The sequence below is a fragment of the Ottowia cancrivicina genome (genome assembly GCF_029813755.1).
In the GTDB taxonomy this organism is placed as follows: Bacteria; Pseudomonadota; Gammaproteobacteria; order Burkholderiales; family Burkholderiaceae_C; genus Ottowia; species Ottowia massiliensis.
Map to the genome: position 1 here is coordinate 56,677 of NZ_JARVII010000008.1, position 46,182 is coordinate 102,858.

At 66.6% G+C, this 46,182-nt stretch carries 40 protein-coding genes and 1 tRNA gene (1 of these 41 only partly in view); 21 read left to right on the forward strand and 20 right to left on the reverse strand.

From position 1 onward, the window contains the following. The 6 genes in view from nqrF to QB898_RS05460 are tightly spaced (at most 15 nt apart) and all read right to left on the reverse strand, a layout consistent with a single transcriptional unit that may run on beyond the window. Positions 1–422: the 5' end (the start) of an NADH:ubiquinone reductase (Na(+)-transporting) subunit F gene (gene nqrF, locus QB898_RS05435; protein WP_279524117.1), read on the reverse strand. It extends 802 nt beyond the left edge of the window; 422 of the gene's 1,224 nt are visible here — the first part of the coding sequence; its start codon is at positions 420–422; the stop codon falls past the left edge of the window. Continuing rightward, positions 419–1,027 (reverse strand): NADH:ubiquinone reductase (Na(+)-transporting) subunit E, encoded by a 609-nt coding sequence (gene nqrE, locus QB898_RS05440; RefSeq protein WP_050715538.1) that lies wholly within the window; start codon positions 1,025–1,027, stop codon positions 419–421. Before nqrE ends, nqrF begins: the two co-directional genes overlap by 4 nt. 1 nt (position 1,028) lies before the next feature. After that, the gene (locus QB898_RS05445; protein ID WP_102283266.1) at positions 1,029–1,697 is read right to left on the reverse strand and encodes an NADH:ubiquinone reductase (Na(+)-transporting) subunit D; all 669 of its coding nucleotides are present in this window, start codon (positions 1,695–1,697) and stop codon (positions 1,029–1,031) included. A gap of 15 nt (positions 1,698–1,712) precedes the next feature. After that, positions 1,713–2,510, reverse strand: coding sequence for a Na(+)-translocating NADH-quinone reductase subunit C (locus QB898_RS05450; protein ID WP_102283267.1), 798 nt, complete (start codon positions 2,508–2,510; stop codon positions 1,713–1,715). Beyond that, entirely contained in the window at positions 2,503–3,714 is a 1,212-nt protein-coding gene (locus QB898_RS05455; RefSeq protein ID WP_050715536.1) for an NADH:ubiquinone reductase (Na(+)-transporting) subunit B, read from the reverse strand. Before QB898_RS05455 ends, QB898_RS05450 begins: the two co-directional genes overlap by 8 nt. 6 nt (positions 3,715–3,720) lie before the next feature. Then, positions 3,721–5,070, reverse strand: coding sequence for a Na(+)-translocating NADH-quinone reductase subunit A (locus tag QB898_RS05460; RefSeq protein ID WP_279524118.1), 1,350 nt, complete (start codon positions 5,068–5,070; stop codon positions 3,721–3,723). Positions 5,071–5,311: 241 nt separating this feature from the next. Here QB898_RS05460 and QB898_RS05465 point away from each other — a divergent pair, with 241 nt between their 5' ends. The 5 genes from QB898_RS05465 to QB898_RS05485 all read left to right on the forward strand — a co-directional run bounded on the left by QB898_RS05465 (position 5,312) and on the right by QB898_RS05485 (position 10,390). Beyond that, on the forward strand, positions 5,312–5,932 hold the full coding sequence (locus QB898_RS05465; protein ID WP_279524119.1) for an SCO family protein: 621 nt from the start codon (positions 5,312–5,314) through the stop codon (positions 5,930–5,932). 47 nt (positions 5,933–5,979) lie between these two features. After that, entirely contained in the window at positions 5,980–6,483 is a 504-nt protein-coding gene (locus QB898_RS05470; RefSeq protein ID WP_279524120.1) for a copper chaperone PCu(A)C, read from the forward strand. 574 nt (positions 6,484–7,057) lie between these two features. After that, the gene (locus QB898_RS05475) at positions 7,058–7,747 is read left to right on the forward strand and encodes a MarC family protein (RefSeq protein ID WP_279524121.1); all 690 of its coding nucleotides are present in this window, start codon (positions 7,058–7,060) and stop codon (positions 7,745–7,747) included. Between the two features lie 37 nt (positions 7,748–7,784). Further along, complete coding sequence (gene dacB, locus QB898_RS05480; RefSeq protein WP_279524122.1) at positions 7,785–9,260, forward strand: D-alanyl-D-alanine carboxypeptidase/D-alanyl-D-alanine endopeptidase; 1,476 nt, start codon at positions 7,785–7,787, stop codon at positions 9,258–9,260. A 53-nt stretch (positions 9,261–9,313) separates the two neighbouring features. Then, positions 9,314–10,390, forward strand: a complete 1,077-nt coding sequence (locus tag QB898_RS05485; RefSeq protein WP_279524123.1) for an acyltransferase family protein — start codon at positions 9,314–9,316, stop codon at positions 10,388–10,390. 22 nt (positions 10,391–10,412) lie between these two features. Here QB898_RS05485 and QB898_RS05490 read toward each other — a convergent pair whose 3' ends face one another. Continuing rightward, a complete protein-coding gene (locus QB898_RS05490; protein WP_279524124.1) occupies positions 10,413–10,778 on the reverse strand; it encodes a thioredoxin family protein in 366 nt (121 codons plus the stop codon). Positions 10,779–10,866: 88 nt separating this feature from the next. Between QB898_RS05490 and tsaD the strand changes: the two genes are divergently transcribed. After that, positions 10,867–11,922, forward strand: a complete 1,056-nt coding sequence (tsaD, locus tag QB898_RS05495) for a tRNA (adenosine(37)-N6)-threonylcarbamoyltransferase complex transferase subunit TsaD (RefSeq protein ID WP_279524125.1) — start codon at positions 10,867–10,869, stop codon at positions 11,920–11,922. Further along, a complete protein-coding gene (mnmM, locus tag QB898_RS05500) occupies positions 11,916–12,506 on the forward strand; it encodes a tRNA 5-(aminomethyl)-2-thiouridylate-methyltransferase MnmM (protein ID WP_279524126.1) in 591 nt (196 codons plus the stop codon). The genes tsaD and mnmM overlap by 7 nt, the downstream gene beginning before the upstream one ends. 151 nt (positions 12,507–12,657) lie before the next feature. Here mnmM and asd read toward each other — a convergent pair whose 3' ends face one another. Both asd and QB898_RS05510 read right to left on the reverse strand, forming a co-directional pair. Next, positions 12,658–13,635, reverse strand: a complete 978-nt coding sequence (gene asd / locus QB898_RS05505) for an archaetidylserine decarboxylase (RefSeq protein WP_279524127.1) — start codon at positions 13,633–13,635, stop codon at positions 12,658–12,660. 228 nt (positions 13,636–13,863) lie between these two features. Continuing rightward, positions 13,864–15,276: a malonyl-CoA decarboxylase gene (locus QB898_RS05510; protein ID WP_279524128.1), complete on the reverse strand. Its 1,413-nt coding sequence runs from the start codon at positions 15,274–15,276 to the stop codon at positions 13,864–13,866. Positions 15,277–15,482: 206 nt separating this feature from the next. Here QB898_RS05510 and QB898_RS13415 point away from each other — a divergent pair, with 206 nt between their 5' ends. Further along, positions 15,483–15,638 carry an IPTL-CTERM sorting domain-containing protein gene (locus QB898_RS13415; RefSeq protein WP_428982739.1) on the forward strand — a complete coding sequence of 52 codons (156 nt, stop codon included), beginning with the start codon at positions 15,483–15,485 and terminating at the stop codon, positions 15,636–15,638. A gap of 162 nt (positions 15,639–15,800) precedes the next feature. On the opposite strand, the gene QB898_RS05515 is transcribed toward QB898_RS13415, so the two are convergent. The 3 genes from QB898_RS05515 to QB898_RS05525 form a co-directional block, all read right to left on the reverse strand. After that, positions 15,801–15,876, reverse strand: a tRNA-Arg gene (locus QB898_RS05515). A gap of 22 nt (positions 15,877–15,898) precedes the next feature. Further along, entirely contained in the window at positions 15,899–16,483 is a 585-nt protein-coding gene (locus QB898_RS05520; RefSeq protein WP_279524129.1) for an acyloxyacyl hydrolase, read from the reverse strand. Beyond that, on the reverse strand, positions 16,422–17,132 hold the full coding sequence (locus QB898_RS05525; RefSeq protein WP_279524130.1) for a TetR family transcriptional regulator: 711 nt from the start codon (positions 17,130–17,132) through the stop codon (positions 16,422–16,424). The genes QB898_RS05520 and QB898_RS05525 overlap by 62 nt, the downstream gene beginning before the upstream one ends. A gap of 212 nt (positions 17,133–17,344) precedes the next feature. Here QB898_RS05525 and QB898_RS05530 point away from each other — a divergent pair, with 212 nt between their 5' ends. From QB898_RS05530 to QB898_RS05565, 8 genes are all read left to right on the forward strand, one after another. After that, positions 17,345–18,613 (forward strand): efflux RND transporter periplasmic adaptor subunit, encoded by a 1,269-nt coding sequence (locus QB898_RS05530; protein ID WP_279524131.1) that lies wholly within the window; start codon positions 17,345–17,347, stop codon positions 18,611–18,613. Between the two features lie 27 nt (positions 18,614–18,640). Next, positions 18,641–21,823: an efflux RND transporter permease subunit gene (locus tag QB898_RS05535; RefSeq protein ID WP_279524132.1), complete on the forward strand. Its 3,183-nt coding sequence runs from the start codon at positions 18,641–18,643 to the stop codon at positions 21,821–21,823. A 25-nt stretch (positions 21,824–21,848) separates the two neighbouring features. Further along, a complete protein-coding gene (locus tag QB898_RS05540) occupies positions 21,849–23,333 on the forward strand; it encodes an efflux transporter outer membrane subunit (protein WP_279524133.1) in 1,485 nt (494 codons plus the stop codon). Between the two features lie 115 nt (positions 23,334–23,448). Beyond that, the gene (locus tag QB898_RS05545) at positions 23,449–23,982 is read left to right on the forward strand and encodes a cytochrome c5 family protein (protein WP_279524134.1); all 534 of its coding nucleotides are present in this window, start codon (positions 23,449–23,451) and stop codon (positions 23,980–23,982) included. Positions 23,983–24,619: 637 nt separating this feature from the next. Beyond that, the gene (locus QB898_RS05550) at positions 24,620–25,768 is read left to right on the forward strand and encodes an HlyD family secretion protein (RefSeq protein WP_279524135.1); all 1,149 of its coding nucleotides are present in this window, start codon (positions 24,620–24,622) and stop codon (positions 25,766–25,768) included. A 259-nt stretch (positions 25,769–26,027) separates the two neighbouring features. Continuing rightward, positions 26,028–27,860, forward strand: a complete 1,833-nt coding sequence (locus QB898_RS05555) for an ATP-binding cassette domain-containing protein (protein WP_279524136.1) — start codon at positions 26,028–26,030, stop codon at positions 27,858–27,860. A 127-nt stretch (positions 27,861–27,987) separates the two neighbouring features. Continuing rightward, positions 27,988–29,145 (forward strand): ABC transporter permease, encoded by a 1,158-nt coding sequence (locus QB898_RS05560; protein ID WP_279524137.1) that lies wholly within the window; start codon positions 27,988–27,990, stop codon positions 29,143–29,145. 5 nt (positions 29,146–29,150) lie between these two features. Then, positions 29,151–30,281 carry an ABC transporter permease gene (locus QB898_RS05565; protein WP_279524138.1) on the forward strand — a complete coding sequence of 377 codons (1,131 nt, stop codon included), beginning with the start codon at positions 29,151–29,153 and terminating at the stop codon, positions 30,279–30,281. A gap of 79 nt (positions 30,282–30,360) precedes the next feature. Here QB898_RS05565 and QB898_RS05570 read toward each other — a convergent pair whose 3' ends face one another. Next, positions 30,361–31,506 (reverse strand): hypothetical protein, encoded by a 1,146-nt coding sequence (locus QB898_RS05570; RefSeq protein ID WP_279524139.1) that lies wholly within the window; start codon positions 31,504–31,506, stop codon positions 30,361–30,363. 146 nt (positions 31,507–31,652) lie between these two features. Beyond that, complete coding sequence (gene cyaY / locus QB898_RS05575; RefSeq protein WP_050715517.1) at positions 31,653–31,982, reverse strand: iron donor protein CyaY; 330 nt, start codon at positions 31,980–31,982, stop codon at positions 31,653–31,655. A 14-nt stretch (positions 31,983–31,996) separates the two neighbouring features. On the opposite strand from cyaY, the gene lptM reads away from it, so the two are divergent. Both lptM and lysA read left to right on the forward strand, forming a co-directional pair. Further along, a complete protein-coding gene (gene lptM, locus QB898_RS05580) occupies positions 31,997–32,281 on the forward strand; it encodes an LPS translocon maturation chaperone LptM (RefSeq protein WP_279524140.1) in 285 nt (94 codons plus the stop codon). Further along, the gene (gene lysA / locus QB898_RS05585) at positions 32,278–33,558 is read left to right on the forward strand and encodes a diaminopimelate decarboxylase (protein ID WP_102283290.1); all 1,281 of its coding nucleotides are present in this window, start codon (positions 32,278–32,280) and stop codon (positions 33,556–33,558) included. The genes lptM and lysA overlap by 4 nt, the downstream gene beginning before the upstream one ends. A 278-nt stretch (positions 33,559–33,836) precedes the next feature. Here the strand turns inward: lysA and QB898_RS05590 are convergent, their stop codons facing one another. Continuing rightward, positions 33,837–34,964, reverse strand: coding sequence for an acyl-CoA dehydrogenase family protein (locus QB898_RS05590; protein WP_050715515.1), 1,128 nt, complete (start codon positions 34,962–34,964; stop codon positions 33,837–33,839). Positions 34,965–35,130: 166 nt separating this feature from the next. Between QB898_RS05590 and QB898_RS05595 the strand changes: the two genes are divergently transcribed. After that, positions 35,131–36,435: a solute carrier family 23 protein gene (locus QB898_RS05595; RefSeq protein ID WP_279524141.1), complete on the forward strand. Its 1,305-nt coding sequence runs from the start codon at positions 35,131–35,133 to the stop codon at positions 36,433–36,435. A 104-nt stretch (positions 36,436–36,539) separates the two neighbouring features. Here QB898_RS05595 and QB898_RS05600 read toward each other — a convergent pair whose 3' ends face one another. The 3 genes from QB898_RS05600 to trxA form a co-directional block, all read right to left on the reverse strand. Further along, a complete protein-coding gene (locus QB898_RS05600; protein WP_050716503.1) occupies positions 36,540–36,794 on the reverse strand; it encodes a type B 50S ribosomal protein L31 in 255 nt (84 codons plus the stop codon). A gap of 208 nt (positions 36,795–37,002) precedes the next feature. Further along, the gene (gene rho, locus QB898_RS05605) at positions 37,003–38,268 is read right to left on the reverse strand and encodes a transcription termination factor Rho (protein WP_279524142.1); all 1,266 of its coding nucleotides are present in this window, start codon (positions 38,266–38,268) and stop codon (positions 37,003–37,005) included. Between the two features lie 309 nt (positions 38,269–38,577). Continuing rightward, positions 38,578–38,907, reverse strand: coding sequence for a thioredoxin TrxA (gene trxA / locus QB898_RS05610; RefSeq protein ID WP_050715512.1), 330 nt, complete (start codon positions 38,905–38,907; stop codon positions 38,578–38,580). Between the two features lie 89 nt (positions 38,908–38,996). Between trxA and QB898_RS05615 the strand changes: the two genes are divergently transcribed. Further along, a complete protein-coding gene (locus QB898_RS05615) occupies positions 38,997–41,606 on the forward strand; it encodes a PD-(D/E)XK nuclease family protein (RefSeq protein WP_279524143.1) in 2,610 nt (869 codons plus the stop codon). Positions 41,607–41,632: 26 nt separating this feature from the next. Here QB898_RS05615 and QB898_RS05620 read toward each other — a convergent pair whose 3' ends face one another. Next, a complete protein-coding gene (locus QB898_RS05620; RefSeq protein WP_279524144.1) occupies positions 41,633–43,183 on the reverse strand; it encodes a subtype B tannase in 1,551 nt (516 codons plus the stop codon). Positions 43,184–43,517: 334 nt separating this feature from the next. Between QB898_RS05620 and ftsY the strand changes: the two genes are divergently transcribed. Next, positions 43,518–44,924 (forward strand): signal recognition particle-docking protein FtsY, encoded by a 1,407-nt coding sequence (gene ftsY / locus QB898_RS05625; protein WP_279524145.1) that lies wholly within the window; start codon positions 43,518–43,520, stop codon positions 44,922–44,924. A 292-nt stretch (positions 44,925–45,216) separates the two neighbouring features. Here the strand turns inward: ftsY and QB898_RS05630 are convergent, their stop codons facing one another. Then, positions 45,217–46,113 carry an ABC transporter ATP-binding protein gene (locus QB898_RS05630; RefSeq protein ID WP_279524146.1) on the reverse strand — a complete coding sequence of 299 codons (897 nt, stop codon included), beginning with the start codon at positions 46,111–46,113 and terminating at the stop codon, positions 45,217–45,219. Positions 46,114–46,182: the final 69 nt, after the last annotated feature.

A 46,182-nucleotide genomic window follows, 5' to 3' on the forward strand; every position in this document is an offset into this window, starting at 1 on the left:
TTGGGGTTGGACTCGACCGTGCATTCCCACTTTTTCACGCCGAAGACTTCTTCGGGCACGCGAATCTTCATGTTTTGCTTGACCGCCGTCTGGCACGACAGGCGCCAGCCTTCGCCCGCTTCGCGCCGGGTGAAGTGCGGCTCTTCGGTGGGCAGCATTTCGCCGCCGCCTTCTTCGACGATGCATTTGCACTGCGCGCAGGTGCCGCCGCCGCCGCAGGCCGAGGACAGAAAGATGTTTTGCGCCGCCAGCGTTTGCAGCAGCTTGCCGCCGGAAGGGACGGTGATGCGGCGTTCGCCATTGATTTCAATGGCGACATCGCCGCTGGAGACGAGTTTGGAGCGCGCAAAGAGAATGAGCACGACCAGCGCCAGCACGATGCCGGTGAACATGCCCACGCCGAGCAGGATTTCGGTGGTCATATTTGCACCCCCGAGAAGGACATGAAGCCCAGCGCCATCAGCCCGATGGTGATGAAGGTGATGCCCAGGCCGCGCAGGCCGGCGGGCGTGTCGCTGTATTTGAGTTTTTCACGTATGCCCGCCAGCGCGGCAATGGCCAGCGCCCACGACAGGCCGGAGCCGACGCCATAGACGGCGCTTTCGGCAAAGGTGTAGTCGCGCTCGACCATGAAAAGCGTGCCGCCCATGATGGCGCAGTTCACCGTGATGAGGGGCAGGAACACGCCCAGCGCGTTGTAGAGGCTGGGCACGTATTTGTCGAGCAGCATTTCCAGAATCTGCACGATGGCGGCGATGACACCGATGTAGGACAGCAGGCCCAGAAAGCCCAGATCCACTTCCGGCAGGCCCGCCCAGGCCAGCGCGCCGTCTTTGAGCAGCCAGCGGTAAAGCAGGTTGTTGGCAGGCACCGTGATGGCCTGCACCACCACCACGGCCACGCCCAGGCCAATGGCCGTTTGCACCTTTTTGGAAATGGCGATGAAGGTGCACATGCCCAGAAAGAAGGCCAGCGCCATGTTCTCGATGAACACGGAGCGGAAAAAAAGGCTGAGGTAGTGCTCCATGTCAGACGCCCTCCCTGTTGCTGACTTGCGGGGCCAGATGCCAGGCGGCGGCTTCCACCTGGTCTTTCTTCCAGGTGCGCAAGGCCCAGATGATCAGGCCGATGAGGAAAAAGGCCGAAGGCGGCAGCAGCAGCAGGCCGTTGGGCACGTACCAGCCGCCGTCATTGACCACGGGCAAAATGGTGTGGCCCAGCAGCTTGCCCGCGCCAAACAGCTCGCGGAAGATGCCCAGCGTGATGAGCATGGCGCTGTAGCCCAGCCCGTTGCCAATGCCGTCAAAAAACGAGAGCACGGGCGGGTTCTGCATGGCAAACGCCTCGGCGCGGCCCATGACGATGCAGTTGGTAATGATCAGGCCCACAAATACCGACAGCTGTTTGGACAGCGAAAAGGCGAAGGCCTTGAGCGCCTGATCCACCACGATGACCAGCGAGGCGATGATGACCATCTGCACGATCATGCGGATGGAAGACGGGATTTGCGCCCGGATGGCCGAGATGAACAGGTTGGAAAAAGCCGTCACCAGCGTCAGCGCAATAGACATGACCAGCGCCGTTTTCAGGTTGGAGGTGACGGCCAGCGCCGAGCAAATGCCCAGGATTTGCAGGGTGATGGGGTTGTTCTTCAGGACAGGGTCGAGCAGAACCTGCCTGATCGTGGGTTGTGCCATGTGTGTCAGTCCTTGTCAGTGCGTGCCTTGTTCTTCGCGCAAATGGGCCAGCAGCGGGCCGAAGCCCTTGGGGCCGAGCCAGAAATTGAGCAGGTGGCTCACGCCGTTGCTGGTGAGCGTGGCGCCTGCCAGGCCGTCCACCTGGTGCAGCGCCTGCGGGCTGGCCGGATCAACATTGCCTTTGACGATGCGAATGGCGGGCTGGCCCTCGCCGTCCATCACCTGCTTGCCGGGCCACAGCGCCTTCCAGCGCGGGTTGTCCACTTCGCCGCCCAGGCCGGGCGTTTCGGCATGCTGGTAAAAGCCCAGGCCCACCACGGTTTTGAAGTCGTTTTTCAGCGCGATAAAGCCGTGCAGCGTGGACCACAGGCCGTAGCCGCGCACGGGCAGGATGATGGTTTGCAGCGCGCCCGCGTCTTCCACCAGGTAAACGACCGAATAGCGCTCGCGGCGGCGGATGGAAGCGATGTCGTCGCTGGCCGCCAGCGGAGCCGACAGGGCCGGGTCTTGCGCGGCCTTGAGCGCGTCAAACGTGGCGGCGTCTTGCGCGTCGGAAAAGCGCCCGGCGTCCAGATCGACCAGGCGGGGCTGGATGCGCTCCTTGAAGATGCGCTGCACTTCGGCTGCGGGCGCGGCGGCATCGGCCAGATGGGCAATCGACAGGATGTTGCGCTGCTTGTCCAGCTCGCGGTTGATCACCTGTGCAGGTTTCAGCCCCACGGCCGCGCCCGCCACCACCACCGAGCACACCAGACACACCATGAGCGCCACCAGCAGCGTGCGGCGCGTGGATTCTTGCTTGACTTCAGACACGGCGTGCGGCCCTCCGCTTGATGTTGGCCTGCATCACGAAATAGTCGATGAGCGGCGCAAACAGGTTGCCAAACAGGATGGCGAGCATCATCCCTTCGGGGAAAGCGGGGTTGATGACGCGGATCATCACCACCATCACGCCAATCAGGATGCCGAAGGCCCATTTGCCCGCGTTCGTCATGGCGGCCGATACCGGATCGGTTGCCATGAACATCATGCCGAAGGCATAGCCGCCCAGCACCAGATGCCAGTACCAGGGCATGGCGAACATGGGGTTGGAGGCCGATCCGATCCAGTTGAACAGCGTGCTCAAGGCCACCATGCCCAGCATCACACCCGCCACGATGCGCCAGGCCGCAATGCGCATGACCAGCAGCGCGCCGCCGCCCAGCAAAATGGCCAGCGTGCTCGTCTCGCCCACCGAACCGGGCATGAAGCCGAGGAAAGCATCCATCCAGCTCAAACCATGCGCGGGCAGCGCCTGCACGCCGCCAGCGGCGGCCTGGCTCAGCGCCGTGGCGCCTGCGTAGCCATCCACCACATTCCACACCGCGTCGCCCGAGATGAAAGCCGGGTAGGCGAAGAACAAAAAGGCGCGCCCGGCCAGCGCCGGATTGATGAAGTTCTTGCCCGTGCCGCCAAACACTTCCTTGCCCAGCACCACGCCAAAGCTGATGCCCAGCGCCACCAGCCACAGCGGAATGGTGGGCGGCAGCGTGAGCGCAAACAGCACGGAAGTGACGAAAAAGCCCTCGTTCACCTCGTGCCTGCGGATGGTGGCGAACAGCACCTCCCAAAAGCCCCCCACCGCGAAGGTGACGGCGTAGATGGGCACGAACCACAGCGCCCCGCCCAGCAGGTTGTGCCAGACGCTTGAGGGATCGAACCCGGCCAGGTGGCGTAGCACTTCAAAACGCCAGCCCGTTTGCGCCGCCAGCAAATCAGGCTGCGCGGCAAAAGCCAGATTGGCCTGGTAGCCCACATTCCACATGCCAAAGAACATGGCGGGGAAAGTGCACAGCCACACCAGAATCATCATGCGCTTCAGGTCCAGGCAGTCGCGCACGTGCGCCGTGCTGCGCGTCACGCTGCCGGGGCGGTACAAAAAGGTGTCGGTCGCTTCATAAAGCGCAAACCACCGGTGCAGGCGGCCGCCTTCCTCGAAGTGCGGCGCCAGCCGGTCCAGCAAAGATCGCAAACCCATTTTTCTTCAGCCCTCCTTCTCGATGCGGGCCAGCACGTCCCGCAGGATGGGGCCGTATTCATATTTGCCTGCGCACACGTAAGTGCACAGGGCCAGGTCTTCTTCGTCCAGCTCCAGGCAGCCGAGCTTTTGCGCCATCTCGGTGTCTCCCACGATGAGATAGCGCAAAAGCTGCGTGGGCAGAATGTCCAGCGGCATCACCGCCTCATAGTTGCCGATGGGCACCATCGCGCGCGGGCTGCCTTGCGTGGACGTGGTCATGGGCAGCAAGCGCCGCCCCATGAAGCTCGACAGAAAAGCCCCCGTCACCGAATGCTTGTCCGCGCCCAGCCGCAGAAAGTGCAGCATCTCGCGCTCGCGCCCTTCGTGCAGGCAGCTCACCTGCACGTGATAGCGGCCCAGAAAGCCGTAAGGCCCCTGCGCCGTGCGCCCGCCCAGCACCGAGCCGGAAATCACGCGGTTTTCGCCTTCCGCCAGCTCGCCAGCCGTCAGCTCCTGCAAATTGGCTCCCAGCCGCGTGCGCAGCAGGCGCGGCTGTTTCACCACCGGCCCGCCCAGCGCCACCACGCGCTGCGTCCACAGCCGCCCCGTGGCAAACAGCTTGCCCGTGGCAATCACATCCTGATAGCCGATGTGCCACACGCTGCGCGCGGCATCCACCGGATGCAGAAAGTGAATGTGCGTGCCCGGCAGCCCCGCCGGATGCGGCCCCGCGAAAGTTTCAACGCGCACGCCCGGCACATCCCCGCCCGGCAAGGCCGCGCCTTCCGCCTTGCACAGCCACACGGGCGCCAGCCGCGAAAGCGCCAGCAGCCCGCGCCGGAAATCATCCGCATGCGCCTTGATGATGGGCGCCGGATCAGCCGCCAGCGGGTGCGTGTCCATCGCCGTCACGAAAATGGCCTGCGCCACCGCATCTGCCGCCGGCACCTTGCTGAAAGGCCGCGTGCGCAACGCCGCCCACTGGCCGGACTGCAAAAGGTTCTCGCGCACCTGCGCTGCGTCCAGCTGCGCCAGCGCTGCGTCGTCATGGCGCGCGAAAGACAGCGCTTCTTCCTGCTCTGGCGCGCCGTCCACGTCAATCACCACCGACTGCAACACGCGCCGCTCGCCCCGGTTGATCGCGCTGACCACGCCCGCAGCAGGCGCCGTCACGTGCACGCCGGGCCGCGTTTTGTCGGAAAACAGCGGCTGGCCCGTCTTCACCCGATCGCCCACCTGAACGGCCATCGAAGGCTTGAGGCCGTGATAGTCCGCGCCGATGACAGCCACGCTGCGCACGGCCTGCGCATCGCTGACTTGCGGCTGGGGGCTTCCCTCAATGGGGAGGTCCAGGCCGCGCTTGATCTTGACCATCTCGCTTGCCTTACATCATGGGATAAAAGGGTCGCATTCTACGAGACGTAACCGAGTGTGATGCCTGCGTGAGCAGCCGCAAAACCGCTGGCGGCGCGCCATGACGGGCATTGCACAATCGCCCCTTCACTCGTGGCGGAAGGCTGCCTGCCAGCATGCCTGCCACATCCACCCTGTGCAGCAAGAGCCTGTTTGCAATCTGGCCGCAAATGCAAACACGCTCCAAGAAGGAGGTTTTTGCGTGACTCCCATCTCCCGCCGCCTGGCGCTGGCGCAACTGGCCCTGGCCGCCCTGCTGGCCGCTTGCAGCCCGCAGGCCGACCAGCAGCCCGCCGCACTGCCGGAACCTTTTCGGGGTGTGAACCTGACCGGCAGCCCCAAATACGGCAAGGATTTCCGCCTGCCCGATGCCGATGGCAAGGAGCGCAGCCTGGCCGACTTCAAAGGCAAGGCCGTGCTGCTGTACTTTGGCTTCGTGCAGTGCCCCGACATCTGCCCCACGTCGCTGCTGCGCGCCGCCGAGGTCAAGAAGATGCTGGGCAAGGATGGCGAGCGCCTGCAAGTCATCTTCGTCACCGTCGATCCCGAGCGCGACACGCCCGAGGTGCTGCGCGCCTACATGAACGCATTCGACCCCAGCTTCATCGCCCTGCGCGGCAGCAGCGAGCAGCTGGCCAAGGTGGCCGAAGACTTCAAGGTCTACTACCGCAAAGTGCCCACCGGCAGCAGCTATACCATGGACCATACGGCCCACTCCTACGTATTCGATCCGCAGGGCCGCCTGCGGCTGGCGCTGCGCCACGAGCAAACGCCGCAGGACTACGCCCACGACATCAGCCTGCTGCTGAAAGCGCCGCACTGACGCGTCCAACCGTTTTTTTTGACCCCCAAGAGAAAGGAACCTCAGCCATGAAACGCCTTGCCTTGACCCTGGCCAGCCTCACGCTCTGCGCCGGCGCCTTCGCGCAGCAAGTCACCATCCACTCGCCCTGGGTGCGCGGCACCGTGCCCGAGCAAAAAGCCACCGGCCTGTTCATGAACATCGAAGCCGCGCAAGACGTGCGGCTGATCGGCGGCGCATCGCCCGTCGCAGGCGTGGTTGAAATCCACGAAATGAGCATGGACCAGGGCGTGATGAAGATGCGCCAGCTGGAAAACGGCCTGCCCATTGCCAAGGGCCAGCCCGTCGAACTCAAGCCCGGCGGCTATCACGTCATGCTGATGGAACTCAAGCAGCCCCTGAAAGGCGGCGACACCGTGCCCGTCACGCTCACGTTTGAAGACGCCGCCAGCAAAAAGCAATTCACCCAGCAAATCCAGGCCCCCGTGACCGAGCTGGGCCAGCAGCACGGCAGCGGCCACGACCATCACGACGGTCACGGCCACGAAGGCCACGCGGGCCACAAACACTGAGCCGCGCTCTCAAGCGCCCGTTCATGGACCCGTCCATGATCTGGCCATGAGACAGTGGACCGGGATGGGCTGCAAGGCACAGACAGTCCTTGTGGCCCGGCGAGGATTTGCAACGCCGCAAAGCGCCTGAAGGCGGCACGGCAAGCGGACGCGGCCTTTCACGGCAGCAGGCCATCCGCCAGCGCCGCCGCCAGGCTCCGCGCAGGAGTTTTTCGCTCCCCCGGCCTGTTCACGGCCTGCCCGCAAGGAGCCACGGCCAGACTGACGGAAGCCGCTGGCAGGCCGCTTGATTTCGCTCCTCTATCCATAGCATGATGTCCTAGTGCAATCTGCGCGAGACGGCATTTTTGCTACTCTGTATTTGCTCTTGTTTTCGATTCATTCAGCTGAAGGGGCAGCGGATCGGAAAGCGGAATGGGCTGCAAAGCGAAAGCCGCAGACGGGTTTGATGGCTCGCTTGCGGCCCGGCGAGGATGGGCTGCGCCGCTGACTGCCCGCTTTGCACTCACGAACAGGCTCTGAGCAAGCTCCAAGGCCGGGCCGGGCGTGGCAATTCGATACATTCGCCGCTTCTATGGAAATCTTCTTGCTGCTGACCGCCCTTGCCAAAGCGCTGATATTTGTGCTGGCGGCCATTCTTCCCATCATCAATCCGCTGGCCATGGCGCCCACTTTTCTGTCGCTGACAGAAGGCGCGAGCAAGGGCACGCGCTCCGTTTTGGCCAAGCGCATTGGCTTCAATTCTTTTTTGCTGCTCTCGGGCGCGATGCTGTTTGGCTCTTACGTGCTGGACTTTTTCGGCGTGTCGCTGGGCATCGTGCGGGTGGCGGGCGGCATGATCGTGGCCCGCACGGCCTGGCAGCTGCTCAACAGCCGCGTGCAGGAGAAAAGCCCGCGCAGCCAGCTGGCCGAAACCTACACCGCCGAGCAGGCGCGCAGCCAGGCTTTTTATCCCCTCACTTTTCCCATCTCCTGCGGCCCCGGCTCCATTGCGGCGGCCATCACCGTGGGCGCGGCGCTGTTCGATCCGAAGTGGAGCGTGCTGCTGGCGCGCATGACTGGCGCCGTGGCGGCCAATTTCCTGACGGGGCTGACGGTGTATCTGGTTTATCGCAACGCGCGGCGGCTGCTGGAGCCGCTGGGCGAGGCGGGCATGGTGGTGTTTTTGCGCCTGTCGGCCTTCATCCTGCTGTGCGTGGGCGTGCAGATTGTTTGGGACGGCTTCAGCGAGCTGGCGCGCCAGCTGGCCGCCGAGCTGATCTGAGAACCTGTCCAGAGCGCTTTTTGCAGAAAACTTCCAAATGAACACAACTTTCCGCCGCCTCTTTGCAATGACCCTGGCGCTGGCCGCCGCGCTGTGCGGCAGCGCCCGCGCGCAAGCGCCACTGCCGCCTGAAGTGGCCCACGCCTTGCACCGCGCCCAGGTGCCCGAGAGCGCGCTGGCGCTGCTGATCGAGCCGGTTTCCGCGCCGCAGGCCATGCCCGCCAGCGGCGAGGCCGCCACGCCCACGCCCGCGCACAACCCGCAGCGCCTGGCCTGGCAGGCCGACGAGCCGATGAACCCCGCCTCCGTCATGAAGATGGTGACCACCTACGCGGGGCTGGACATGCTGGGCCCCGCCCACTTCTGGCGCACGCGCGTATATGCGCAAGGCCCCGTCAGCGGCGGCGTGCTCAAAGGCAACCTGCTCATACAGGGCAGCGGCGACCCCAAGCTGGTGCACGAGCGCCTGCAAGAGCTTTTGCAGGCCGTGATGGACAAGGGCATTCTGGAAATCCGTGGCGACATCATTCTGGACAACGGCATCTTCGCCGTGCCCGCGCGCGACCCCGGCGCGTTTGACGACGAGCCTCTGCGCCCCTACAACGCCGCGCCCGACGGGCTGCTCGTCAATTTCAAATCCATCATCTACAAATTCACCCCGGCCGCCGGCGGCAAGCGCGCGGCCATCACCACCGAGCCGCCCATCAGCGGCGTGCGCATACCCGCCAGCATTGCCACGGCCAAGGGCGCCTGCGGCGACTGGCGCAGCAAGATACGCGCCAATTTCACCCATCCCGCGCAGGTGAGCTTCGCGGGCCGCTATCCGGCGCGCTGCGGCGAGCAAACCTGGGCCGTGGCCTATATCGACCCCGCCAGCTACGCCAGCCGCGTGATTGACGCCATGTGGCGCGGCATTGGCGGCAAGCTCACCGGCCAGGTGAAAAACCTGCCCAACCAGCCCACGCAAGGCGAGCTGGTGGCCACCGGCTACTCGCTGCCGCTGGCCTCCATCATTGCCGACATCAACAAGTTCTCCAACAACGTGATGGCGCAGCAGCTCTTTCTCACCCTCTCGGCCCATGACGGGCACAGGGGCAGCTTTGAAGCCTCGCGCGGGGCGCTGCGCCGCTGGTGGGCGGGCAACCGGTGGCTGGGCGCGCTGCCTGCGCCCATTGCCGAAAACGGCGCGGGCCTCTCGCGCCTGGCGCGCGTGACGCCGCGCGCGCTCGTCGCCCTCTTGCAGCAAGCCGCGCGCAGCCCCAATGCCGCCGCGTTTGAAAATTCCCTGAGCGTGGCGGGCGTGGACGGCACCACGCGCGACATGACCGCGCCCGAAGTGCTGGGCCGCGCCCACCTGAAAACCGGCACCTTGCGCGACGTGACCGCCATCGCCGGCTACGTGCAGGGCCAAAGCGGCCGCCGCTACGCCGTGGCCGCCATCATCAACCACCCCAACGCGCCTGCCGCCCGCCCTGCCCTGCGCCAGCTCGTGGCCTGGGCCGCGCGCGACTGATTTCGCCCGCCCGTCAATCCGCAATTGCAGCCCCGCGCCTGAAGTCACATCCAATGAACCCAAAAAACGACTGGCTCCAGGCGCTGCGCGCGCTGGCGGCACTGGCCGTGCTGTTTTTCCACATGGCGCCGCACTGGGCCCTCTCGCCGCACCTGGCCCCTGCTCAAGCGTGGATGCACTGGGGCTTTTCAGGCGTGGATGTCTTTTTCGTTCTCAGCGGCTTCGTCGTCTATCAGACAGCCGACAAGCCCAGCTACAGCGCCAGGCGCTTTTTGCTGCGGCGCGGGCTGCGCATCTACCTGGGCTACTGGCCCGTGCTGCTGCTGACGGCCGCCCTGGCCTGGGCCGCCAGCGCCTGGCCGCCGCTGGGCAAGGCCGTGCGCAGCGCCTTGCTGCTCAGCCCCAGCCTGTTTGACAACTGGGTGCCCACGGCCTGGTCGCTCACCTACGAGCTGTATTTCTATCTGTGGATTGCGCTGGTCTTTCTTTTCGCGCCCCGCTGGCGCGCGTCCGCCATGCTTGCGGCCTTCACGGCTCTGCTGCTATGGAACGCCGCCTGGTACTTCTGGCGCTACCCGACCGTGCAGGCGGGCCTGCAACCCGCGCGTTTCGCGCTGACGGGCCTGGGCCTTGAATTTCTCGCAGGCGCGCTGTGGGCGCACCTGCGCAAGCGCCACGCCTGCCTGCACGCGGCCGCCTACGCCAAATGGCTGGCGCTGGCAGGCGCGTGCTGCATCGTCTATGGCCTGGGCATGGGCAGCCAGTCGCCCATGTATGACCGCATTGAGTTCATGCGCGCGGCCACCTTCGGCGTGGCAGGTTTTGGCTTTTTGCTGGTGGCGCTGGCTTTTTCAGACTGGCAATGGCGCACCCCCCGCCCCCTGGTGGCGCTGGGCGACGCTTCTTACGCCCTGTACCTGCTGCATCCGCTGCTGCTGGACCAAAGCAGCCACCTGCGCGTGCGGCTGCCCGCTGGCAGCCTGCTGGCGCTGGACGCTTTTTTGCTGGCGCTGCCCGTGGCCATCAGCGCCATTTCCCTGCTGTGGTTCCGCTGGATTGAATGGCCTTTGTTCAACCGCGCCGCCGCCAGCGGCTGGGCGCGGCGGCTGACGGGCCATCCGGCGCGCTGAACCGGTTTTCAGTCTGTCCCATTCAAGCCTGGCTGGGCAGTTTCGCCTGCGCTGCGCGCAGCAGCCGCTCGATCTGGCCGGCCTGCGGCAGCACCGGCCCGTAAAAGAGCGTGGCGCTGGCCGTGCCGATGAGCAGGGTGGGAAAGTCCTGCACGTCCACATCGCCCAGCGCATCGGCTTCGTCTTCAATGTCGATCCAGCGAAAGGCCAGATCAGACCGCGCGCGGGCGGCGGCCTCGAAAGTGGCCTGCCACTGGCGGCAGGTGTCGCACCAGGCGGCGCACAGGCACAGCACGGCCAGCGGAGCGGGGCGTTCGGCAGGGCGTTCGGCGGCATGCGCGGCCAGCGTTTGCGCCAAAAGGGTTTGCAGCGATGCGTGGGATGTCATGTGAAGCGCCCGCAAGGGGCATGAAAAGCGGCCCGTTCATGGCCCGTTCCAAGAGAGCGAAGGGCGGATTTTCTACACTCGCCGCCCTATGACTGTGGTTCTGGGCATTGAATCTTCGTGCGACGAAACCGGCGTGGCGCTGGTGGAAATCGGGCCTGGCGGCGCGCCGCGCCTGCTGGGCGAGGCGCTGCACTCGCAAGTGGCCATGCACGCCGACTACGGCGGCGTGGTGCCCGAGCTGGCCAGCCGCGATCACATCCGCCGCGTCATTCCGCTGGCGCGGCAGGCGCTGGAGCAGGCGCAGCGCACGCTGGCAGACGTGGACTTCATCGCCTACACGCGCGGCCCCGGCCTGGCCGGCGCGCTGCTGGTGGGCGCGGGCGTGGCCTGCGCGCTGGCGGCCGCGCGCGACCTGCCGGTGCTGGGCGTGCATCACCTGGAGGGGCATTTGCTCTCGCCTTTTTTGAGCGATGACGCGCCGCGCTTTCCCTTCGTGGCCCTGCTGGTCAGCGGCGGGCACACGCAGCTGATGCGCGTGGACGGCGTGGGCCGCTACGCCCTGCTGGGCGAGACGATTGACGACGCAGCGGGCGAAGCCTTCGACAAATCCGCCAAGCTGCTGGGCCTGGGCTACCCCGGCGGCCCGGCGCTGGCGCGGCTGGCCGAGGCGGGCCGCGCCGATGCCTACGCGCTGCCGCGCCCGCTGCTGCACAGCGGCAATCTGGACTTTTCATTTGCGGGGCTGAAAACCGCCGTGCTCACGCAAGTTCGCAAGCTGCCCGCCGGGCCAGACGCGGCCACGCGCGCCGATCTGGCCGCCAGCACGCAAGCGGCCATTGTGGACGTGCTGGTGAAAAAGTCGCTGGCCGCGCTCAAGGCCACGGGGCTGAATCGCCTGGTGGTGGCTGGCGGCGTGAGCGCCAACCGCCTGCTGCGCCAGCAGATGGACGCCGCCTGCGCCGCCCGCCGCGCGCGCGTGCACTACCCCGAGCCGCGCTTGTGCACCGACAACGGCGCCATGATCGCCGCCGCCGCCGCCTTGCGCTGGCAGGCCGGGCTGGCGCGGCCCGAGCGGCGCTACGCCTTTGATGTGAAGCCCCGCTGGCCGCTGGAGCCAATCAGCCAGGGCGGCCCGGCATGCTGAACGCGCGCGAGTTCAGCCACCGCCTGCTGCAAGAAGTCATCACGCCCGCCAGCACCGTGATCGACGCCACGGCGGGCAACGGGCACGACACGCTGTTTCTGGCCCGGCTCGCGCCCGCAGGCCGCGTGTATGCCTTTGACATTCAGGCCGCCGCCATCGAGCAAACGCGCCAGCGCCTGGCCCGGCACGCGCTGGCCTGGCCCACCGAACCTGCTGCGCCCGTCACGCTCATTCACGACTCGCACGCGCGCCTGGACCGGCACCTGCCTGCTGACGAGGCCGTTTGCGCCGCCATCTTCAACCTGGGCTACCTGCCCGGCAGCGACAAAAGCGTGATCACGCAAGGCGAGAGCACCTGGCGCGCCGTCGAAAGCATTCAGGCCCGGCTGCGCCCGGGCGGGCGCATTGCCATCGTGGCCTACCACGGCCACGACGGCGGCGCGGACGAAATGGCGCTGCTGCAACGCCGCCTGGCCGCGCTGGATGCGCGGCAGTGGCAGGTGCTTCAGTACCAGTTCATCAACCAGCCCAACTGCCCGCCCGTGTGCTTTGGCATCAGCAAAAAAGCGCCGGAGCGCGGCTGAGAGCATGGCCCGGCGGCCCTGCTTATTCAAAAGAAGGAGCAAATTCAAGGGGCATTAAATGCCGGGCAGCGCAATATCCACTAGGACATCATGCTATGGATAAAGGAGCTAAATAGCGGGCAGAGCAATCGCCTTCCCGCCTGCTCATGGCTCAAACAGCGCCTGCGCCTTGCTCATCCCCATCCGCCTGGCCGGCATTCCCGGGCGGGGCGTGAACCGCCCCCTGCTGGTCTGAAGCGGACGGCGCGCCGCCCTCCGGCGCATCAGCAGCATCGGACGCTGAAGGCGAGCCGAAACTGGCCAGCGCCTGCCCCATGCGCACGCCCTGGCCGGGCAGCAGGCCCTCGGCAAAGCGCAGCTGCGCCTCGCGCGGCCACAGCAGGATGACCGTGGAGCCAAGCAAAAAGCGCCCCATCTCCGCGCCCTGCGCCAGCGTCAGCGCGCGCTCGTCGCGGTAGCGCCACTGGCGCGGGTAATAGGTGCGCGGCGGGTTCACCGTGCCGTGCCACACGGTGGCCATGCTGCCGACGATGGCGGCGCCCACCATCACCAGCGCCAGCGGGCCGCAGGCGGTGTCGAACACGCTGATCACGCGCTCATTGCGTGCAAACAGGCCCGGCACGGCTTCAGCCGTGGCGAAATTCACCGAATACAGATCGCCCGGCACGTAAATCATCTGCCGCAGCCGCCCCTCGCAAGGCATGTGGATGCGGTGGTAATCGCGCGGGCTGAGGTAGATGGTGGCGAAGTGCCCGCCATTGAACAGGCCCGCCAGCGCCTCGTCGCCGCCCAGCAAGGCCGTGGCGCTGTAGTGATGCCCCTTGGCCTGAATGAGCTGCCCCAGCTGTATGGGGCCAAGCTGGCTGATGACGCCATCTGCCGGGCACACCCAATCGGCCTGCGCCAGCGGGCGCGCGCCTTCGCGCAAGGCGCGGGCGAAAAAGTCATTGAACGTGGCGTAGCTGGCAATGTCCGGATTGGCCGCCTCGCTCATGTCCACCTTGTAGCGGGCGATAAAGCGGCGAATGAGAAAAGGCGCATGCGGCCCCGGCCTGCGGGCCAGCCAGCCCGCCAGTTGGGTGAGCAGGCGCTTGGGCAGCAGGTGCTGGGCGGTAACGGCTAGGTTCATGGCAGTGGCTGTCGGAAAAAAGCGGATTGTCCTTGCAGACGCCTTGCAAAAGGAGAAGGCAGCGGGCCAGCCATGACCCGCGCCGCTTCAAAACAGACCTTGGGCCATCAGCCCTTGAACCCGTTCACCGCCTAAGTGCGATGGGCGGCAGGCCGCAATGGGCTGCAAAACCTGTTCAAAGCCTGGCCGTAGAGGCGCGAAAAGCGCGAACAGGCTGCCGGCGGGTTTTCACTCGCGCAAGCTCTCCACCGCGCCGGAGACGGCAATTTTTCCCTGCGCCAGCAAGGCGCGGTGCTTGTCCAGGCGCCGCAAGTCGTAGTAGTAATTGACCATTAGCCCCCAGGACTGCTTCAGGCCCTTGGCCGACGGATCGCCCAGCCAGTTGATGCGCTCCACGCGCGCGCCGTTGCCCAGGTGAAAGCGCGCCACGGCGTCCAGCGGGCGCTTTTGCGCGTCCGTCTCGCGCCCCAGGTAGCGCGCAGCCGCCGCCAGCAGCCAGCGCGCCAGGGGCGACTTTTCATCCAGCGCCGCCACGCCATCGAGCGCCTTGAGCAGCGCCTCGGCCGTCACATCGCCCTTATCGCCCTTACTGGCCGCGCCCAGCTGCCGCGCCAGCGCCTGGCGCGAGCGCGAGCTGGCCGCTTGCAGCAGCTCGCCAGCATGAGCCTGCACCCAGCCGCGCAAGCCGGGGATGGGCGAGAGCGTGGCAAAGGTCTTGATCTGGCCGAATTCGGCGCGTAGCGCCTCCACCACGCGCTTGATGAGCGAATCGCCAAAGCTCACGCCTTTGAGGCCCTGCTGCGTGTTGCTGATGGAATAGAAGATGGCCGTATTGGCGCGGCTGAGATCGGCGTGCGCGGCGCTTTCATCCAGCAGCGGCGGGATGCTGGCGGCCATGTCTTGCAGCAGCGCCACCTCCACAAAAATGAGCGGCTCGCCCGGCAGGCGGGGGTGAAAAAAGCCGTAGCAGCGGCGGTCTTCGTCCAGGCGGTTTTTGGCGTCGGCCCAGCTGGTGATGTCGTGCACCGCCTCGTATTTGATAAGCTTTTCCACCAGCGCCGCAGGCGACTGCCAGCTGATGCGCTGCAAATCCAGAAACGCCACGTCAAACCAGGTGGAAAACAGCGCCTGAAGCTCGGCATCGAGCGCCAGCAGACGCTTGTCGCTCTTGAGGGCGGGCAGCAGCTCGGCGCGCATGTCCACCAGAAAACGCATGCCGTCAGGAAAAGCCGCAAAGCGCTGCAACAGCCGCGTGCGCGGCGAAACGAAAGCGCGGCGCAAACACACTTCGGCCTGGGCCTCGGCCGGCGTGCCCAGCGCGGCCTCATAGTCGCGCCGCGCCTCTTCCAGCATGCTCACGTCGGGGGCGAACTGCTCGCTCATCAGCAGCCAGCAATCGTGGCGCTGCTGCGCCGTGGCCCGCGCGTACCACTGCGCCACGCCAGCGGCCAGGCGCGCGCCTTCCACATCGCTAATCAGCGGATTGCCCACGGCCTGCAACTCGGCCAGCGTGCGGCGCAGCACGCGCGGCGACAGCGCCTCGCCCTGACGGCCCAAAAGCGAGCCCAAGCGCTCGCGCATGGTGCGGGCCGTAGCGCTTTCGGCAGCGGGAGACAAAGCCGGACCAGCCGTCTTTTTCATGGCAAACCTCCTGGTTTTTTGAACACAAGAGCGCCCAAGGCGCGCTCAAGGAAAACAGCTTCCGGACAAGATATATCCGTTTTCTTCTTCAGGCACAGGCGGAGTTTCCCTAGGTGCCCTTTTGCAATCTCCTGCACGGCAGGGCCAGAAACGCGCGATGAATGAACTGCCAGCGCCAATGCAAAGCGCCGTGGCGATGAATGCTGATGGCAGCTTCAGCGCTCAGTGTGCCCGCGCTGGATGAGCGGACGCTCTTGGGCTTGAGCGGCTTGCTGGGCGGCTTGGCGGCCAGCCGTCAGCGCAGGGAACGAGAAGCTCAAGCAAGGCTTTTTCGCTCCTTGATTGATAGCGATATGTCCTAGGAAATACAGCACGAACGCCGATTTCAATGACCTGTATTCGCTCCTCTTTTTAATATGAAAAGAACTTGCAAAGCTCCAGCGGCAAGCGCATAAAAAAGCCGGCGCAGCTTTCGGAAGCTGCGCCGGCTTTTTGAATAAAGAGATGCGAAAACGGAAACTGCTTGGCGCGGCTGGCGGGGATCGAACCCACGACCCTCGGCTTCGGAGGCCGATACTCTATCCACTGAGCTACAGCCGCAAGGGGGCGGATTATCCCCGATTCAGAAGCTGGCCTGGTAGCGCAGTTGCAGGAAGTTTTCGCCTGGATTGGGGCGTTTGATGCCAGCGTTGGAGACGTGCTGGATGCGCAGCACGAATGCGTGGCGGCGCTCTGCGTCCAGCCACAGGCCCGCGCCCGCGTGCGAGGCGAAGTTGTAGCGGGTGCTCATTTCGCGGCGGCGGTTGGCGTAGTGCCGGTCGGTGAGCGAAAAGCCGATGCCCAGGTCAAAAAACCAGCGCGAGGCGGCCGTTGGGCTGGTGCGCAAAGTGGGCGTGATGCCAAGGGTGGTGGCATGGGCGTAGCCTGCGGGGCCGCCGTCTTGGCGGCGCGCAGCCCAGTGGGCCAGCCAGGCGTCCCAGTAGCCCTGCCAGTGCCAGCCGCCCCATTGGCGCTGAAAGCCCTGCCAGGGCAGCAGCACGCCGATGGTCTGGCTGTGCGCGGCGTGCGGCGAAGCGCCAAGCTGCGCGTAAACGGCATAGGGCTGGCTGGCCGGGAGCGCGTCGGTTTGGGACGGCTGCACAGGTTCAGCCGTGGCGGACCAGGAGGCCAGCAGGCTGCAAATGGTGAGCGTGATGTGGCGTTTCATGAGCTTGCGGGTTTTGCGCATGGGAAAGGCGCAAGGCAGGGCAGTTTTGCAAGCCGCCCAGCGCTGCGTCAACCATAACGGGCGCAACTTGCGAGAGTTGGAGTGCATGGGGGCAAAACAGCCGCAGCTGCGTCAGGCCCAGCAGGGTGGCTTTGAGATGGATGGAGGCCAGCGCCACGTCCAGATCGGCAGGCAGGCGCTTTTGCGCCACGCACATTTGCAGCGCCGTGTGGATGTTTTGCTGCCACATGTCGAAGTAGCGGGTCATCACGGCGACGATGGCGGCGTTTTCTTCGGTGTGCTCGCACTTGAGGTGCAGCACGCTGCTGAATTTGCGGTAGGCCTCGTCGCGCTCCAGGCGCTCGAAGCAGTTGAGAAACGCCTGCCGCAAACTTTGCAGCATGTCGGCGGCATTGCGGATGTCGGCCTCCAGCTGGCTGCTGACCACATCGAAGATGCGGGCGAACAGCGCATCAAACAAATCTTCCTTGTTCTTGAAGTGCCAGTAGAGCGCGCCGCGCGTGACGCCGGCGGCCTGCGCGATTTCGTGCAGCGAGGCGCGCGCGACGCCGCGCTGATGGAAAACGTCCAGCGCAGCTTGCATGAGGCGTTCGCGCGTTTCTTGCGCCTGGGCTTTGGTTCTACGCATGGCTGACTGCAATACAAATCAGCGGGATTCTATACATGCGTGCATGGATGTATGTATTCAACGTAAATTGCAGGGTTTCCCCTTGAATTCCGGCGCAAACATTCATTCGTGTATGTATGATGCGCGGCTTCAGTATCTTTCTTCCGGCCGCGTCATGTGCATGGCGCGGCCCGTTTTTTCTCTTTCACGACATGCAGAAAGCAGGCAAGCAGATGAGCATCCGTCTTTCAAAACAACTGGGGCTGGCCGCGCTGGCGGTGGCCGCTGCCTTCACGCTGTCCGCGTGCAGCGAGAGCATCGCTGCGGAAGAAGGCGGGCAGCCCAAAAACGAACAAGCTGGCGGCCAGCCGAAAGAGCGTCCGGCCCCCGTCGTGGGCGTGGTGACGGTGCATGCCCGGCAGGTGGCCACGGCGGTGGATTTGCCGGGCCGCCTGGCCGCGCGGCGCGTGGCCGATGTGCGTCCGCAAGTGGGCGGCATCATCAAAAAGCGCCTGTTTGAAGAAGGCAGCCAGGTCAAGGCCGGGCAGGCGCTTTACCAGATTGACGATGCGGTGTATCTGGCCAATCTGGAAAGCGCCCGCGCGCAGCTGGCCACGGCGCAAGCCGCGCTGGCCAAGGCCGATGCGGATTTGACGCGCTACAAGCCGCTGGTGGCCGCCAGCGTGATCAGCCAGCAGGAATACGACGCGGCCGTGGCCACCAGGCAGTCCGCGCAGGCCAGCGTGAAGGCGGCCAATGCGGCCATCCGCTCGGCGCAAATCAATGTGAATTACTCGCGCATCACGGCGCCCATTTCGGGCTATATCGGCCAGTCTTACGTGTCAGAGGGCGCGCTGGTGACGGCGGGAGACGCAAACAAGCTGGCAACGATTCAGCAAACGCACCCCATGTATGTGAACGTCACGCAATCGGCCGCCGAGGTGATGAAGCTCAAGCAGGAAATTGCCGATGGCAAACGCAAGCTGGTCAATGGCGCGGTGGAGGTGAGCATCAAATTTGAAAACGGTCAGGAATACGCCCACAAGGGCCGCCTGCTGTTTGCCGACCCGACGGTGGACGAGGCCACGGGCCAGCTGACTTTGCGTGCCGAAGTGCCCAACCCCGACAACGTGCTGCTGCCCGGCCTTTACGTGCGCGTGGGACTGTCGCAGGGCGATATCGGCAATGCCTTTGTTGTGCCCCAGCAGGCCGTCACGCGCGGCAAGCAAGACACGCTGATGATCGTCAATGCCGAAGGCGGCATGGAGCCGCGCGTGGTCACCATCGCGGGCCAGCAAGGCGGCGACTGGATCGTGACGGACGGCCTCAAGGATGGCGACAAAGTCATCGTGGAAGGCATCATGCTGGCGGGCATGAGCGGCTCGCCCAAAGTGCAAACGCGCGAGTGGACGCCTGGCGGCGGCGCGGCGCAGCCAGGCGCGGCAGCGGGCGCAGCGCCCGCGCAGCAAGAACAACAACAGCCGCAACAACAGGGCCGCTAAGCCGGCGCGTCAGGCAAAGGAGCATTCATGGCCCGTTTCTTCATTGATCGCCCCATCTTCGCGTGGGTGATCTCCATCTTCATCATCATCGCTGGCGTCATCGGCATCCGCAATCTGCCGGTTTCGCAATACCCGTCGGTGGCCGCGCCCACCATCCGGCTATCAGCCACTTATCCGGGCGCTTCCGCGCAAGTGCTGGAAGACAGCGTGCTGGCCGTCATCGAGCGCAACATGAACGGCATCGAGGGGCTGGACTACATGAGCACCAGCGCTTCAGCCAATGGCGTGGGCGAAGTCAGCCTGACCTTCACGCCCGAAACCGACGAAGACCTGGCACAGGTGAACGTGCAGAACAAGCTCTCGGAAGTCACGGCGCTGCTGCCTGCCACGGTGCAGCAAAACGGCATCACGGTGTCCAAATCGCGCTCCAACTTCCTGATGGTGCTCATGTTCGACTCCAAGGTGATGGAAACCGAGGACATCGCCGACTACGTGGAGCGCAACGTCCGCCCTGAAATCCAGCGCGTGAGCGGCGTGGGCGAGGCGCGGCTGTTCGGCGCGCAGCGCGCCATGCGCGTGTGGGTCGATCCGAAAAAGCTGAAGAACTACAACCTCTCTTTCCTGGACGTGTCTTCGGCCATTTCGGCGCAGAACGCGCAGATTTCCGCCGGCTCCATCGGCTCCCTGCCTGCCGAGGCCGGGCAAACCATCACGGCCACCGTCACGGCGCAAGGGCAGCTGAGCACGCCGCAAGAGTTCGGCAACATCATCTTGCGCGCCACCACGGGCGGCGCCAATGTCTATCTGAAAGACGTGGCCCGCGTGGAGCTGGGCAGCCAAAGCTATGACAGGTCCACGCGCCTGAACGGCAAGCAGGCCGTGGGCATGGCCGTCATGCTCTCCAACAGCGGCAACGCCATCGCCACGGCCACGGCTGTCAAAGCCAAGATGGAGCAGCTGCAGAAATTTTTCCCGCAAGACCTGTCCTGGTCTGCGCCTTACGACACCTCCACATTCGTCGGCCTGTCCATTGAAGCGGTGGTGCACACGCTGCTTGAAGCCGTCGTGCTGGTGTTTCTGGTGATGTTTCTGTTTTTGCAAAACATCCGCTACACGCTCATTCCCACCATCGTGGTGCCCATCTCGCTGCTGGGCGCATTTGCGGGCATCTGGTATCTGGGCATGTCCATCAATGTGCTGACCATGTTCGCCATGGTGCTGGTCATCGGCATCGTGGTGGACGACGCCATCGTGGTGGTGGAAAACGTCGAGCGCATCATGAGCGAAGAAGGCCTGCCGCCGCTGCAAGCCACCAAGAAAGCCATGGGCCAGATTTCCGGCGCGGTGATCGGCATCACGGCGGTGCTCATTTCCGTGTTCGTGCCGCTGGCCATGTTCAGCGGGGCCACGGGCAACATCTACCGGCAGTTCGCGCTGACCATGGCGCTGGCCATTGCCTTCTCGGCCTTTTTGGCCTTGTCGCTCACGCCCGCGCTGTGCGGCACGCTGCTCAAGCCCGTGCCCAAAGGCCATCACATGGAAAAAAGCGGCTTTTTCGGCTGGTTCAACCGGGGCTTCAGCGCCACCACGCATGGCTATGAAGGCATCGTGGCCCGCTTGCTGCGCCGCTCTTTGAGCCTGATGGTGGTTTATCTGGCGCTGGCCGCTGGCGCGGTGTGGGTGTACATGCGCCTGCCCACGTCCTTTCTGCCCAATGAAGACCAGGGCACGCTGATGGTGAGCATGCAGCTGCCCGCTGGCGCAACCAAGGCCCGCACCGACGCCACGCTGGCCACGGTCACACAGATTGCCACGTCCATGCCCGAAGTGGACAGCATGATTGGCGTTTCCGGCTTCAGCTTCACCGGCTCCGGCCAGAACATGGCCATGGGCTTTGTCATGCTCAAAGACTGGAGCCAGCGCAAGGCGCCGGGCAGCGACGCCGCCTCGGTGGCCGACAAGATCACCGGCGCCATGATGGGCATGGTGAAAGACGGCTTTGCCTTTGCCGTCAGTCCGCCTGCCATCATGGAGCTGGGCACCAGCTCGGGCTTCACGTTCTTCCTGCAAGACCGCAACAACAACGGCCATGCCGCCTTGCTGGCCGCGCGCAACAAGCTGCTGGGCCAAATGCGCTCCAGCAAAATGTTCAACGCGCAAAACACCCGCACTGGCGGCCTGGAAGACGCGCCCCAGCTCAAGATTGACATCAACCGCGCCGCTGCCGCTGCGCAAGGCATTGACTTTTCCAGCATCCGCTCCGTGCTGGCGATGGCGCTGGGCTCGTCCTACATCAATGACTTTCCCAACAACGGCCGCCTGCAACGCGTGATCGTGCAAGCCGATGCCTCTTCGCGCATGCAGCCCGAAGATGTTCTGGCGCTGACGGTGCCCAACTCCTCGGGCCAGGCCGTGCCGCTGTCTACCGTGGCCTCGGTTTCATGGGAAGAAGGCATGCAGCAAAGCCAGCGCTTCAACGGCTACCCGGCCATGCAAATCGCAGGCGCGGCCGCCAGCGGCTACTCCTCGGGCGAGGCCATGGCCGAAGTGCAACGCATGGTCGATGAAATGGGCGGCGGCTACAGCCTGGAATGGGCGGAGCAGTCGCGCGAAGAAGTCAAGGGCAGCGCGCAAACCGTCATCCTCTACGCCTTCGCCATCCTGGCCGTGTTTCTGGCGCTGGCGGCGCTGTATGAAAGCTGGTCGATTCCGCTGGCCGTCATTCTGGTGGTGCCGCTGGGCTTTCTGGGCGTGGTGCTGGGCACAACGGGCCGCAACTGGTTCAACGCCGTGCCCACTTACCTCAATGACATCTACTTTCAGGTCGGCCTGATCACCGTGATCGGCCTGTCCGCCAAGAACGCCATCCTGATCATCGAATTTGCCAAAGACGTGCAAGAGCAAGGCAAAACCGCGCTGCAAGCCGCGCTGCAAGCCGCGCACCTGCGTTTCCGCCCCATTCTGATGACCTCGTTCGCCTTCATTCTGGGCGTGGTGCCGCTGTATCTGGCCTCGGGCGCCAGCTCGGCCAGCCAGCGCGCCATCGGCACCTCGGTGCTGTGGGGCATGCTGATTGGCACGCTGCTGTCGGTGTTCTTCGTGCCCATGTTCTACGTGCTGGTGCGCAAATTCTTCAAGGGCGGCAAAAAGGCGGCCGCGCCTGAAGCCGCGCTGGCCGCGTCTGCAGAATCCGGGCCGCAACACGGATGACCCCGCCTCAAGAGGATCCAACAACATGAACGACACCTCCACTTCCTTCATGCGCCGCCTGGCCGTGCCGCTGGCCGCCGCCCTCGTGCTGGCGGGCTGCTCGCTCACGCCCCGATACGAGCGCCCCGCCGCGCCCGTGCCCGCGCACTGGCCCGGCGCGCAGCCCGCCGAAGGCGGCCCAGCCGAAGACCAGGCCCAGACCCTGGCCGCGCCCGACCTGCCCTGGGAACAGTTCGTGCAAGACGAACGCCTGCGCGAAATCATCCGCCTGGCGCTGCAAAACAACCGCGATCTGCGCGTGGCCCGCCACAGCGTCGAGCAAATGCGCGCCAGCTACCAAATCGCCCGCGCCAACCAGTTCCCCACGCTGGGCGCCAGCGGCAGCTACACGCGCTCTGCGCCCGCCACCATGCCAGGCGGCGCCAGCGTCAACTCCAGCGCCAGCCTGAGCGTGGGCATCACCGCGTGGGAAATCGACTTCTTCGGCCGCATCGCCGCCCTCAAGCAAGCCGCGCTGGCCCAGTATCTGGCCACCGAAGAAGCGCAGAAAAACACGCAAATCAGCCTCATCGCCGCCATCAGCAGCGCATGGCTGTCGCTGCAAACGCACACCGAACTGCTGGCCCTGGCTGAACGCACGCTCGCCACGCGCGAAGAGTCGCTCAAGCTCACCCGGCTGCGCCTTGACAACGGCGTGGCCACCGCGCTGGACATGCGCCAGGCCGAATCGCAGGCCGCCGCCGCCCGCGCCAGCCGCGCCGAGCAAAAGCGCCTGCGCGCCGAAGACCTGAGCAACCTGGCCCTGCTGGCAGGCCAGCCCATCGCAGAGCAACTGCTGCCCAAGGCCGATGAAACGCAGCTCTCGGGCTTTGCCGACGTGCCCGCCGGCCTGTCTTCCGACGTGCTGCTGCGCCGCCCCGACATCCGCCAGGCCGAGCAGCAACTCGTCGCCGCCAACGCCAACATCGGCGCAGCCCGCGCGGCCTACTTCCCCACCATCAGCCTCACGGCCGGACTGGGGCGCGCCAGCAGCGACCTGGACGGCCTGTTTGGCAGCGGCGGCCAGCGCGCGTGGAACTTTGCGCCCGCCATCTCCCTGCCCATCTTCGACATGGGCCGCAACCGCGCAGGCGTGGAATCGGCGCAAGCCGCCCGCGACATCGCCGTGGCCCGGTACGAAAAAGCCATCCAGACCGCCTTCAAGGAGGTGGCCGATGCCCTCACCGCCCGCCAGGCGCTGGCCGAGCAGCTTCAGGCCCAGCAACAGCAAACCGACGCCGAACGCGAGCGCTACCGCCTCGTCGATTTGAGCTACCGCAACGGCGTGGCCAACAGCCTGGACCTGCTCGATGCCCAGCGCTCGCTCTTTGGCGTCGAACAAGCGCTGGCCCAAACCCGGCTGGCGCAGCGCGCCAACGAAATCACGCTCTACAAAGCCCTGGGCGGCGGCTGGAGCCAGACGCAGCCTGAATCTGACCAAAAACAAGAAAAAGAAACGTCAAAAGAGTGAGAAAACGGGGTTTTTCACCTGGAACCTATAATTTGTTTCCTTCAGCGGGGCCTGAAGCCCAACTCGGCTTCAGGCCCTGTTTTCCATCCTGACTCCGCCCAAAAAAGAGGCCGCCATGAGCGAAAACACGCAACCCACGTCCAGCGACCAGCCCAAATCTTCCAGATGGCTGCTATGGCCCGTCATTGCCGCCATCGTGGTGCTGACGCTCTTTAGCCTGACCCAGCCCGCTCCCGGCAGCTATGGCAGTCTCACACGCAGCGACGAAGGGGCCGGGAGCGTCGATGCGCGCATCGCCAAAGTCGGCGCACTCAACCTGGCAGGCCAGGCCGCCGCCACACAAACTGCCTCCGCCGAGGCAGCCGCCGCGCCCGCTGAAGCGGCTGCGCCCGCGCCCGCCGCAGCCGCCACGGGCGAAGTGCCTGCCCTGTACAAGAAAAGCTGTGCCATGTGCCACGGCACAGGCGCAGGCGGCGCGCCCAAGGTGGGCGACAAGGACGCCTGGGCGCCGCGCATCGCCACGGGCATGGACGAACTCATGAAAGTGGCCATCAACGGCCGGGGCGGCATGCCCGCGCGCGGCGGCACCAAGGCCAGCGACGACGAGCTGAAAACCGTCGTCGAATACATGGTGGCGCATTCCCAATAATCTGCTCCCCCGAACACCCGGCTGCCTTCCAAAACCCTGTTCAGCGCCTTCCCGCAAAGGGCGAAAGCAATGAATCAGGACGGGCTGCCTTGGGGCAGGCCTGAATGCACGGCGATATTGGGATCGCTGGGGATGGATGGCCTCATGCCCTCAAACCGGCCCATCCGCCTTCCGCCCGCAATGGCTCTGCGTCCCTGACTGAAAACCGGCCCAAAGTCCGCCCGCAGTGCGAAAAGCGCGGTCTCGGGCGCCCTCATCCTGCTTGCTTCCGGCTGGCGCTTGCAGGCGGCCAAAGCCGCTTGCAAGGATGAACAGCGGCGAGCTGGCTTTTCAGCTTTTCAATGCCCGTGGCGCGTACAAGAACGTGCAAGAGGCCGCTGCGAAGACGGCATAGCCAGCGGCCTTTCTGACCGTGCCGCTTGCAGCAGGTCCGGCCGCGCCGCTTCATTCATCCGCCGCAACGCTCCGCTCCGGGCGGCGTGAGCGATCCAGAACTCGCTGTCTGTTTTCCGGCCGCGCGTTGGCACGGGCGCTTTCGGCGGGCAAGGCTTCGCGCCATTTCTGCGCAACCCCTTCCGGCAAGCAAGGCGCGCCTCTGCGGGTTAAAAATTAAATTTAATTTAATATGATGCCCGCCATGCTGATCTCCACCCTTTCCCTGCTTTCTGGCGGCACGGCGCATGCCTTGCCGCGCCGCGCCTTGCGCTCCGGGCGGCTTCTTGCGCGCGGCCTGGCGCATGCCATTCGGGTTTTCTGCCTGTGCCGGGCCGTGCGCTGCGCTTTAGGGCTGGCCGTTTGCGGGGCGGCGCTGGCGCTTTCCGCCTGCTCGAAGGGAGGGGCGGGCGATGGCGCGCTCACGCTGTACGGCAATGTGGACATCCGGCAAATTGCGCTGGCGTTTGAAGGCTCCGGCCGCGTGCTGGAAATGGCCGTGGACGAAGGCGCGCGCGTGCAGGCCGGGCAGACGCTGGCCGTGCTGGACACGCAGACGCTGGCTTTGCAGGCTGCGCAGGCGCGCGCGCAAATCGAGGCGCAGCGCCAGAGCTTGCGCAAGCTGGAAAGCGGCACGCGCCCGCAGGAGGTGGCGCAGGCGCAAAGCCGCGTGGCCGCCGCCCGCGCCGATGCCGCCAGGGCGCGGCAAGACCTGGCCCGGCTGCGCCAGCTGGCTGGCGGCGGCGCGGCCAGCCGCCAGGCGCTGGAGCACGCGCAGACCGCCGCGCAGGTGGCCGAGGCCAAAGTCCGCGAGACGCAAGAGGCGCTGCGGCTGGCGCAGATTGGCCCGCGCGAGGAAGACATTGCCGCCGCCCGCGCGCAACTGAAAGCTGCCGAGGCCGCGCTGGCCCTGCTGGAGCATCAGATTGAGCAGGGCGCACTGCGCGCGCCCGTCAGCGCCGTGGTGCGCGCGCGCCTGCTGGAGCCGGGCGACATGGCCAGTCCCCAGCGGCCTGCCTACACGCTGGCGCTCACCCAGCCCAAGTGGGTGCGCGTGTATGTGGCCGAGCCGGATCTGGGCCGCGTGGCCCCCGGCATGCCCGCCGCCGTCACGACCGACAGCCAGCCGGATCAGCCCCTGCGCGGCACGGTGGGCTACATCGCCTCCGTGGCCGAATTCACGCCCCGGCAGGTGCAAACGGCCGAGCTGCGCACCAGCCTCGTCTATGAAGTGCGCGTGCAGGTGGATGACCCGGCCGACGCCTTGCGGCTGGGCCAGCCCGCTACCGTGCGGCTGCAAGGCGCGCCTGCCGCCGGCCAGCCTGCCCGTGCGCCCGCTGGCGGGCAGCCGTGAGCGGATTCATCTTCGCTCGCCTCCATGCCCTCCGCTGGCCAGCCCGTCCGGCTGAAGGCTGGGGGCGCGCCGCCAGATGGCATCAGAAACAGGAGCAAATTCAATGGGGTTGAAATGACTTCTTGCGCAGTTTCCACTAGGACATCATGCTATTGATACAGGAGCGAAATGATGCCGCCTGGCCCATCTGCCGCCTGCGCTGCGCGCACCCCAATCCGCCTGTTTCGCGGCGGGCGGGCCGTGCCCGGGCTGTAACGCCATGAGCTTCATCGTCCAGGCCCAAGGCATCAGCAAGACCTTCGCCGCGCCCGCAGGCGGGCGGCTGCACGCGCTGCGCGAGGTGTCGCTGCAAGCGCGCGCGGGGCAGCTCACGGCGCTGGTCGGGCCGGATGGCGCGGGCAAAACCACCCTCATGCGCCTGCTGGCCGCCCTGCTGGCGCCTGACGCGGGGCGCCTTGCCGTGCTGGGCCATGAGCTGGGCCAGGGCGGCGCGCGCCAGCCGCAGGCCGTGCAAAGCCGCATCAGCTACATGCCGCAGCGCTTTGGCCTGTATGAAGACTTGAGCGTGCAGGAAAACCTTGACTTGTATGCCGATCTGCACGGCGTGCCGCCCGCCGTGCGCGGCGCGCGCTACGCCCGGCTGCTGGAGATGACCGGCCTGGCGCGCTTTACCGGGCGTCCGGCGGGCAAGCTCTCCGGCGGCATGAAGCAAAAGCTGGGCCTGGCCTGCACGCTGGTGCGCTCGCCCGATTTGCTGCTGCTGGACGAACCCAGCGTGGGCGTCGATCCACTCTCGCGGCGCGACCTCTGGGCCATCGTGCAGCAGCTGGTGGAGGCCGAGGGCCTGAGCGTCATCGTCAGCACCGCCTACATGGACGAAGCCGCGCGCTGCGCCCAGGTGTTCGTGCTGCATCAGGGCCGCGTGCTTGCGCAGGGCGCGCCGCAAAGCCTGCGGGAAAAGGCGGCGGGGCTGACCTGCACGGCCTGGCCGCCCGCCGGACAGCCCCCGCGCCAGTTGCAGGCGCGCCTGATTGACGCGCGCCGCCTGATCGCCGACGCCGTGCCCGCTGGCGGCGCGGTGCGCTACATCCGCCAGCCCCATGCCAGCGCCGCCGATGTGGCTGCGCTGCTGCAAGGCGCGGCCACGCAGCCGCGCCCGGCCGGGCTGGAAGACGCCTTCATGCTCCTGCTGCGCCAGCATGAAGACGGCGCGCAGGCTGGCGAGGGCGCGGCAGCGGAAGCGGCGGCGAAGCCGGTAGTGGCGCAAGCCGCCGCAGAAGTTGCCGCAAACGTAGCCGCCAAAGAGCGCCCCGCCATCGCCGTGCGCGATCTGGTGCGCCGCTTTGGCGGCTTCACGGCGGTGGCCAGCACTTCGTTTGAAGTGGCGCGCGGCGAAATCTTCGGCCTGCTCGGCCCCAACGGCGCGGGCAAGACCACCACTTTCCGCATGCTCTGCGGCCTGCTGCCGGCCACCAGCGGCCAGCTTGAGGTGGCGGGGCTGAACCTGCGCACGGCCCGCGCCCAGGCGCGGGGGCGCATCGGCTACGTCTCGCAGAAATTCGCCCTCTACGGCAACCTGAGCGCGCGCGAGAACCTGGAGTTTTTCGGCGGCGCCTATGGCCTGCGCGGGCGCGAGCTGAGCCGCCGCGTGAGCGAGAGCCTGGCCGAATTCGGCCTGGACGGCAGCGCCCCCAGCGGCCTGCTGCCCGGCGGCTACAAGCAGCGCCTGGCGATGGCCGCCGCCCTCATCCACCGCCCGCAAATTCTGTTTCTGGATGAGCCGACCAGCGGCATCGACCCGCTGGCGCGCCGCGCTTTCTGGCGCGCCATCACCGCGCTGGCGCAAGGCGGGGTGACCGTCATCGTCACCACCCATTTCATGGAAGAGGCCGAGTACTGCGACCGCATCGCCATTCAGGACGCGGGCCGCCTGCTCGCGCTGGGCACGCCGCAGCAGGTGCGCCAGCTGGCCGGCGGCGCGCCCGATATGGACAGCGCCTTCATCGCCATCGTCGAGCAGGCGCGCGCCAGCGCATCAGAAACAGAAGCAAATTCAGGCAAGGAAAAAAGCCGCTGGCGCTTATTCCACTAGGACACATTGCTATCAAGAAAGTAGCGAGAAAAATGCCTTCCCCAGACTCAATCCTGAAAGCAGGCCTCATGACCGCATCGCCTGCTTGCTGCATTCGCGCCGCGCGGGCGGCAGGCGGGCCGCTGCAATGAGCGCCCCGCTGCCTGCGGGCGGCTTTTTGCGCCGCCTGGCCGCGCTCACGCGCAAGGAGACGCGGCAGATGCTGCGCGACAAGAGCAATCTGCTCATGGGCCTGCTGCTGCCGCTGGCGCTGATATGGCTGTTTGGCTACGGCCTGTCGTTTGACGTGAACCGCGTGCCGGTGGCCGTGGTGCTGCAAGACCCGGCCCCGGCGGCGCGGCAGGCGCTGGCCGGGCTGCAAGGCTCGCGCTACTTTGACGCGCGCTGGATGACGGACATGCACGCCGCCCGGCAAGCCATGCGCCAGGGCGAGGTGGACGCCATCGTGCAGGCGCCGGGCGACTTCGCGGCGCGGCTGGCGGCGGGCGGCGCGGCGGTGCAGCTCATTCTGAACGGCCTGGACGCCACCACGGCCAGCGCGGTGGAAGGCTACGTGGAGGCGGCGCTGGCGCTGCCCGCCGCGAAAGAAGCCGGCCGCGCCGCCGCCCGCACGGGCGCGCAGGCCGCGCGGGTGGAAGTGGTGCAGCGCCTGTGGTTCAACGAAGCGGGCATCAGCGTCTGGTATCTGGTGCCGGGGCTGGTGGTGCTCATCCTCACGCTGATCGGGGCGTTTCTGACTTCGCTGCTGATCGCGCGCGAATGGGAGCGCGGCACGCTGGAGGCGCTGTTCGTCACGCCCGCGCGGCCGCTGGAAATCGTGCTGTCCAAGCTTGCGCCCTGGCTGCTGGTGGGGCTGGCGGATGTGGTCATGTGCCTGCTGGCGGCGCGCCTGACCTTTCACGTGCCCATGCGCGGGCCGCTGGCGCTGGTTTTGGCGGCGGCGCTTCTCTATCTGACCGTGTCGCTGCTGCTGGGGCTGTTCATCTCGGGCGTCACGCGCAACCAGTTCCAGGCCAGCCAGGTGGCGCTGCTGGCGAGCTTTCTGCCCGCCACGGTGCTCTCGGGTTTCATGTTTGACCTGCGCAACATGCCTGCCGCCGTGCAGTTCATCGGGCAGCTGATGCCCGCCACGCACTTCATGGGCGTGATGAAAACGCTGTTTCTGGCGGGCGCGGACAGCGCGGCCACGCAGGCGGCCATCGCGCGCGGCATGGCCACGCTCGCGGCCTACGCGCTGGCGCTGGCCTGGGCCACGCAGCGCACGCTGCGCAAAACACTGGACTGAAGCCCATGTTCCGCACCTTCATTTCCGCCTTGGCCGATGCCTGCTGGCGCACTACCGCGCTGATGCGCAAGGAGCTGCTGACGCTGCTGAAAGACCCGGCCAACCGCATCATCTTGCTCGTGCCCGCGCTGCTTCAGGCGCTGCTGTTCGGCTATGCGCTGAGCTTTGAGCTGAAGCACGCGCCCTACGCCGTGCTGGAGCCAAGCCGCAGCGCCGCCTCCGCCGCCTTGCTGGCGCGGCTGGACAGCACGGGCGTTTTCAAGCGCGTGGCCACGCTTTCTTCAGCCAGCCAGATCGCCCCGGCCATAGACAGCGGGCGGGCGCTGGCCGTCATCACCTTCCCGCCCGATTTCGCGCAGCGCCTGGCGCAAGGTCAGGCCGCGCCCGTGCAAGTGGTGCTGGACGCGCGCAACTCCTCCACCGCCGCAGCGGCGGGCAGCCAGATCGCCGCCATCGCCGCGCGCTACAACGAGCAGGAGCTGGGCCTTGCGCCCGGCATCCGCGTGCAGCGGCGGGCGTGGTTCAACCCCAACCTGGACTCCGGCTGGCACCTGCTGCCGGGGCTGATCGCCTCGCTCAGCATGATCCAGACCATGCTGCTGGCCGCCTTGAGCGTGGCGCGCGAGCGCGAGCAGGGCACGTTTGACCAGCTGCTCGTCACGCCGCTGACGCCGCTGCAAATTCTCATCGGCAAGGCGCTGCCGTCCATGCTGGTGGGGCTGCTGCAATCGAGCCTCGTGCTGCTCATCATCCGCTTCTGGTTCCAGGTGCCGATGGCCGGCTCCCTCTGGCTGCTCTACCTGGGCCTGCTGGCCTTCAACGCGGCCACCGTGGGCGTGGGGCTGTCGGTTTCGGCGCTGTCGCTGACCATGCAGCAGGCCATGCTCTACAACTTCATGCTCGTCTTGCCCATGACCTTGCTGTCGGGCCTGATGACCCCCGTGCGCAACATGCCGCAGGCGCTGCAAGCGGCCACGCATGCGAACCCGCTGCGCTTTGGCGTCAGCATCGTGCGCCGCGTCTATCTGGAAGGCGCCACGCTGACCGACGTGGCCCCCGATTTCCTGCCCCTGCTCGCCATGACCGCCCTTTCCCTGCCCCTGGCCGCCTGGCTGTTCAGAAACCGGCTGGGGTGAAGGCGCGTGCAGCCAGCCTGTTTTTCGCTACCGTATTCATAGCATGATGTCCTAGGGGAATGTGCGCAAAGCGGCTTTTCTACCCCGCCAGATTTGCTTCTGTTTTTGATGCCCTGCGGCGCGGGCGCGTGAGCCAGCACAGCAGCAAGGCGGCCGCTCCGGCCAGGCTGGGCAGCCAGGCCGGCAGCGTGGCCAGCCAGCGGGCGGCCAGGCGCAGGGCCTGGCCCTTGTAGGCCACCTTGGCGGCGCGGGCGCTGTATTTGGCAAAGCGCGCGACGCCCATTTCGTTCAGCGCGCGCAGGCCCTGGCGGCCATAGGTGGCGGCCCTTTGCACGGCGGCCGGCCCCATGCGCTCGGTCAGCGCCAGGCTTTCGGCAAGCGGCGCGCCGGTGATGTCTTGCAGCACGGCAGCGCGCGCGCCGTGGGCGCGGGCCAGGCGCGCGGCGCGCGAGAGCGAGGCGGCGTCGGTGGTGGCGGCCAGCAGGCGCGCGCCGCCGGGCGTGGCGGCCAGCGCGCTAACGTCGGCCAGGGTGCCCTTCAAACCGGCCAGCTCGTGCGCCATTTCGCTCAGGCGGCGCTGCTGGCGCAGGCGCGCGGCGGCGCGCATGAGCATCTCGCCCAGCCAGCCGGGCAGCGCGTTCGCGCGGCGCAGCCATTTGAGGGCCGACAGGCCGCTTTTGGCCGTGGCGGCGGCCGCGACGGCGGGCGCGGTGGCGCCGCCGGAGGGCGCGGCGGCAGCGGCTCCGCCTGCCTGCACCGCCGTGGCGGCCACGCCCAGGCTGGCCAGGGCGATGAGCACGGGGTCGGTTTCTTCGCCTTGCGCGTAGAGCCAGCCCTGCCGGGCGAGGTCGCGCAGGTCGCCAATCACCAGAAAGTCGCTGATGACGCCGGCGGCCTGGCCCACGGCTTCGTCGCTTTGGCCGCTCCACACGCCTTCGGCGGCTTTGCCGGCCTGGTAGGCGAGGCTTTCGCGCCGGGCGGCGATTTCCCGCGCCAGATGCTGCGCCGCCGGATCGCCGCGCACGTAGCCGTAGGCCATGAAGTAGTCGAGATACTGCGCGGCCTCGGCGTAGCGCTCTTGCGCCACCAGCTCGCGCGTGCGCGGCAGCGGGTCGGTGCGGGTGAGGGCCAGCACGGCAAGCTGTTCATGCACCGGCCCTTGCGTGAGCCACAGGGGCGCGCCCAGCAGGGCCAGGCTGATCAGGACGGCAAGAAGGCGGAGCATGGCGCAAGAGAGCAAAGCGTCAGATTCTTGCTATTTGGTTCATAGCATGCAGTCCTGGTGGACATTGCGAAAACAGGCTTTTCAGACCCCTTGGATTCGCTCCTGTTTTTGAATGCCGCGCGGCAGCGCGGTTTCAGGCAGCGGATTCAGGCCGTGAACGCCAGCGGGCGGCCCGCGCAGTCGCTGGCAAGGGTGGAGAGATCGGCAAAGAAGTCGTTGCCGGTTTTGGTGTCGTGCCAGATGCCGTCTGCCCAGCGGTAGTGGAAGCCGCCAGCGCGCGCGGCCATCCAGATTTCGTGCAAGGGGCGTTGCAGGTTGATGACGAGCTGGCTGCCGTTGGCGAAGGTGAGCGTCATCAGGCCGCCCGCGCGCTGGTTGTCGATGTCGGCGTCGGTGTCTTCGTTGAGGGCGTCGCACTGCTCCTCAACACGGCGCAAAAGGGCTTCTGCCAAATCAAGGTATTCAATGTCGGTCATTACAATCATTTTTCATGAAGCAGCACGCGAATATTTTATTAATCCCGTTAATCCGCCCGATTAATCGCATATTTGCGGCTTGCGCGGCAGTTGGGCTGGCCGGCGCTTTGGCGGGCTGCGGCCAGCGCGGGCCGCTGTATTTGCCCGACACGCCGGCTGCCCGCCAGCGGGCCACGCTGCCCGAGACGCTCTGGCCTGCGGGCCATGAAGCGGCGGAACCCGCTGCCGAACCTGCCGCTGAATCTGCCGCTGAATCTGCACGCCCGGCCCTGCCGCAACCTGATTTTTCTGCCCCATGAATTCATTTCCCTTGCCCGGCGCGCCGGTTTTTCACCGCAGTGAAAACGGCGCGTTGATGATTGAAGACCTTGGCCTGGATGAGCTGGCCCAGGAGCACGGCACGCCGCTTTTCGTTTACTCGCAGGCGGCCATTGAAAGCGCGCTGTCGGCCTGGCAGCGCGGGCTGGCCGGGCGTGACGCGCTGGTGTGCTACGCCGTCAAGGCCAATTCCTCGCAGGCCATTCTCAGCTTGCTGGCGCAGGCCGGCTGCGGGTTTGACATCGTTTCGGGCGGCGAGCTGGCGCGCGCGCTGGCCGCTGGCGCGGAGCCGGAAAAAATCGTCTTTTCCGGCGTGGGCAAGACCCGCCGCGAGATGCAGGCCGCGCTGGAGGCGGGCATTGGCTGCTTCAACGTGGAAAGCGAAGCCGAGCTGCTGGCCCTCAACGACGTGGCCGCCGCCTGCGGCCTGACGGCGCCCGTGAGCATCCGCGTCAATCCTGACGTGGACGCGCGCACGCACCCCTACATCTCCACCGGCCTGCGTGACAACAAGTTCGGCATCGCCCACGATCACGCCCTGGCCGCCTGCCAGCTGGCCGCTTCGCTGCCGGGGCTGCGCGTGGCAGGCATCGGCTGCCACATCGGCTCGCAAATCACCGAGGCCGCGCCGTATCTGGACGCGCTGGAGCGCGTGCTCGATTTGCTCGAAGCCATCGAGGCCGCCGGCGTGCCGCTGGGCCAGATTGACCTGGGCGGCGGCCTGGGCATTGCCTACGCCGATGAGACGCCCCCCGCCGCCGACGCGCTGTGCCAGCTGCTGCTGGCGCGGCTGGATGCGCGCGGCCACGGCCAGCGCCGCCTCATCGTGGAGCCGGGGCGCGCGCTGGTGGGCAACGCGGGCGTGTGCCTGACCGAGGTGCTGTACCTGAAGCCGGGCGAGGACAAGAGCTTTTGCATCGTGGATGCCGCCATGAACGACGTGCCGCGCCCCGCGCTGTATGAGGCTTTTCACCGCATCGAACCCTTGCAGGCCGCAGCCGAAGGCGCGCCCGGGCGCGTGTATGACGTGGTCGGCCCCGTGTGCGAAAGCGGCGACTGGCTGGGCCGCCGCCGCCTGCTGGCCGTGCAGCCCGGCGACAGGCTCGCCGTGTTTTCCGCCGGCGCTTACTGCATGAGCATGGCCAGCAACTACAACAGCCGCCCGCGCGCGGCCGAAGTGCTGGTCAGCGGCGACATGGCCCGCGTCATCCGCCAGCGCGAAACCATCGAAGACTTGCTGCGCGGCGAGCTGCCCTGAAAGCCTGACCGGAAAACAGGCTCCGGAAAAGGCGCGCCCGCCGCCAGGGCCAGAGGCGAGCCAGGGAGCGCGCCGGAAACAGGCCAGGCGCAGGCGGCAGACACGAAGGACTGAAGCAAGGCGCTTTTCGCTCCTTTATCCGTAGCAATGGGTCCTGGTGGAACCAGCGCAAAGCGGTATTTCAGACTCTTGAATTTGCTCCTGTTTCTGATGCAATCCGGCAGGCGCTGCTCCCGCTGCCAGCGCCTGGCGCTTGCGGGCGGGCCGCAAGCCGCTTTCTACAGCGCGCGGCTGATGATGATTTTTTGCACGTCGCTGGTGCCTTCGTAGATTTGGCACACGCGCACGTCGCGGTAGATGCGCTCGACGGGAAAGTCTGCCGTCACGCCGTAGCCGCCCAGGGTCTGGATGGCGGTGGAGCACACGTGTTCTGCCGCTTCGCTGGCAAAGAGCTTGGCCATGGCGGCTTCTTTCAGGCAGGGCTGGCCCGCGTCGCGCAGGGCGGCGGCGTGCCAGATGAGCTGGCGGGCCGCTTCCAGGCGCGTGGCGCAGTCAGCCAGGCGGAAGGCCACGGCCTGGTGCTCGAAGATGGGCACGCCGAAGGCTTCGCGCTCCTTGGCGTAGCGGATGGCGAACTCCAGCGCGCTGCGCGCCATGCCCACGCTTTGCGAGGCGATGCCGATGCGCCCGCCTTCAAGGGCGGACAGGGCGATCTTGTAGCCCTCGCCTTCTTCGCCAATGCGGTTCTGGCCGGGAATGCGGCAGTCTTGCAGCAGGATTTGCGCGGTGTCGCTGCTGTGCTGGCCCAGCTTGCGCTCCAGGCCAGCCACTTTCCAGCCCGGGTTGCTGGTGGGCACGATGAAAGCGCTCAGGCCCTTTTTGCCTGCGTTTTTGTCGGTGACGGCGATGACGATGGCGGCCTGGCCGTTCTGGCCGCTGGTGATGAATTGCTTGACGCCGTTGAGCGCGTATTCGCCGCCTTCGCGCGTGGCGGTGGTGCGCACGGCCGATGCGTCGCTGCCCGCGTGCGGCTCGGTCAGGCAGAAAGCGCCCAGGATGTCGCCGCGCGCGGCGGGAACCAGCCATTGCTGTTTTTGCGCCTGCGTGCCGTATTTCATGAGGATGGCGTTGTAGGGGCAGTTGGTCACGCTGATGGCGGTGCTGGTGCCGCCGTCGCCTGCGGCGATTTCTTCGAGCACGAGCGAGAGCGTCAGGTAGTCCAGCCCCGCGCCGCCGTACTCTTCGGGCACGCAAATGCCGTAGCAGCCCAGCGCGGCCAGGCCCTTGTGGGCCTGCCGGGGAAAGGTGTGATCGCGGTCCCACTGGGCGGCATGGGGCCAGAGTTCTTCCTGCGCGAAGGCGCGCACGGCGTCGCGGATCATTTTCTGGTCTTGCGTCAGCAGCATGGCTGGTCTCCTGGGTTGGTTGGGGAAAGGCGTTTTTTATGGGCGGCGCGCGCGCCTGGCAATGCCTGCAAACCCTGCCTTCGCGCCTACCATCAGGGCCGCATGCCGCACGCTTGCGCAGCGCTTGCGTGTCCGCGCATTCGAGAACTTGAGGAGAGTCCGGAAAATGAGCTTGTTTCAATGGCAGCCGCGCCCCATGCAGGCGCTGCAAGGCGGCGGCGTGATTGCGCCCGATGAGCGCCTGCCCTGGCCGCAGACGGCGGCAATGGGGGTGCAGCACGTGATCGCCATGTTCGGCGCAACGGTGCTGGCGCCCATCCTCATGGGTTTTGACCCGAACGTCGCCATTCTCATGAGCGGCATGGGCACGCTGCTGTTCTACCTGGTCACGGGCGGGCGGGTGCCGAGCTATCTGGGTTCGTCATTTGCCTTCATCGGCGTGGTGATTGCGGCCACGGGCTACGGCGGGCAGGGGCCGAATGCGCAGATGGCCGTGGCGCTGGGCGGCATCATGGCCTGCGGCGTCATTTACATGCTGCTGGGCGCGCTGGTGCAGGCCGTGGGCGCAGGCTGGATCGAGCGGCTGATGCCGCCGGTGGTCACCGGCTCGGTGGTGGCCGTGATCGGCCTGAACCTGGCGCGCGTGCCCATCAAGAACATGGCGCCCACGCCGTTTGACGCCTGGATGCAGGCGGCCACTTTCCTGTGCGTGGCGCTCATCGCGGTGTTTGCGCGCGGCATGCTCCAGCGCCTGCTCATCCTGGCCGGGCTGCTGGCGGCCACGGCGCTGTATGCCGTGCTGACCAACGGACTGGGGCTGGGCGCGCCCATAGACACATCGGGCATCGCCGCCGCGCCCTGGCTGGGGCTGCCCCGGCTGGCAACGCCAGCGTTTGACCCCAACGCCATCGCCCTCATCGCGCCGGTGGCGCTCATTCTGGTGGTGGAAAACCTGGGCCACCTCAAGGCCGTGGCGGCCATGACGGGCCGCAGCATGGACGCCCACATGGGCCGCGCCTTCATGGGCGACGGGCTGGCCACCATCCTCAGCGCCGCGTCAGGCGGCACGGGCGTGACCACGTATGCCGAAAACATTGGCGTGATGGCCGCCACGCGCATCTATTCCACCGCCGTGTTCGTCGTGGCCGCATGCATGGCGCTGCTGCTGGGTTTTTCGCCCAAGTTCGGCGCGCTCATTCAGGCCATTCCGCCTGCGGTGATGGGGGGCGTTTCCATCGTGGTGTTTGGCCTCATCACGGTGGCCGGGGCGCGCATCTGGGTGGAAAACAAGGTGAATTTCGCCGACAGCGCCAATTTGCTGACGGCGGCCATCACGCTGGTGCTGGGCACGGGCGATTTCACGCTGGGTTTTGGCCGCTTCGAGCTGGGCGGCATTGGCACGGCCACTTTCGGCGCGATCTTGCTGCACGCGCTGCTGCGCCGGGGGCGGCGCGGCCTGACGGCCAGGTAAGAGGGCGTGTGCGGCGGCAAACCGCCGTCCGCGCGCGAGCAACAAAAAAGGCAGCGCGAGGCTGCCTTTTTTGCGGAGATTCGCGGAAAGAGCGCGTCCGCTTTTCAGCGGGCCACCTTGCCGTAGCGGTTGCGGAATTTCTCGACGCGCCCGCCCATGTTGTCCACCGACTTTTGCGTGCCGGTGTAGAAGGGATGCGATTCGCTGGAAGTGTCGAGCTTGAACAGGGGCAGTTCGCGGCCATCGTCCATCTTCACGGTTTCCTTGGTGTTCACGCAGGAGCGGGTGACGAATTTGAAGCCGTTGGACAGGTCTACGAAGCAGACTTCGCGGTATTCGGGGTGGATGCCTTCGCGCATGGATGTTTCCTTTGGGCTGATGCGGCAGCCACGCTGGCCCATCCAGCGCACTTGCCGCGAAAAAACGGGGGATTCTAGGGTTTTGGGGCTGTCTGGCAAGCCGCTTCTGAAAAAGAAGCAAATTCAGGGCTGCCTGAATGCGCTTTCCCGCAATGAATACGGGGACATTCTGCTATGAATCAAGGAGCTAATCTGACCGGGTGGGGCGTTAGCTGCCCCGGCGCATCATGTCGAAAAACTCGACATTGGTCTTGGTGGCCTTCATGCTCTTGATGACCATTTCCATGGCCTCGATTTCGTCCATGTTGTACATGAACTGGCGCAGGATGCGGGTTTTTTGCAGCACGTCGGGCGGCAGCAGCAGCTCTTCGCGGCGGGTGCCGCTGCGGTTGAGCTGGATGCTGGGGAACACGCGCTTTTCATAGAGGCGCCGGTCCAGATGGATTTCACTGTTGCCGGTGCCCTTGAACTCTTCAAAAATGACTTCGTCCATGCGGCTGCCGGTGTCGATCAGCGCGGTGGCGATGATGGTGAGCGAGCCGCCTTCTTCCACGTTGCGCGCCGCGCCCAGAAAGCGCTTGGGGCGGTGCAGCGCGTTGGCGTCCACGCCGCCGGTGAGCACTTTGCCGCTGGAGGGCACCACGTTGTTGTAGGCGCGGGCCAGGCGGGTGATGGAGTCCAGCAGGATGACCACGTCTTTTTTCAGCTCGACCAGGCGTTTGGCGCGCTCGATCACCATTTCGGCCACGTGCACGTGGCGCGAGGCCGGTTCGTCAAACGTGGAGGCGATGACTTCGGCCTTGACGGAGCGCTGCATGTCCGTGACTTCTTCGGGGCGCTCGTCCACCAGCAGCACCATCATGTGGCTGTCGGGGTAGTTGGTGCTGATGGCGTGGGCGATGGTTTGCATCATCACCGTTTTGCCGCTCTTGGGCGGAGCCACGATGAGGGCGCGCTGGCCTTTGCCGATGGGGGCGATCACGTCGATGATGCGGCCCGTGATGTTTTCCTCGCCCTTGAAGTTGTCGCGCTCCAGCCGCATCAGCTCCTTCGGAAAGAGCGGCGTGAGGTTCTCGAACATGATCTTGTGCTTGTTCTGCTCGGGCGGCAGGCCATTGACCTTGTCGAGCTTGGTCAGCGCGAAATAGCGTTCGCCGTCTTTTGGGATGCGCACCTCGCCTTCGATCATGTCGCCCGTGTGCAGGTTGAAGCGGCGCACCTGGCTGGGGCTGATGTAGATGTCGTCCGTGCTGGCGGTGTAGCTGGTGTCGGGGCTGCGCAGAAAGCCGAAGCCGTCGGGCAGGATTTCCAGCACGCCGTCGGCAAAAACCTGCTCGCCGGCGCGGGCGCGCTTTTTGATGATGGCGAACATCAGCTCCTGCTTGCGCATGCGGCCGGTGTTTTCGATTTCCAGTGCCTCGGCCTGCTTGAGCACTTCGGAGACGTGCAGGGCCTTGAGTTCGTTCAGGTGCATGGAACCAGTCTGGCAGTGATTTCAGCCCGCAAGGCAGGCTGCGTGGGTTGCAAAAGAAGAAAGGGAAAGGGCGCGGCGCAATGGCGCGGGGAAAGGGCTGCGCAAGCCTGAACCGGTTGCGGCCCTGGCTCCAGTGGCGGCAGGCGTTGCTGGCCTGCTTTTGCCGCTTGCGGCGCGCAAGAAGCGCGCGGCGCGCCAGCCAGGCGCCTGGCTGGCAAGGGGCGGATTATTGCAGGAAAACCCAAAAGAAAAAGGCATGCGCCGCAACGGGCCGCATGCCTTCTGGAGGTGGCGCAAAAGCGCCAAGAGTCAGACGTGCTGATCCACCAGCGCCGCCATCTGCGCCTTGGTCATGGCGCCGACTTTGGTGGCGGCCAGCTGGCCGTTTTTGAAGACCATGAGCGTGGGAATGCCGCGAATGCCAAAACGCGCGGGCGTGGCGGTGTTTTCGTCGATGTTCATCTTCACGATCTGCAACTTGCCTTCGTAGGCGGCGGCCAGTTCGTCCAGCGCGGGGGCGATGGACCGGCACGGGCCGCACCATTCAGCCCAGAAGTCCAGCAGCACGGGCTTGTCGGACTGGAGAACGTCGGCTTCAAACGAGGCGTCGCTGGTGTGCTTGATGAGTGCGCTTGCCATGAGAAAAGGCTCCTGTGTAACGATAAAGTCATTCTATTTTTGCAGAAACTTTCACGGCCCGTCTGCGGCCTCTTGCACAGCTCTTTGCCATGAACGGCATTGCTTTTCCTCCTGATTCTTCCCTCGGCGCCCCCCCCGGTCTGCCCGCCCTGGCCCTCTGGCGCGAGGCGCTGGCGCGTGTGCGAGAGCACCTGGACGTATGCAAGGCGCATCCGGCCCGCAGCGTGGTGCTGCTGCCTTTCGCGCAGCTGCTGCCGGTGGCGCAAAGCCAGTGGGCCGCGCTGTATCCCGATGGTTTTGCGCCGCACTTCGAGACCACGCACACCTGGGCGCAGCGCCTGGCCTGCTTCACGCCCGGCCCGTATGACATCAGCTTCAGCGCCGCGCGCGACGCGCTCACTGCCCGCGACCTGCTGGAAAGCGCGCGCATGGCGCTGCCGCGTGATGCTGCCCGCGACGCCTTCACGCCTTTGCTGGTGCAGGCGGCCCTGCAAGTGGCTCCGCTGGCCGCCGCCGTGCCTTCGCGCCAGCGGGCGGACTGGGGCCGCTGGGCCGCTGAAGCCGTGCCTGCGCCGTCTGATGGCTGGCTGGCGCACGAAAACGCCCTGATGCGCCTGGCCCTGCGTTGGGCCGCCGCCAGCGACTACGCCACCGACGTGCTTTTTGCTGCGCGCACGCTGGAGCAAACGGATGCGCTCATCGCCTTTCATGGCGCGCAGGCCGACGAGCTGACCGGCTCGCTCATTGACTTTTTCACCCCTGAAAAATCCATTTCCCTGCCGCTGCCCGCGCCGCCCGCGCCAGAGGCTTCATCCGCCGCAGAGCGCATTCGCCTGCACCCCGCGCCGGATGCAGAAAGCGAAGCCCGGCGCGCCGCCGCTTGCGTGCTGGCGCACCTGGCCGCCGGGCGCGCCCCCGTGGCCCTGGCCAGCAGCGACCGCGCCCTCATGCGCCGCGTGCGCGCCTTGCTGGGCGAGCGCCTGAACGTGCGCGACGAAACGGGCTGGAAGCTCTCCACCACCCAGTCCGCCGCCATCCTCATGGCTGCCCTGCACGCCTGCGCCCGCCAGGCCAGCAGCGACGACGTGCTGGCCTGGCTCAAGCTCGCCCCCGCCGCCAGCGCCTGGCCCGCGCGCGCCGTGCCCGAGCTGGAAGCCTATTTGCGCCGCCATGCCGTGAGCCAGTGGCCCCAGAGCCTGCCGGAAGACGCGCCGCCCCATCTGGAGCAGGCCCTGCAAGCCATCCATGCCGCGCGCGCCGCCTGCCAGGCCCCGCGCGCCCTGCCCGCCTGGCTGACGGCCCTGCGCGATCTGCTGCAAGCTGCTGGCCAGTGGGAGCCGCTGGCGCAAGACGCCGCTGGCGCGCGCGTGCTGGAAACCCTTTTGCTGACGGACACCGCTGCCCTGCACGAACTGCCCGCCGCCCGCCAGCGCCTGAGCCTGCCCGCATTCACCGCCTGGGCGGCTGACGCGCTGGAAGCCGCCAGCTTCATTCCGCCTGCCGCGCCCCAGCCCGATCTCATCTTGCTGCCGCTGGCGCAAGTCATGGGCCGGCCGCTTGCCGCGCTGGTGCTGCCCGGCTGCGATGAAAACCATCTGCCCCTGGCCCCCGAGCCGCCCGGCTTGTGGACGCCGCCGCAGCGCGCCCACTTGCGCCTGCCCACGCAAGCTGCGCAGCAGGCCGCCCAGCAAACCGCCTGGCAGCACGCCCTGGCCGTGCCTTGTGTGGACTTGCTCTGGCGGCAAGGCGACGAGCGCGGCCAGCCCCTGCTCGCCAGCCCGCTGGTGCGCCATCTCGCGCTGCAACTGGGGCTGAATGAAACGGCAGACGATCCCTGCTCCACCCGCGCCATTGACCCCGCGCCCACGCCGCGCCCCGCGCCGCAAGGCAGCGCCCTGCCGGTTGTCACGCTCTCGGCCAGCGCCTATGGCGACTTGCGCGCCTGCCCCTACCGCTTTTTCGCCCTGCGCCAGCTCAATCTGAAGGAAGCGCCCGAACTCGATGCCGGGCCTGACAAACGCGACTTCGGCAACTGGCTGCACGCCACGCTCCACCACTTTCATGAACGCCTGAAAGCCGACCCGCAAGCAGACCGCCCCACCCGCGCCGCCTGGCTGGATGAAGCCGCCCAGGTCGTCACGCAAGAAAAAGCCCTGCCGGAAAGCGACTTTTTGCCTTTCTCCGCCCAGTGGCCTGCTTTGCGCGAGAGCTATCTGGACTGGCTGGCGCAGCATGAAAAGCAAGGCCATCACTACGAGCGCGGTGAAGAAGATGCCGCCTCAGCCCTCGGCCCCGTCACCCTGCAGGGCCGTATCGACCGCATCGACAGCGCCCCCGGCCAGCCCCCCCGGCGCCTGCTGCTGGACTACAAAACCGAAAGCCTGGACCGCACCAAGAGCCGCGTGAAAGACGCCGAAGACATCCAGCTGCCCTTTTACGCCGCCTTGCTGCCCGATGACGAAGTGCAGGCCGCCTACCTCAGCGTCAGCGAACGCGCGCCTGTCCAGACCGTCGATCAGCCCAGCCTCACCGCCTTGCGGGACGCCCTTGTGCAAGGCGTTTCGCACGACATGCGCGCCATCGCCGCGGGCGCGCCCTTGCCGGCGCTGGGCGAAGGCAGCGCCTGCACCTGGTGCGCCGCGCGCGGCCTGTGCCGCCGCGATTTCTGGAGCGAAGCGCCCGCCTCACCCCGGCCATAGCCGCCCGCCGGAACGGGCTGCGGCCGTTACGGGTCGATGGCGTCCATCCAGGCAAAAAGCTCATCCAGGTCGTAGTCGCCGCCGTGGGGGCGCTCCCAGGACAGGGCGAAGTCCACGACGTAGCTGCGGTTTTGCAGGGTGAGGGCGAGGATGGCGGGAATGGCCAGCGACGTGTCGCTGTCCTTGCTGCCCTGGCGTATGCGCCAGTAGCGCGCCGTCCAGCTGCCCGCCCAGCCGGCGTAGCTCATGGCGTTCATCTGGCGCACCGTGGCCTTGTCGGCGCGCAGCGCCTGGCCTTCGGGCGCGTGTTCGGCGGAATAGGCGGTGAAGTGGCGCTTGTCATGGCGGGCGTCGCCGAAAAGCTGGTTTTCGCCGCTGGACAGATCCAGCGCGTCAAACGCGGGCGGCGTTTTCATGCGGCCCAGGTGGCGCAGGTAGCGCTCAAAGTCCAGCCCGGTCACTTCCCCGTCCTTGATTTGCAGCCAGCCGAAGGACGAAAGGTTCTGCCCTTCATTCAGCGCCTTTTGCGCCGAGGCGGTCACGAGCGCGGCCAGGTAGCGGCGGAAGGTGCCTTGGCCCTCGGCGTCCAGCGTCAGCAGGCGGCCGTAGGCGTTCCTGAGGCCCAGGCTGTTGAGATAGGGCGCGAAAGCGGAGGCCAGCGCGGCGGAAACGGCCTTTTGCTCCGCATTGAGCGTGCCTGCCACGGTCTTGCGCTGCACCTTGTAGTCGAGCATCGAGATGTCGATTTTTTTGTAATCGTCGATGCCCCTGAACTGCCACTCGTAGGCCGCATCGGCGTGCTCCAGATTGGTGATGGGGCAGTAGGCGGAGACGGCGAAGATGTGATCGCGCTCCTCGGCTGCGCCCGCCTCCTTCAGGGCGGCGGCGTAATCGTCATGGTTGCCGCTGGCGCCCAGCAGGGCCGAAAGCGCACCGCCCGCGCTCGTGCCGTTGGAGATGATTTTGTCGGTGTCGCCGGGCATGCGCGAGTCGTTGTGGCGCAGCCAGCGCACGGCGGCTTTCAGATCAACGATGGCCGCCGGGGCCTTGCCGCTGGCCTGCGTGCGCCCGCGCGCGCCGGGCGAAGCCACCACGTAGCCCTTCACCAGCGCCATGGCAATGGCGTTGGGCGCATCGCTTCTGGCTCCGCCGTCCATGCCGCGCGCCGCTGGCGTGCCGGGCTTGGCGGGCATGTAGCCGCCAATCTGGTTGGGCAGGAAGATGGGCGCGGTCTTGGCGTCGTAGCGCCCCACCTGGCCGCCGTTGAAATAAGCCTCCGGAATGTAGATGTTCATCACCTGATAGTCGCTTTGCGCAGGGCGGCTCACGTAAGGCACGCCCTCCCAGGCGCGCACCGTCACGCTTTGCCCGCCCGCGCTCACCTGCTGCGTGGTGTAGCGCCCGGCGTCAAACGCCAGCGGATCGGCCGCAGGCGCGGCCAAAGCAACTTGAACGGCAATGGCCTCCGGCGGCTGCCGCAGATCGCCCGCAGGCGCGGAAGAAGCCGAAGGAGCGCTCTGGCAGGCGGCCAGCGCCAAAGCGGCCAGCGGCGCAAGAAGGAAAGGCAGGCGGGGCATGGAAGCATCCTTTCAGGGTTGGGCAGACAAAAAGACGCAGGCAAGACCGCACCTTGCCGCGCCTTGCACGCATGGCCAGGGCCGCAAACCGCGCACAGACAGCCCAGGCCATGCATGGGACAGACTCTATATAGCTCCTGTATCAATAGCATGACGTCCTAGTGGGATAAGCGCAGAAGCCCTTTTTGACCCCTTCAAATTTGCTTCTGTTTTTGATGCACCGGATCGGCCACCCCGGGCGGCCAGCGCGCCAGGCGGGCGCCGGGCCATGCGAAGCGCAGCGCCCTGCCGGGGCCTTCCTAGAATCGCCGCGCACTACAAAGGCTTTTGTCACATGTTCAGCTTTTTCCGCCGCAAGAAAACCGAAGCCGGGCCTGAAGCCGGGCCTGAAGCTGGCGCATCTTCCGCAGATGCCCCCGCAGATGCAGCCCCGGCTGCGCCCGCGCCTGAGCCGGAACCGGCCGGGCCGGCCCCGGGCTGGCTGGCCCGCCTGCGCGGCGGCCTGACGGGCGCGGCCCCGGCATCGCCCGCCTCCCCCGCCGCGCCATCACAAGCGCAAGAAAGCGCACCGCCCGCTGAAACCGCCGCGCCTCAAGTCTCGCCAGTCACGCCTGCCGCGCCTGCTGAAGCGCCGCCCGCAGCCGCCGCCTCTGCGCCCCCCGCCCCCGCTCCGGCGGCCCCTGCCGCCGCCGCGCCCGCCGCCTTGCCGCCTGCGGCGCCTGACCTGTCCGAGCCGCCCGCGCCGCCCGTGCCGCAGGCTGAACCCGCGCCCGCCCCTGCCGCCACGCCTGAACCGGCTGCGCCGCAGCCTTCGCCTGCGGCCTCATCCGCCCCGCCAGCAAACCGCGCAAGCTGGTTCGTCCGCCTCAAAAGCGGCCTGAAAAAAACCGGCAGCAGCCTCACCACCGTCTTTACCGGCACGCACATTGACGAAGCGCTGTATGAAGACCTGGAGACCGCCCTGCTCATGGCCGACGCGGGCGTGGCCGCCACGCAATACCTGCTCCATGACTTGCGCCAGCGCGTCAAACAGGCCCGCGCAACCGAACCCGCCCAGGTGCGCGCCCTGCTGGCCGACGCGCTGGCCGATTTGCTTGCGCCGCTGCAAAAGCCGCTGGTCGTGGGTGAGTACTGCCCCACCGTCATCATGGTGGCGGGCGTGAACGGCGCGGGCAAAACCACTTCCATCGGCAAGCTCACGCGCCACCTGGCCGACGCGGGCTGCTCCGTGCTGCTGGCCGCCGCCGACACCTTCCGCGCCGCCGCCCGCGAGCAGCTGGGCGTGTGGGCCGACCGCAACCGCGTGGAAATCATCAGCCAGCAAGGCGCTGACCCTTCCGCCGTCAGCTTCGACGCCGTGGCCGCCGGCCGCGCCCGCCAGGTGGACGCCGTGCTGGTCGATACCGCCGGCCGCCTGCACACCCAGGCGCACCTGATGCAGGAGCTGCAAAAAATCCGCCGCGTCGTCACCAAGGCCGACGCCACCGCCCCGCACGAAGTGCTGCTGGTCATTGACGGCAACACCGGCCAGAACGCGCTGGCGCAGGTCAAGGCCTTTGACGAGGCCATTCAGCTCACGGGCCTGATCGTCACCAAGCTCGACGGCACCGCCAAAGGCGGCGTGCTGGCCGCCATCGCCCGCGAAAAGCCCGTGCCCGTCTATTTCATCGGCGTGGGCGAAAAACTCGAAGACCTGCAAACCTTCAACGCCCGCGAATTCGCCCAGGCCCTGCTGGCCTGAAGGCCTGTTCAAAGCCTGGCCGCAAGGGGCCAAAAAAGCGCAGACGCCTGGGCCAGGCTTTTTTCGCATCCATCGGCTGTCTGCGGCGTGGGCGGCATTTCAGGCGGGGCCATGCGCAGTGGATGGATGGCACTTTTCAGCTCCTCTATCCATAGCATGATGTCCTGGAGGACATTGCGCGAAGAGGCATTTTGACCCTCTGAATTCGCTCCTGTTTTTGATTCAGCTTGACGGCGCAGGCTTGCCCGCCCCGGCTGGCGAAGCGGCGCGGCGGCCCCTTTTCCGCTGGCCTTCAGCAGCGCGCGCTGGCGGCAGGCAGGGCGGCGGCAATGGCGCTGCCGCTGGCCAGCGGGGCGCAGCCATCGGCAGGCGTGGCGGGCAAGGCAGATGAAGCGGAGGGCGGGCTGGCCGGGGCGAGGGCGGCGGGCATGTTGAAGGCGGCGCGCACGGCGGGCTGGGCGAGCAGCAGGCTGGTTTGACGGTAGATCCAGTCGTCGCCGCGCTGGGCGGGCGGCAGGGGCAGGTCCAGCCGCCAGACCATGCGGCCGGGCTGCCCGGCCATGACGATGACGGTGTCGGCCAGGGTGACGGCTTCCATCACGTCGTGCGTGATCATGAGCACGGCCAGCTGGCGGCGGGCCATTTCGGCCAGCAGCAGGCGGTGCATCTGGCCTTTGAGGCCGATGTCCAGCGCGGCAAACGGCTCGTCCATCAAGAGCAAATCCGGCTCCAGCACGAGGGCGCGGGCCAAGGCGGCGCGGCTTTGCATGCCGCCGGAGAGTTCGCCGGGAAACTGCGCCAGGGCGATGTCGTCCAGCCCCAGCGCGTGGCCCATGCGGCGGGCGGCGGCCAGGCGCGCGGCTTTGGGCGTGCGCCGCGCTTTCAGGCCCAGGGCGATGTTGCCGAGCACGGTTTGCCACGGCAGCAGGTGCGGCTGCTGAAAGAGCATGGCGCTGCGGGCAAAGCGGTTGTCAATCTGCCCTTCCTGCACGGTCAGCAGCCCCGCGCACAGGTGCAGCAGGGTGGTTTTGCCGCAGCCGGAAGGGCCGACCAGCGCGATGGCGCGGCCTGCGGGCAGGGTAAAGCCGATGTCTTCCAGCACGCTGCGGGTGGCCCAGGCGTGGTTCAGTTGCCTGACGGCGAGGGCGGCTTCAGGCGCGGGGGCGGGTGTGGACACGGGGGCCGTCATGCCAGCCCTTCCCGGCGCGCGCCCGCTTCGCGCCAGCGCTCGATTTCGCGCTTGACAGGCTCCAGCAGC

Coding starts and splice junctions, on each gene's coding strand:
- nqrE (WP_050715538.1), bottom strand. CDS start 1,027: ATGGAGCACTACCTCAGCCTTTTTTTCCGCTCCGTGTTCATCGAGAAC.
- QB898_RS05445 (WP_102283266.1), bottom strand. CDS start 1,697: ATGGCACAACCCACGATCAGGCAGGTTCTGCTCGACCCTGTCCTGAAG.
- QB898_RS05455 (WP_050715536.1), bottom strand. CDS start 3,714: ATGGGTTTGCGATCTTTGCTGGACCGGCTGGCGCCGCACTTCGAGGAA.
- QB898_RS05460 (WP_279524118.1), bottom strand. CDS start 5,070: ATGGTCAAGATCAAGCGCGGCCTGGACCTCCCCATTGAGGGAAGCCCC.
- QB898_RS05470 (WP_279524120.1), top strand. CDS start 5,980: ATGAAACGCCTTGCCTTGACCCTGGCCAGCCTCACGCTCTGCGCCGGC.
- QB898_RS05475 (WP_279524121.1), top strand. CDS start 7,058: ATGGAAATCTTCTTGCTGCTGACCGCCCTTGCCAAAGCGCTGATATTT.
- dacB (WP_279524122.1), top strand. CDS start 7,785: ATGAACACAACTTTCCGCCGCCTCTTTGCAATGACCCTGGCGCTGGCC.
- QB898_RS05485 (WP_279524123.1), top strand. CDS start 9,314: ATGAACCCAAAAAACGACTGGCTCCAGGCGCTGCGCGCGCTGGCGGCA.
- QB898_RS05490 (WP_279524124.1), bottom strand. CDS start 10,778: ATGACATCCCACGCATCGCTGCAAACCCTTTTGGCGCAAACGCTGGCC.
- tsaD (WP_279524125.1), top strand. CDS start 10,867: ATGACTGTGGTTCTGGGCATTGAATCTTCGTGCGACGAAACCGGCGTG.
- mnmM (WP_279524126.1), top strand. CDS start 11,916: ATGCTGAACGCGCGCGAGTTCAGCCACCGCCTGCTGCAAGAAGTCATC.
- asd (WP_279524127.1), bottom strand. CDS start 13,635: ATGAACCTAGCCGTTACCGCCCAGCACCTGCTGCCCAAGCGCCTGCTC.
- QB898_RS05510 (WP_279524128.1), bottom strand. CDS start 15,276: ATGAAAAAGACGGCTGGTCCGGCTTTGTCTCCCGCTGCCGAAAGCGCT.
- QB898_RS13415 (WP_428982739.1), top strand. CDS start 15,483: ATGGCAGCTTCAGCGCTCAGTGTGCCCGCGCTGGATGAGCGGACGCTC.
- QB898_RS05520 (WP_279524129.1), bottom strand. CDS start 16,483: ATGAAACGCCACATCACGCTCACCATTTGCAGCCTGCTGGCCTCCTGG.
- QB898_RS05525 (WP_279524130.1), bottom strand. CDS start 17,132: ATGCGTAGAACCAAAGCCCAGGCGCAAGAAACGCGCGAACGCCTCATG.
- QB898_RS05530 (WP_279524131.1), top strand. CDS start 17,345: ATGAGCATCCGTCTTTCAAAACAACTGGGGCTGGCCGCGCTGGCGGTG.
- QB898_RS05535 (WP_279524132.1), top strand. CDS start 18,641: ATGGCCCGTTTCTTCATTGATCGCCCCATCTTCGCGTGGGTGATCTCC.
- QB898_RS05540 (WP_279524133.1), top strand. CDS start 21,849: ATGAACGACACCTCCACTTCCTTCATGCGCCGCCTGGCCGTGCCGCTG.
- QB898_RS05545 (WP_279524134.1), top strand. CDS start 23,449: ATGAGCGAAAACACGCAACCCACGTCCAGCGACCAGCCCAAATCTTCC.
- QB898_RS05550 (WP_279524135.1), top strand. CDS start 24,620: ATGCTGATCTCCACCCTTTCCCTGCTTTCTGGCGGCACGGCGCATGCC.
- QB898_RS05555 (WP_279524136.1), top strand. CDS start 26,028: ATGAGCTTCATCGTCCAGGCCCAAGGCATCAGCAAGACCTTCGCCGCG.
- QB898_RS05560 (WP_279524137.1), top strand. CDS start 27,988: ATGAGCGCCCCGCTGCCTGCGGGCGGCTTTTTGCGCCGCCTGGCCGCG.
- QB898_RS05565 (WP_279524138.1), top strand. CDS start 29,151: ATGTTCCGCACCTTCATTTCCGCCTTGGCCGATGCCTGCTGGCGCACT.
- QB898_RS05570 (WP_279524139.1), bottom strand. CDS start 31,506: ATGCTCCGCCTTCTTGCCGTCCTGATCAGCCTGGCCCTGCTGGGCGCG.
- cyaY (WP_050715517.1), bottom strand. CDS start 31,982: ATGACCGACATTGAATACCTTGATTTGGCAGAAGCCCTTTTGCGCCGT.
- lptM (WP_279524140.1), top strand. CDS start 31,997: ATGAAGCAGCACGCGAATATTTTATTAATCCCGTTAATCCGCCCGATT.
- lysA (WP_102283290.1), top strand. CDS start 32,278: ATGAATTCATTTCCCTTGCCCGGCGCGCCGGTTTTTCACCGCAGTGAA.
- QB898_RS05590 (WP_050715515.1), bottom strand. CDS start 34,964: ATGCTGCTGACGCAAGACCAGAAAATGATCCGCGACGCCGTGCGCGCC.
- QB898_RS05595 (WP_279524141.1), top strand. CDS start 35,131: ATGAGCTTGTTTCAATGGCAGCCGCGCCCCATGCAGGCGCTGCAAGGC.
- QB898_RS05600 (WP_050716503.1), bottom strand. CDS start 36,794: ATGCGCGAAGGCATCCACCCCGAATACCGCGAAGTCTGCTTCGTAGAC.
- rho (WP_279524142.1), bottom strand. CDS start 38,268: ATGCACCTGAACGAACTCAAGGCCCTGCACGTCTCCGAAGTGCTCAAG.
- trxA (WP_050715512.1), bottom strand. CDS start 38,907: ATGGCAAGCGCACTCATCAAGCACACCAGCGACGCCTCGTTTGAAGCC.
- QB898_RS05615 (WP_279524143.1), top strand. CDS start 38,997: ATGAACGGCATTGCTTTTCCTCCTGATTCTTCCCTCGGCGCCCCCCCC.
- QB898_RS05620 (WP_279524144.1), bottom strand. CDS start 43,183: ATGCCCCGCCTGCCTTTCCTTCTTGCGCCGCTGGCCGCTTTGGCGCTG.
- ftsY (WP_279524145.1), top strand. CDS start 43,518: ATGTTCAGCTTTTTCCGCCGCAAGAAAACCGAAGCCGGGCCTGAAGCC.
- QB898_RS05630 (WP_279524146.1), bottom strand. CDS start 46,113: ATGACGGCCCCCGTGTCCACACCCGCCCCCGCGCCTGAAGCCGCCCTC.